The sequence below is a fragment of the Methylomonas methanica genome (assembly GCF_001644035.1).
In the GTDB taxonomy this organism is placed as follows: domain Bacteria; phylum Pseudomonadota; class Gammaproteobacteria; order Methylococcales; family Methylomonadaceae; genus Methylomonas; species Methylomonas methanica_A.
The window spans coordinates 1-57,671 of sequence record NZ_LUUG01000044.1 but is presented as its reverse complement, the minus strand read 5'-3'; the positions used below and the strand labels follow the sequence as shown (position 1 = coordinate 57,671).

Sequence of the window (57,671 nt, the reverse complement as noted above, 5' to 3'; positions counted from 1 at the left end):
GGTAGCGACACGTCGGTAGAAAAATCCGGCTCGATTACCGACGCTCAAGGGCAGACTGTTACGCTGGCGGCGCACGAATTCACGGTAAACGTGCTGGGCGAATGGACCAGTCCCAACACCGGCTGTACGTATCCCTCCGGCTGGGCAGTCGAGGTACGAGGGGAGAAATTTACCGTGCAGCCTTTGGTGCAGGATCAGGAATTGCGCGCTCAGCATACTCTTTGGGTTGGGCCTACATACTGGGAAGGCGCGTGCAGCGTGGCTGGCGCCGCTGCCGGTAATGCCTATGTGGAACTGAACGGTTTTTGCCGTTGCCCCGGTAGAGGCGGTTGAGTATTGAGGGTTCTAAAAATCAAAGAAATTCCATTCTCTCTGTGGTACGGAGGGAGAATGGACTGTTTCGCTATGACGTCACCCTAGAGGGATAGAAAGTTTTTAGATATTCCGTTATTAACCATGCCCTTAAATTCCGTGAGTTCGTCATGCCTGCGAAGGCGGGAGCCGTTAGACTGCGCAGCGAATCCAGGATAGCCGCTGAACTCCCGCCTTCGCGGGAGCGGCGATATTTAAAGCCAGGGTCAATAAATGATTTACGCTTCGCCTAGAGACGCAAGCCTGTCCCGGGCAAAGTTGCTGGGTTTGTGTCTCTGTACATTAACAAGCATGATTGCGGGCACGCTCCAATCAAAAATATCGCAAATCTACCCGGACGTTTGTTGACCAACACCTGATGCAAAAAGGACCACGCATACATTACGAAACGACCAACGTGAAAAGTCTGCGCTGCGCACCTGGCGTAATGGTGGGCATGGTCAAAAGCTATCTGCGCAAGCGTTTTTTTGCGCCGCAATCCAGACGCTATTCTGCGTGCAAATGGGTTCTCGCCTGTTTTTGCCTGCTGGTGCCTGACTGGCAGGTATTGCCGGCCGCCAGTCTGTCGGAAGCGCAGATCAAAGCCGCCTATCTATACAATTTTGCCAAATTCGTGGAATGGCCCGCCGACGTATTGCCGCCCGGCGCGGACATTTTGCTATGTGTGGTCGGCAATAGCGTGCTTGACGGTGAGTTGCAGGCTCTGGACGGACGCAAGGCCGGCGAACGCACCTTGCGGTTTGTCCAGCATAACTATACCGATCCCGATCTGAATAATTGCCATCTGTTGTTCCTCGGCAGCTCCGAGAAAGCACACGTCGTGGTGACCTTAAAAGCGCTGCGCGATGCGCCGGTGTTGACCTTATCCGACATCGACGATTTTGCCGAAAAAGGCGGCGGTATCAGCTTGCTGTTTCGCGACAACAAGGTGGTATTTGAAGTTAATCTGGAACCGATTCGTAACGCACGGCTGCATTTACCCGGCCAACTGTTGAATATTGCCGCCATCGTTTACGGGAGATAGTTTGATGCGCGTTTTGCCCAATTTTGCCCACTGGTCCCTGCGGCGCAAACTGGTGTCCATCATCATGTTTAGTTGCGCGGTATGCCTGTTCGTCAGTCTATCGGTAATGGTGGTTAGTTCGGTGGTGAGTCGCTATCGAGGCGTGTTGCACGAATTGTCCAGTTTGGCGGACGTGTTAGCCGAAAACGGCCAAGCCGCGCTGGTGTTTGCCGATAAAGCCGAAGCCAGCAGGTTGCTGGAGTCGTTGAAAGACCGGCCGGAGCTGTATGCGGCCTGGATGGTGTCCGCCGATGGCGGGGTACTCGCGTCATGGAGCCGTGGAACGGCGGATATCGGCATACCCAGCGACTACCGCCGACCCTTCCGCGAACTGCGCACCAACTTCTGGAGCCGGCGCGCCGAGCTATTCACGCCGGTGATCAAAAATACCGAGCTTGTCGGCTACGTGTTGCTGCAAGCCGATTTCACCGCACAATGGAACGATCAACTGGCCGACTTGGGCAAGAGTTTGGGGGCTGCGGGGCTGGCGCTGATATTGGTCTACCTGTTGGCAATACGCTTGCAGCGCATCATTTCCAAGCCGATAGAGGAGTTGGCTACGGCCGCGCGGCTTATCGCCGAGGATAAAAATTACGCGTTACGCGTGGCGCAGCGCGACCGGGACGAGATTGGCGATTTGGTGCAGGCCTTTAATACCATGTTGGGCGAGATCCAATTGCGCGACGAAACCCTTACCGGCCATCGCGACCGTCTGGAAGCCGAAGTGGCGCAGCGCACCGACGAACTATTGCAAGCCAAAGAGGAAGCAGAAGCCGCCTCGCGCTCCAAGGGCATGTTCCTGGCGAACATGAGTCATGAAATACGCACGCCGATGAACGCGATCATCGGCTTGTCGGATTTGGCGTTGAACAGCGAGCTGTCGCCCAAGCTGCGGGATTATCTAAGGAAAATCCACACCTCATCGTTGGCTTTGTTGGGGATTACCAACGATATTCTCGATTACTCTAAAGTCGAAGCCGGCCGCATGGAATTGCAGACCGAAGCGTTTAGTTTGGAGGATGTGCTGGAGAATGTGCTGAATCTGTTCATCGTCCGCGCCGAGGAAAAAGGCCTGGAACTGGTGTTGGAACTGGACTCCGCCTTGCCGCCGCGCTTGATCGGCGACGCGCTGCGCCTGGGGCAAATATTGAACAATCTGGTTGGCAATGCGGTGAAATTTACCGAGGCCGGGGAAATTCATATCAAGGTTTCGCAGTTGGCAAAAACCCACGGCTACTCCACCTTGAGTTTTTCGGTGCGCGATACCGGTATTGGGATGTCGGCGGAACAGCTTGAGCATTTGTTTCATGCCTTTACCCAGGCCGACGGTTCGATTACCCGCCGCTTTGGCGGTACCGGGCTGGGATTGACCATCAGCAAGCGGCTGGTGGAAATGATGGGCGGTAATTTAGCGGTGCAGAGTCAGCTTGGCGAAGGCAGCTTATTCGAGTTTACGCTGTTGCTGCCGTTTCCGTCCGAGCAGAAAGCGCGATCGATTCCCGGCCATCTGCAAAGCATGCGGGTGTTGATCGTCGACGATTTGGACATTTCCCGGCAGATGTTGCGCGATATTTTGCTGGCCTGGGGCTTTCAGGTCGAGGAAGCCGCATCCGGGGCCGAAGCCTTGGAAGCGCTACGCGCCGCCAACGATGCCAATCGGGATTTCGAGTTGGTGTTGCTGGATTGGAAAATGCCCGGTCTGGATGGTGTGCAGGTTACCCGGGAAATTCGCGAGATGGTGCGCCGCACCGAGATTCGTAGCGCCCCGGTCGTGATTATGGTGACGGCCTTCAGCCGCGAGAAATTGTTAAGTGCGGCGGGCGATGCGATACCCGACGATATTTTGGTCAAGCCGGTGATGCCTTCGACCTTACTCGAGGCCTTGACGCGTTTGCAGGGCGGCAATACCGAGCAGGGCATTGAAAAAAGCCGGCCGCTGCTGGCTGGCATGGCGGCCTCAATACGCGGTGCCCGCATCCTGTTGGTGGAGGACAACGAGGTCAACCAAATGGTCGCCAGGGAATATCTGGAAAGCTCCGGCTTGCACGTCACCGTGGTTAATAACGGCCGGGAAGGGGTCGAGGCGGTCAGGAAAACCCGCTACGACGCGGTGTTGATGGACTTACAAATGCCGGAGATGAGCGGTATCGAAGCCACCCGGCTGATCCGCCAGGATGCGCGCTTTGCCGATTTGCCCATCATTGCCATGACGGCAGCGGTGCAAGAGCGCGAGCGCAACGATTGTTACGCTGCCGGCATGAACGATCATATCGGCAAGCCGGTGTTGCCGCAGACTTTGATGGCCGCCTTGTTGCGCTGGATAAAACCGTTGGGACGCAGCGCATCTGTCGAGCCGGCGCCGCCGAAGTCAGAGTCTATGGTCTCCGGCTTATCCAGGGAATTGCCTGGATTCGATATGGAGTATATTCGGCTTATGATCGGCGAGGACAGTCGTAAATTACAGCTTTTGTTCGAGTGTTTTAGAGATAAGTTTGCCGATACAATGCAACGCCTAAGAGCGTTGCACAGCGCCGAAAAAACCGAGCAGGCGGTGGATTTGCTACACAATTTGAAGGGAGCCGCCGGCGTGCTGGGCGCTGTCGAACTAAGCCGGGCTGCGGCGAATTTGGAGGATGCCTTGCAGGCCGGTATGCCGTTCGACGCTTGCCTCAGCGCTTGCGAGACCAGTCTGGCGGCAACCCTGCGCACGATTGCTGATTTCACCGCGACGGGCGCCGTTGCCGACCCGCGGAACGAAGCTGCGGATTGGGCGGCGGCAAACGAGTTGGCCGGCCAGTTGCGCGGCTTGTTGGAGGGTAGCGATTTTGTGCCCAATGACTTAATCGAGCAATTGAAGATTGCGCTGCCTTGCCCGGAAACCCGGTTACTGATAAAAAAAATAGAAAAACAGGTCGGCAATATCGACTATGGTCAGGCTAGAGTGACGTTGGCCGAGTTGCAAACCTGGATAGCGTCACAGCGACAAAACAGAGGATAGTCATGACTGCCGAGATCTCCAAGCCCTTGATTTTGATCGTAGACGATACGCCGACCAACATTCAGGTATTGGCGGAAAATTTGATCGACGAGTATCGAATCAAGGTGGCGGTCAGCGGCGAGGCGGCGCTGGAGGCAATCGAGCGGCAAGGCCCGCCCGATCTGATCCTGCTCGACGTGATGATACCCGGCATGGACGGATATGAAGTGTGCCGGCGTCTGAAAAGCGACCCGCAAACAGCGGCTATTCCGGTGATATTTGTGACGGCGATGAATGCGGCGACCAACGAAGAATACGGCCTGAATCTCGGCGCGATGGACTACATTACCAAGCCGTTTTATTTGCCGGTGGTCAAGGCGCGGATCCGTAATCATATTCGCCTGAAACGGATGACGGATATGTTGGAAGCGATGGCCTGGATGGACGGCCTGACCGGCATACCCAATCGGCGGCGTTTCGATCAGGTCTTGGAAAATGAATGGAAGCGAGCGCAGCGCAACCAGTTGCCGCTGGCTTTAGTGATGGTGGATGTCGATTACTTTAAAACTTATAACGACTGTCATGGCCATGGCGCGGGCGATATTTGCTTGCGGCAGGTGGCAACGATATTGGCGGCCTCGGTGAGTCGCTCCGGCGATTTGGTGGCACGTTACGGCGGGGAAGAGTTTGTGATGCTGATGCCGGAAACCGATGCAGAAGGTGCGCATCGCGTATCCGAATTACTATGCCGGCGCGTTGAAGCGCAGCAAATTCCGCATACCGGCTCCAGCGCTTCGCCTTGGGTGACGATTAGCGCCGGTTTTGCGGTAGTAGTGCCGGCTGTGCAACAGTTGCCGTCCGAATTGTTGGACGAGGCTGATCGGCAGTTGTATTTGGCTAAAGAAAGCGGTCGAAACGGTGCGTGCGGTGCCTATTCGACCGTGTAGCTCGGCCGCGTGTTCGCTGGCCGAGCTATGCGGGATTTTTTAAGCAGCGACAGCCGAAGCTTGCACCGATTGCAGGAAGTCCTGGCAATCGGCGTTAATCAGCTCAAAGCCCATTTTCGCGCTAAAGCGTTTTTCCTTGTCGGTAGGGTTTTTTCTTAAAAACCAGCCTCTGTGTTCGTCGGCACCGTAGGTGATGTCGCTCATGACCATCCGTTCGGAATCGCGATTGAGCGGCAGACCCAGCAACAGGTATTTTTTGCCTTTGCGGTAGTCCTTTAAAAAATCTGGAATTGCGAAGCCGCCCATCAGCTCGGTGATGTAATCGACATAGTCGGCATCGGAGGCGATGTAATTGGATTCGGGTTTTGGTGTGCCCATCGGTTTAAACAAAATCGGCAGGTTTCTATCGACTTGTTCCTGCGGAATTTCGAAATAGTTGCTGCCGTCGTAATGAAAAATTTTGAAACGAAAGGCGGTAGCGACGATCCGCGCGACGCCGATAATCAGAGTGTGTTCTTCGTCGGCATAGCTGTCTTGGAGTTGGGTGTCGCGGTTAACGTCGACCACATATTTGGGCCGCCATTCTTTTAACCAATCGTGCATGGATGCGCGGGTGTATTGAATTTGTCCGTAAGTCTTGTCGAGAAACTGCGATACATAGTTGCGGCCGCGCTTCAGTTCCTGGTTCATCGCCGCGCGCGGAAACTCGTACATCAGTTTCGGCGCCATGGGTTTGCCGCCATTCATCGCCAAAATCAGGCTGTTGCTGTCGGCAGGCATCGGCTCTTGCGTCAGTTTGCTTTTGGCATCGAACACCGCGCCCGGCCCCAGATAGGGAATGACTTGATTATCGTACAAACCGCTTAGAATTTCGGAAAATACCGTATTTGACATAGTTGGCCCCAGCTAAATGAAAAGTAATGCTTAACTAATGCAAAATTCAATCCAGTTTGTTTAACTGCTTACAGGCCTTGTGCCGTATGGGTTGAGGGTTTTTGCGGTGCGGGTGGAAAGGCAACAACCGTATAAACTTAGGTGAAATTGTCGTAACTGCGACAAATTTGCAGAGCGATGGACGACACACGGCTGCGCTTGAAGTATTCGCTAGAATTAAAAACATTTATTGCAAAGAGACCGGCCGTTGTTAGCGGTTTGGATTTGCCGGCCCAGAATAGCGGCTCAAGTCGTTTGCTCGAAAATAAATCACTTTGGCCTGACAATGCATAATAATCGGGCTAAAGTTTTGCGAAAGCGCATCAGGCTTTGACCGTGCCGTGTTCGATCAGGCCCGGACGGGCCGTATTGAGACGCCGATTTTTTCCGATCAGCGCGCCTGCTTTTCTATAGTTGCTAGGAGAGGTATAGCCATGTCCGACATGCTTATTCTGGGTACCCGCAAGGGCACGGTCATATTTGAGCGGACGAACGTTGCTTGGCGTCCGCGTCCCATCGCTCATGCCGGCATTCCGGTCTGCTACGCCGCACGCGATCCGCGCGACGGTACCTTATGGGCTTCGCTGGATCACGGTCATTGGGGGCCGAAGCTGTCGCGGTCGCGCGATGGCGGCAAGACCTGGCAAGATACGTCGTCATTGAAGTATCCGGAAGGGGCGCGCTACATCGTCAAATATCTACCAACGCCGGATTTCGATCCTGAAGCCCCGGTTGGACAACCCGAATACCAGGATGCTACGGTGTTCAAGATCTGGCATCTGGCCTTCGGCAGTGCCGAACAAGCCGGCAGGATTTACGCCGGCACCATCCCCGGCGGACTGTTTGTCAGTGACGACGGTGGTGACAGTTGGACGCTAAACCGGCCGTTGTGGAATCACGAGAGCCGGGGTGGCGACTTGTTTGCCGGCGAGGCGACCAGCGAGAATCGCTGGGGCGGCACCCCGGCCAGTATCGACTACGGCGTATTCGAGCCTGGCATTCATTCCATCGTTGTCGATCCCCGCGACCCGAATCGGATCCATGTCGCCGTATCGTCGGCTGGCGTACTGGAAACCGCCGACGGCGGCCAGACTTGGCAAGGTCGAAATAACGGCTTGTTGATGGACTATCTGCCGAATCCGGCGGCGGATTGGGGTCATGATCCGCATTTTATGACCAACTGTATCGGGCAGCCGGATCATCTCTGGCAACAAAATCATTGCGGTGTGTTTTATAGCGACGACGGTGCGCGACATTGGCGCAAAGTCAGTCTGGCGGATGCGGGCGTGCATTTTGGTTTTCCGATTGCTGTCGATGCGCGTGACGGTCGGACTGCGTGGGTCGTGCCTGCTCGAGCGGATTCGGAACGGATGGCGATTGGTGGCGGTTTGTGCGTGGCCCGGACGACGGACGGCGGGCAGACTTGGCAAGCGTTTCGCGCTGGCCTGCCGCAGGAACATGCTTACGATATTATCCTGAGGCATGGGCTTGATATTGCCGGCGATTGCCTGTGTTTTGGCAGTACCACCGGCAACGTCTATTTGTCGGAAGATCGGGGCGAGACCTGGCAGTGTCTGGGTAACCATTTTCCGCCGGTCTACTCGGTGCGCTTCGGTTAAGCGACATGCCCACAGTAAAAATGACGTCGCATCTTTACCGGTTCTTTCCGGCGCTGGAGGACCGAGCCATTACGGTGCCGGCCGGCTCTGTGGCGGAAGTTTTGCAAGCCGTCAACCAGCTTGCCCCCGGTTTTACCGATTACATATTGGATGAACGCGGGGCGCTGCGCCGACATGTTTATCTTAGCGTTGACGATGCCATAGTGGTCGATAGGAAGACGCTTTCGGATCGCGTCCCGGAGCATGGGGTTGTCTACATTTTTCAGGCACTGAGCGGCGGATAAATGCTTTTGCCGGAAACCATCCGATTATCCAAGCACAGGCTAATGCCAGCCACCGTATTGAGTTGTCGGGTCGCCGCGAAAACCGGATGTGGTCTTGTTAGCATCGGGCACATGCGCAGTACTTTCCGCTGCTTGCACCATATTGTTATGGGTATAGCCGCCCATGGTCTTGGCTTGTTTGGCGATGGCGGTGGTCGTGGGGTTAATGTCGTATTTGCTGGCGTCGGGATGGATCACCACACTGATTAATTGTGCGTCTTTCGGCGCGTTGGGGCCGGGCGTGTAACTTAGAATGACCGGTAAATCGGTGCTGGTGGGTACTTGAATTTCATAGCGCTGGCTGTTGTTGAGTTCGGTACTGGCAAGCGTTTTCCCGTTTTCGGAGAGTAAGCTAACGGTGCCGGTTTTGAGCGGTCCGGCGTTGTCGCTGACAGCGCCGAGCAGCGATGTGGTGCGCAGGGTTTGTTTAACGGCGGCTTTGCTGGGGGCGCTTGATTTTGCTTGGTCCTGGCCGCAACCGGTCATTATTCCGCCGCTCAGCAGGGTAATGCCGGCGATCAGGGCAAGTGTGAATGTAGTCGGGTTTTTCATCTGTATCTCCGTTGAACTCAGTTTAAGATACCCGCTAAATCGGCTTGCGACAAGCAGGGTTTGCGCGCCAGGAATCGGCGTTGCGTGCTCAGATAGCAGTTGAATAAAGCCGCCAAGGCCGTTATAGTTGCCCAAATTTTATACTTGTAAATCAATGCTATGCCATCATTCGACATCGTTTCAGAACTCGACAGCCACGAAGTGACCAACGCAGTGGACCAGGCCAATAAAGAAGTCGCTACCCGATTTGATTTCAAAGGCTCCAATGCCTGTTTCGAACAGCAGGACGACAGCATCGTGATGAAAGCCGAATCGACCTTTCAATTGCAACAAATGTTGCCGATTTTGTATGCCAAAATGGGTAAACGCGGCATCGATATTTCCAGTTTGGAAAGTGGCAAGATTCAGGACACCGGCAAAACCGCTCAGCAACCTATAACCTTGAAGCAGGGTGTGGGTACCGATCTGGCGAAAAAAATCGTCAAGCTGATCAAGGATAAGAAACTAAAAGTCCAGGCCGCGATCAACGGCGATAAGGTGCGCGTGACCGGCAAAAAACGCGACGACTTGCAGGAAGTGATTCAAATGTTGCGCACGGAAGACTTGGAGCAACCGTTGCAGTTCAACAACTTTCGCGACTAGCTTGGGTTCCGAAGTCTAAGCTAACTAAGAGGTTTGTCATGGCGGGCCCGCGGACGTGGATTCTTCAGGACATCAACTAGCTGACCATGTACGCCAGCTAAAAGTTTGATCCGTTCGCGCCGGGCTTGCGCAGTGAACATCAGCAACTTGTTCGAAGATTTCGTTAAAACTATCGGGGGAGAGCGATATGCGAACGGTAATGATCGGTCAAAAAGTGCCGCCCTTATCGGTTTCCGAATGGGTGCAGGGACAGTCTGTCAATTTCGAACAATTGCTTGGACAAGTCGTGTTGGTGGCGGTGTTTCAAGTCAACTGTCCCGGCTGTTTCTTGTCTTGTTTGCCGCAGGTCTTGGCGTTAAAACAACGTTATGCCGAGAGCGGTTTGACCGTGTTGGGACTGGCCACCGCGTTTGAGGACTTCGATAAAAATAATCTGCAAAATTTAAAACGTTTGCTCGAAACCGGCGAAGTAATCGGCGAAACCTTTAGAGTGTTAAATGGGCGAGGTCTGTTGCAGGACGGCAAGTTACCGTATCGCATCGATTTTCCGGTAGCAATGGATAGATTGACCAAGCGCGAATTCGGCAGTATTGAAAGCGAAATTGACGCTTTTATCAGCCAACGCTTGAGTGATTTGGAGCAAGACATCGGTTTGCGACAACCGCATGTGCGAGCGCAGGTAAAACAATATCTACAAACCCTGGATTATCACGCCGAAACTTTCGAGTTTTTCCAGTTACAAGGTACCCCATCCTATATCCTGGTTGATAGAGCGGGCTTGCTGGTCCAATCTAAGTTTGGCGCATATCCCGATCTGGAAACCGATATTCTCAAGCTGTTGTAACTCCCGTTTGGGTGCCCCAGGTTAATGCTGTTTCACTGCAAAGTTATTGAATGCGGCCGGTGAATGTCAAACTTGCCCTCGCAGGGATAATTTAAGCGAAGCAGTTACAAAGCCAGCGACTGCTCGTGCTGAAATCTTAAGGCGACATCCGTGTCTAGTGTTAACGTTTTTTAGCAAGCCAAACCCGCCGTTTCCGGATAAGTCAGGCTGGGGTATAGCAGCACAACTTCGTCTTACGCGCGCACTTTACGGCGCAGACCAATCAGGCCAGCCAAAGCTGAGCCAAACAACCAGACAGCACCAGGAACAGGCACTGCGGTGGATCCGCCTTCAACAAACGGCGTAAATACCAGACTTTGTGATGATTGTTTTTTCTCGATCAATGCGGAATCACCTACATTGAAAGATTCAGCGGTTAAGTCGTTTTGGATTCTGACGCGAACATCGGCATTACCCCAAGCAACAGGCGTATTCAGCGTAGCCGAGGCCGACCAAGTGCTTAGCGGGCAGCCGGACGATGTGGCGCAGGAGTCTGTCAATGGCCCGGCGGAAAAGTTGGTCGCGATATGGTCCACCCCATTCCACAGATTGGTTAAACGCAATTGGCCTGATGCATCGACCGAAGGCGCCAAGGTGATGCTGCCGGAACGATTGACTAGGCGGTAGTCGCCGTTTTCCACCAGGCTTACGCTACTCAAACTCAGATTTGCATCGGGTCGAATGTCAAACTGCACATTGCTGTTGGTGAACACTGTGCCTTGCGTACCGGTTGCTTGGGCTTTAAAGTTTAACGGCGAGAACAAAACGCTATTGCCGTCACCCGATAAAGTCGGAGCGCCAAACAAGCCTAAATTGGTATCGTCATAGATAGCAGTGAAGCCGTTGCCGTCCAGCGAAATTAATGCCGCCGAGGCACTCCCGCTAAATATTGAAATTACCCCGGCAAATGCCAGGAGCCACGAGTTAATTTTCATAAAAATCCCTAAAACTTTAAATAGGCAAGTTGACTTCGAGTTGCGACCAGTCGTCTCAACTAAAGGTCTATCGAAGTCGGTTAAAGTGTGCTGGCCGCATTGTGTTTGGAACTTTTCAACGCGTTGCCGCTTCCATTGCCAGCTACCTACGTCCAGCCTTTTGTCGAGAAAACCTCGAGTAAAAACAAAGTCGTCGGTATTCTTCCTAGAAATTCTGTCTTAGCGACCTAACAGAGTTTCGGTCGGTGCGCAATCGTACGAATTGTCCAAGTCAAAACGGTTACCGATCCGTGAAGGTTTGAAGAAATGTATTACAAAGGTATTCTGCCGATTGCATGGATGGCTGTAGTGAAAGCCCAAGGCGAGTCTTTGATTGTTTGAGACAAAACAGCACGAGCGGCGGACGATAATGCCAACCTATACCTAACAATTCAGGTCATGGTATCGTTGCGCGACTTTTTTTATCCTTGTCGCTTTTTCAGGAAACGCCCATGACCGAACCCTTGCTGATCGCCAAATCCCAAACTGCCGAACTGTGTCTGCTGCCGACTATGGCTAACCGCCACGGCTTGATCGCCGGCGCGACCGGTACCGGCAAAACGATCACACTGCAAACCCTGGCCGAAGCGTTTTCGCAAATCGGCGTGCCGGTATTCATGGCCGATGTGAAAGGCGATTTGTCCGGCATCAGCCGGGCGGGCGGCGGCAATGCCAAAGTTGAAGCGAGGTTGGCGGAGTTGGGGATAGCCGCCGACTATACGGCGATGCCGACCCTGTTTTGGGATGTGCTGGGTAAAAAAGGTCATCCCTTGCGTTCGACCGTGTCGGAAATGGGGCCGTTACTGCTGGCAAGGATGCTGGATTTGAACGAGGTACAAAGCGGCGTTCTTACAGCAGCATTTAAAATTGCCGACGACAATGGCTGGCTTTTATTGGATTTGAAAGACCTGCGGGCCTTGCTGCAATATGCTTCCGAAAATGCAGCGGAGTTGTCTAGCGAATACGGCAGCATTTCGGCGGCCAGTGTCGGCGCGATCCAGCGCGGCTTGTTGCAACTGGAGCACGAAGGTGGCGAGAACCTGTTCGGTGAGCCGGCTTTGGATTTTAACGATTTTCTGCAAACCGACGGCGGCCGGGGCGTGATCAATATTCTGGCTGCGGATACCCTTTATAACTCGCCGCGCGTTTACGCCACCTTGTTGCTCTGGTTGTTGTCCGAACTATTCGAAAATCTGCCGGAAGCCGGCGATTTGGATAAACCTAAGCTGGTGTTTTTTTTCGACGAAGCGCATTTATTGTTCAACGACGCACCGGCTGCGCTGCTGCAAAAAATCGAACAAGTGGTGCGCTTGATCCGTTCCAAGGGGGTGGGTGTGTATTTTGTCAGTCAAAACCCCTTGGATATTCCCGACGTGATTTTGGGACAGCTTGGCAACCGGGTGCAGCACGCTTTGCGCGCTTTTACCCCGCGCGACCAAAAAGCCGTGAAAGCCGCGGCGGAAACCTTTAGAGCCAATCCGGAGGTGGATGTCGAAACGGCTATCACCGAACTGGGTGTGGGCGAAGCCTTGGTATCCTTTCTCGACGCAAAAGGTACGCCCTTGCCGGTACAGCGGGCGATGATCAAGCCGCCAAGCTCGCACGTTGGCGCGGTCAGTGATGCCGAGCGCCAGGAGTCTATCAGTACGTCCGTGATTGCGGGTCACTATGAAAAACAGGTTGATCGCGAATCGGCCTACGAAATTCTGAAAGGCCGCGCGGAAAAAGTTGCGCCGCCGGAGCCGGCCGGCGAGAGCGGCGATTCCGGATCAGGTTTCAATTGGGGCGAAGTGTTGTTGGGCGGCGTGGGTGCCGCTACCAAATCCCGACGAGGCCGCAGCAGCGGCGGACAAAGCGTGCTGGAAGCCGCCGCGAAAAGTGCCGCGCGCAGCATCGGCCAGGAAGTGGGTAAGCAAATCATCCGCGGCGTGTTGGGTTCGCTGTTGGGTGGTCGGCGCTAACGCCTAAAACATTGCTGACATAACGCTGTCAGGAGGGCTGTTTTAGGATGACGGCTCTTTTAATCACAACGAGGACAACATCATGATCAACAACTTAGCAACCTGGTTTGAATTACCCGTCATCGATATGCCGCGCGCGCAGGGTTTTTATCGCGGCGTTTTGAATGCATCGTTTAAGGATGAGGAAATGAGCGGTTATCAACTGGGAATTTTCGATGCCGAGGAAGGCGCGGTCAGCGGTATGCTGGTATTGGGCGAGCACTATCAACCTAGCGCGACCGGCGCAGTGGTGTATTTCAACGGCGGCGCCGATTTGAACGAGCCGCTGGCCAAGGTCGAGGTAAATGGCGGCAGCGTGTTGATGCCAAAAACACCCATTCACGACGGCGAATGTGGCTATTTCGCGATGTTGCTCGATAGCGAAGGTAACCGCGTTGGCCTGTATTCCCAAGCTTAAAGGTCAATAAAACCGGCGGGCAGTTTAACTCTTGACTGCCCGAATTGCTGATGCGCCGCGCTGATCGTCTATTCCAAATCGTGCAAATCCTGCGTAACCGCCGGCTGGTTACCGCCAAGGCGCTCGCCGAGCGTCTGGAGGTTTCCGAACGTACCATCTATCGCGACATCCAGGTATTAAGCCTGTCCGGCATTCCTATCGAAGGCGAGGCCGGCGTCGGCTATATGCTGCGCCACAGTCTGGATATTCCGCCCATCATGTTTAGTGCTGCCGAACTGGAGGCCTTGGTAATTGGTGCGCGGATGGTGAAAACCTGGGCCGGCAAAGAGCTAGGCCATTCAGCGCAGTCGGTACTGGATAAAGTGACGGCGGTAGTGCCGGCCGAATTGCGTGAGCAACTGGAGCGCAGCAAATTATTCGCGCTACGTTTTTCGCCGCGCGAAGATTTGGATGTGACCATGGATATTTGCCGCAAGGCACTAGACGGCAAGCGCTTGCTATCCATGGATTACCGCCGCGCAGACGGCACCTTCAGCCAGCGGCGGATCAGGCCGCTGGGCTTATATTTTTGGGGCAACGTCTGGACCTTGGTGGGCTGGTGCGAACTGCGCGGCGACTTTCGCAATTTCCGGCTGGATCGTATCCTGCGCGCGCTGGTGCTGGACGAAGTGTTTACCGACGATGCCGGCCAAACCTTGCAGGATTTTATTCGGCGGATGCAGTGTTTGTCGCAATGAGATTTTTCCGTATGGTAATGATTCGGGTTGCCGAAAATCAGGTTTTCTCTATCATGTCTGTTTAAACCGGCGTTCTTGCCGGTGTTTTTCATTTCATCGACTCTCTACAGCTCCTGACTCATGACAACAATCAATATCCAACAAATGATGGCCGACAGCGGCGTGGCGTTCGGCACCAGCGGCGCGCGCGGTCTGGTTAGGCAAATGACCGGCGAAGTCTGCGCTGCTTATACGCTGGCGTTTATCCAAGGTTTAAATCTGGCGCGGCGCGGCCAAAAGATCGCATTGGGTATGGACTTACGCCCGTCCAGCCCGGAAATTGCCCAAGCCTGCATTGCAGGCATACGCCAGGCCGGTTGCGAAGTGGATTTTTGCGGGGTGTTGCCCACGCCGGCTTTAGCCCTGTATGCGCTGACGCAAGGTTTGCCGGCGATCATGGTGACCGGCAGTCATATTCCATTCGACCGCAACGGCATCAAGTTTTATCGAGCCGATGGCGAAATCAGCAAGGCCGATGAAGCGGCAATGACCGGCGCAACAGTGGACGTGCAAGAGGTGGCGGCTGAGCTGCCCGCTATTAATCCGGCGGCGCTGACGCAATTTCAGGAGCGCTACACCAACTTGTTTCCGCACGATTTGCTAAACGGCTGGCGGGTGGGCGTTTACGAACATTCCAGCGCCGCGCGCGATGTGTTGAAAGACGTGCTGGCGGAATTAGGTGCCGAAGTGATTGGTTTGGAGCGCACCGATACCTTCGTGCCTATCGACACCGAAGCCGTCGGTGAAGCTGATCGGCAGCGCGGCCGCAACTGGGCCGCCGAATATAAACTGGATGCACTGATCTCCACCGACGGCGACGGCGACCGGCCACTGATCGGCGACGAAACCGGCGAATGGCTGCGCGGCGATATCGTCGGCTTGCTGTGCGCGAAGTTTTTGGGCGCTGACACGGTGGTGACGCCGGTGAGCTGCAATACCGCCATCGAAGCCTCCGGCTGGTTCAAGCAGGTGATTCGCACCCGGATAGGGTCGCCGTATGTCATCGCCGGCATGGAGCAAGTGGAAAGCGGCGGTGTGGCAGGCTTCGAGGCCAACGGCGGCTTCCTGGCTGGAAACGGTTTGTCCGTGAACGGCAAAGCCTTGGCGCCATTGCCGACTCGCGATTCGCTGCTGCCGGCCTTAGCTTTGTTGGCGATGGCGAGTACCCAAGGCGTGACGTTATCGGGACTATTGCAAGGCTTGCCGCAACGTTACACTGCCAGCGACCGTATTCAGGAATTTCCGGTCGTCAATAGCCGTGCCTTGTTGGAACGCTTGCAAGCCGATGCCAGTGCGTATCGCGGACTGTGGGGCGACAAGTTAGGCGCGCCGGTCAATAGCGATACCACCGACGGCTTACGCTTGACCTTCGCCAACGGCGAGATCGTGCATCTGCGCCCCTCCGGTAATGCGCCGGAATTGCGTTGTTATGCCGAGGCCGACGCTATGGCGCGTGCGGAAGAATTGGTGGTTGCAACGTTAAAGCGGATTGCCGGCTAAGCGGTTAATCCGCCGTTAAGCTTCGGTGTTGTATTGTCTAATCTCGATAATAACTAAATACGAGGGTAACACCATGCAACATAAAGCAATTTTATTCAGTTCTTTAGTATTGGTTTCCGGCGCTGCGTTGGCACAATCGGCGGTATTGGAAGGTGTGGCTAAACAAGCGGCGAAAGAGACTGCGACATCGGTAGCCCCTGGCGCGGTTAAAAGTGCCGAACAGGCTGGTCAGGTTATAAATCAGGCGCAACAAGTTCAGCAGGGCGTGCAAAACGCGCCAGCCGTTCTAAAAGATCAAGCTCAGGACGCCGTTAAAGACGCTGCTCAACAAAAACTGGAGCAAGCAGTACCGGCGGAAGTCAAACAAGGCGCGGAAACCTTGAATGCCAACAAGGAGAAGGTCACGGAATTGAAAGGCAAGGTTGACGCGGCGCCTAAATCAACCGGCGAAGCGGCCAAAGCGGTGGAAGGCAAAGCCAAGCAAAAAGCGGCGGCAAAAGCGCTGGATTTGTTGAACTAAACGATAAGTAAAAGGGCGGCGCAGTTCGCCGCCCTTCCTAAGTTTCGCCAAGACCGTTGCTTGGCGAATACCTCACTAACGAATCACGTCCCGATTCTTCAACGCCACGTAAATGTCATCGACGTTGTATTGATCGCAATCGAAGCTCAGATCGGCGGATGCCGGTTTTTCATCTAGACACAAGCACAACAAGCCGGCGTTTTTGATCGCGGTGGCCAGCGCATTGTTTGCTTGTTCCAATACCGTGGTGGCGTGGCCGGTGTCGAACAGTTTGCGTTCCAGTTGGTAGGCTACTTGCTGGGCATTGGCGCCGCTCAAGGCGATGATGCTGGCGGTTTGACTGAAGCGAATTGCCCGCTCAGCAGCGGACACCGGCGACCAGTCTTCGGCACTGGCGTCGCCGGTAATCATGCCGGCACCAACCGTAACGTTGGTCAGGCGGTCGATGACGATGAACGAGCCGGTGGTTTTATTGCGTTTGTACGGGTCGAACACTACCGGTGCATTGACTGCCACCGTGCAGGAGCCGATTTCGTTGAGTTTCAACTCCATGGCATCGTGGTGTTCCAGCGTGTTGACGTCGATGCGGTGATGAATCATCGACACCGAACCGGACACGCTACGCGTCGCGAGTTTAATCACGTATTGGCGTCCTGGCACCATGGCTTGCTCGGTCATCCAGACGATAGTGGCTTTGAATTTGTCGGCGATGCTGGGTGCGGCTTGCTGCTTGCCTAGAATAATGTCGCCGCGGCTGACGTCAATTTCGTCTTCCAGGGTTAAAGTGACGGCCATGGCTGCAAAAGCCTCATCCAGCTCACCATCGAAGGTGACGATGGATTTAATTTTGCTGGTTTTGCCTGATGGCAATGCCGTGATTTGATCACCTTTTTTGAATACCCCGGAGGCGACGGTACCGCAGAAGCCACGAAAATCCAGGTTGGGACGGTTGACGTACTGCACCGGGAAACGGGCGTCGTCGAAATTGTGGTCGCTGGCAATTTCGATGCTGTTCAACAATTCCATCATCGGCATGCCGGTAAACCAGGGCATGTTTTCGCTGGGGTTGACCACGTTATCCCCGTCCAAGGCCGACATCGGGATGAAATGTACGTCGTGCAGATCCAGGGTTTTGATAAACGCCAGGTAGTCGTCTTGGATTTTCCGGTAAGTCTCTTCGCTATAGCCCACCAAATCCATTTTGTTGATGGCGACGATGATGTGTTTCAGGCCCAATAAGGAGGCGATGAAACTGTGGCGCTTGGTTTGGGTTTGCACGCCGTAACGGGCGTCAATCAAAATCACCGCCAAATCGCAAGTCGAAGCGCCGGTGGCCATGTTGCGGGTGTATTGCTCGTGGCCCGGTGTGTCGGCGATGATGAATTTGCGGGTGGAGGTGGAGAAATAACGGTACGCCACGTCGATGGTAATGCCTTGCTCGCGTTCAGCCTGCAAACCGTCAACCAGCAAGGCCAAATCGATCTTGCCGGCGCCGGTAGTGCCCGATTTGACGCTGTCGGCTTGTACCGCCGCCAGTTGATCTTCGTAAATCATTTTTGAATCGTGTAGCAAGCGGCCGATCAAGGTACTTTTGCCGTCATCGACGTTGCCGCAGGTTAAAAAGCGCAGTAATTCTTTGCGTTCGTGTTGCGCCAGGTAGGCGTTGATGTCGGTGCTGATTAAGTCGGATTGGTGTGACATGGGATTCCTAAGTGCCTTATTTGTTATAAAAGGTGCCGCGCTTTTTTGTAAAGCGCTTACTTGCAATACTGTTTTAATAAGTCGGCTAGTTCATCACGACTCAATTGCCGAGTTGCTATATTGATCACGCACTCGTAAAGCTGGGTGTTGTCCATCGCCGGCTGTTTATGGTTGGTTGCTAGAAAAACCAGCATACAGGCCGCAGCGGCTCGCTTGTTACCATCCAGAAAAGGGTGGTTATTGGCCAGCGAATAGCAATATTGAGCGGCGGTTTGAAAAATGTTGCCGCTGTAATGCCAGGTTTGTTGGGCTGCGCCGAGCGCCGATTCCAGCAATGTGTCATCTCTAATGCCTTGCGTACCGCCGAAGCGTTCTATTTGTTGCCGATGTATCGTTAATGCCAATGTTTTTGAGATAAAAAACAAGTCGGGCATTGTTACTGCGCTAATTTCGCAAAGGTGTCGGCATACTGATCCATCAATTGTTGATGAATTTGCAGGGCTTCTTCTTCGCTTACTGTCTGATCTGGCTGTCGCTTCTTTTGTTTTTCTTCCAGGAACAGGACGAAATCGAGTACCTCAGCTTGTAGGCCGGGTTCAAGATTTACGAGATGTTGTTGTATTTGTTCATGTAATTGCATGAGCCACCTGTAAAAAACTTATCGACACCACTGCTTTTCGCAGGGAATGCCGTCATTGTTGCCATCCATTTTGGTGTCCGGACAGTTGTTGATGAAAAAAGTAGCTTCTTCGCAAGAGGTCATTTGTGAGCAATAGGCGCGACCGTCGCATACGTATTTTTGCGAGCGGTGCTCTACGGCACCGGCAGTTGGTGCGCCATCCGCTTGCTCCGAGTTTGAGTCGCTATGGAAAAGGCTCTTAATCTTGTCGGTTATTTTGGATAAAGGCGGTTGCTCGGCTTTAACTTCTGCAAGCGGTTTCAAATTGGCGGCCTTACGATCAATTTTGGTATCGCATGCGGTGTCTGAATAGACAGCGCGGCCGTTCGCATCGGTACATTTATAAACCGCGCTTAAGCTATCTGCTGCATAAAGCAAGATAGACACCAGCAATAAATTTCTGATTGCCATAATTACCGCCGCCTTCCGCGTACTGCCGGATCGTTAGAAGTAACCTTCGCGCTTCTTCTGCTCCATGGAACCGGCTTGATCGTGGTCGATCAAACGGCCTTGGCGCTCGGAGGTGGTGGTCAGCAGCATTTCCTGGATGATTTCCGGCAGGGTAGTAGCTGTGGACTCCACTGCACCGGTCAAGGGGTAACAGCCTAAGGTACGGAAACGCACCATTTTCATTTCGACTTTGTCATTCGGTCCGATTGGCATGCGCTCGTCGTCGACCATGATCAGCATGCCGTCTTTTTCGACGACCGGCCGCTCTTTGGCAAAGTACAAAGGCACGATGGGGATATTCTCCAGGTGAATGTATTGCCAAATGTCCAGCTCGGTCCAGTTAGATAGCGGGAACACGCGGATGGATTCGCCTTTATCGACTTTGCCGTTATAAATGTTCCAGAGTTCCGGGCGTTGGTTTTTCGGGTCCCAGCGGTGATTTTTATCGCGGAACGAATACACTCGTTCCTTGGCGCGGGACTTTTCCTCGTCGCGGCGGGCGCCGCCAAAAGCTGCATCGAACTGGTATTTGTTCAGGGCTTGTTTCAAACCGTCGGTTTTCATCACGTCGGTATGTTTTTTACTGCCGTGCGTGAACGGGCCTATGCCTTGGGCAACGCCTTCTTCGTTGATATGTACGATTAAATCCCAGCCCAGATCTTTCGCCATGTTGTTACGAAACTCGATCATTTCCCGGAATTTCCAGGTGGTATCGACATGCAATAACGGGAAGGGCGGTTTGCCGGGGAAGAAGGCTTTGCGGGTCAAATGCAGCATGACCGCGGAATCCTTGCCTATCGAATACAGCATCACCGGCTTTTCAAATTCCGCCGCCACTTCGCGAATGATATGGATGCTTTCTGCTTCGAGCTGTTTCAGATGGGTTAATTTATAATCGGTCATCAAATATCCGGGGCGCACGGCCATGTTTTCTGTGAAGTGTAAGCCCGCTATTTTAAAGGCAAACCCCCATCGACGCTATCGGCAAAGCTTATGAGACAGATACACGGACTGGAAAAACTGGTTGAACAACAGTCTGGTCGGTTAAATACGCAAAAACTGGCCGAGCTGTTGCTGACCGATTTGCAGCATTGCCGTTGCAGTATTTACGGCACGATTGGCGATGACGACAAGGTGTTGCTGGCGGAGCTGGGTTTGTTACCGGATAGCCTGGAATACGAGATGTTCGATCAACGCATCGACTTGATCGTTGCCGGGCCGATATTGCGTAACGATTGCGTGCCGTTGATTTATCGCCTGCAAGGCGAGCAGTTTGCGCTTAGCGGCCGCTGCTCGATGATCGCCAGGGTATGCGGTGTGGATTTATATTTGCAGCGCAGTTATACCGGCGTAGTTGGCGACGTCGCCCGGCAGAAATTCGCCATTCCCCTCAAACCGCTGTTGCAAATGCTGTAGCGCTGAGTCCTTACCCCGATAAATCAGGCACTGCGGCGGATTTGGGGTACCATGAGGCTTAGGTCCCGCGCATCGGCGCGGGCCATTGGGCTGGATGGCGACGGAGTTAGGCAGATGAAATTCTATGATCGCAGTCGCAGCCTTTGCGAGTGGGAGCGGGTTGAGGAATGGCGCGAAAAAATGCGCGTTAGCTTGGCCGCTCAGGAAAGCAATAAAGTGTCGCCGTTTCATTTGTTGTCGATACAGGGTGTCTCGGCTGCCGAACAGCGGTTGTGCGCCGATCTGTGGTTGAAAGATCGCATTGATGCCAGCGCGCTGGAACGAGCCGATTTGGCATTTAGCTTCTCCACCAGCACGCGGCCAAAAATTCGATTGGGTTATTTATCTTGCGATTTTCATGAACACGCCACGGCTTTTTTGTTGGCGGAACTGTTCGAAGCCCATGATCGCGAACAGTTTGAGGTTTATGCCTATTCCTACGGGCCGGACGACGGCCTGGGCATGCGCCAGCGGCTGTGCGAGTTTTTCGATAGTTTTGTCGATCTGCAAGCGCTGTCCTTATCGGAAGCGGCGCAAGCCATTCATCAAGACAATATCGACATTCTGATTGATTTAAAAGGCTACACGCGCGGCACTCGCACCGAGATTCTCAGCTACCGGCCGGCGCCGATTCAGGTCAACTATCTAGGTTATCCCGGCACTTTGGGCGGCGACTTTTGCGACTACATCATCACCGATCCTTACTTGACCCCAGCGGCCAGCGCCGCTGATTACAGCGAAGCCTTTGCCTATTTGCCCGATAGCTATCAACCGCACGGTCGGCATGCGCCGATCGGTAAGCCTACCAAGCGTGCGCAACACGGTTTGGACGAGCACAGCTTTGTATTTTGCTGCTTCAATCAGGCCTACAAAATCACGCCGGACGTGTTCGATATTTGGTGCCGGCTGTTGTACAGCGTGCCGGGCAGCGTGCTGTGGCTGTTGAAAAACTCCAAAGCCAAGGGCCGGCTCAGAAACGAGGCCTATCAACGCGGTATTGCGCCGGATAGATTGATATTTGCCGACGATTTGCCGCAGATTGAACACTTGGGGCGTTTAGCCTTAGCTGATTTGGTGCTGGATACCCAACCCTACAATGCGCACACCACTGCCAGCGATGCGTTGTGGGTAGGCGTGCCGATAGTCACCTGCGTCGGCGATACCTTTGCGTCGCGGGTGGCCGGGAGTTTGTTGCATGCGATTGGCTTGCCGGAATTGATTGCTGCCGATTTGGAAGGTTATTACGATCTGGCTTTGGAGTTGGCGACCAACCCGGCGCGCTTAAGCGAGGTTAGGCAAAGACTGGCCGATAATCGCCTGAGCACGCCGTTGTTTGATATCCAGGCCTACACCCGGCATTTGGAAGCCTTGTATAAAAGCATGTGGCAGCGGCATGTCGCCGGCGATCTGCCGATAGCCATCGGCCAAACCGAGCCGCGACTATAGCTGACTATTGACCCAGCGCACGATGTCTGGCGCGCTCAGCGCGCCGGCTTGTCTGGTCAGTTCTTTTCCTCCCTTGAACAGAATCAGCGTCGGAATGCTACGAATATTGTAACGGGCGCTGAGCTGTTGCTCGGCTTCCGTGTCGACTTTGCCCAAACGCACGCGCGGTTCCAACACTTGCGCGGCTTGGGCAAAAGCCGGCGCCATCATTTTGCAAGGTCCGCACCAATCCGCCCAAAAATCCACCAGTAACGGAATGTCGTTGCGCGCCAGATGGGTTTCAAAGCTTTTCGTAGTCAGCGCCAATGGATGGCCGCTGAACAAGGCTTGATGGCATTGTCCGCACTTGGGGCCTTGCGACAGACGAGTGGCGGGTACGCGGTTGACGGCTTGGCAATGCGGGCATACTAGATGCAGGGATTCGCTCATAAATTATCTCGGCGTTGATGCTGGATTGTAGTGGCGAATTCATTCGCCCAAGGAATACCGATTATCGCCACAAACCGCCGATACGCCAACGCGCCGGCCGGATAATCACCCGGTTAGCGTAGCCCGGCGCGGCGAACGGTTCTTGCCAAAGCGTTTGCGGCCGGCTGGGGCTCAAGGCTTGTAGAAGGCGGATGCGTTCCGCTGTGGGCGGATGCGTGCGCAGCCAGGACGGTTCCGGGTTGCCCCAGCCCGGCAGTAAAATCGACAACCAACCACCGCTGACTTTTTCAATATGCGCCAATGCCGATGCCAAGCCTAAAGGATCGCCGGTCAGCGCCGCCGCATTCAGGTCGGCATCGTATTCGCGGATGCGGGATAAGCCCAATTGCATCAGCAAGGCCAAATGCGGCGAGAACAATAGCAGCAACAAGCCCGGCCAATTGATTTGAAAGCTGATCTCGCCAAACAGCAACAAGGGTAGGGATAGCAGCAAAAACAACTGACCGGTTGCCGCGAACAATGCGGTAATCCGGCTAATCGCGTCGACCAAGCCCATCACCCGCAAATCGTTATTGGCAATATGCGCCATTTCGTGCGCCAACACTCCGGCCAGTTCCCGCGAATTAAGTTGTTTGAATAAACCGTCGGTCAAGGCGATGGCCGATTGTTTGCGGTTACCGACTGCAAACGCATTGATTAGCGGACTGGGAATGTAATACGGCGTCGGAACGCTGGGCAGTTCGGCGCGCTCGGCCAGTGCTTGCAGGATTTGCCACAGCGCCGGCGCTTCTTGCGGGTAAATAGGCCGCGCCCGGTAAAGGCTTAGTGTCAAGCGCCAGGCCGCCGCCGGTTCGAAGATCAACGCGAACACACCGGTCGCCAACGCGATCCAGATGCCTTCTTCCCCGAACAACAGACTGCCGGCCAAGGTACAGATTGCCAAAAGCGCCAGCATCAGCAGAACTGTTTGCAGGCGGTTAAGCCAGCTATGACGATGCCAGACTATGCTCTGCATGGGCTATTCCAGGCCGGCCCGACGCAAACGGCGGCGCAATTCGTCGATCTCTTCCTGCATGTCGGCAACCAGCGCAGCTAGCTCCGGCACCGCTTCAAAATTGCGCTCCAAACTGACGATGCGCCGCACCCGCACCAAATGCGCGCTGGAAAAACGCCATTCGCTTTGCTGTTGCGGCAGCGGGTTAAGCAAGCCGTCTTCAATATGTTTGGTAACCCATTCCGGCTCTACCGCGCAGATGGCCGCCAGCTGCTGCAAAGTCAGGCCGCTGTCTTCCAGAACGGCGTCTATCAAGTTCTCGGCTGATGGCATGCTTTAACTCCTGTGCTGAGCGCGCGGGTCGAAAGCCAATTCGCGCGCCATGGTTTCGTAAAGTTCTTTGGCTTTGCTGGTGTTGGCTGGCGGCAGTACCACCTGAATATCCAGCAATAAATCGCCCGGTGTTACACTGGGGATACCCTTGCCGCGCAGCCTAAGTTGCTGGCCGCTTTGCGTACCTTCCGGGATGCGTACTTTTAGGCCGGTATCGAATAAATTCACCGGCACCATCGCCCCCAGTGCCGCTTCCCAAGGCGTGATCGGCAGACTCATATGCAGATTGCTGCCGTCTACCCGTAAACGCGGATGCGGATTGAAATGCACTTCCAGCAACAAGTCGCCGGGCTTGCCATTGCCCATGCCCGGTGCGCCCTGGCCGGCCAGACGAATAATCTGACCCTCGTAAACGCCTTTGGGGATTTTGACGTTCAAGGTGCGAGTGTCTAAAACTACATGGCCGCCAGCATCCATACGCGGCACCCGCAAGCTGATTTGCCGGGCGGCGCCGTTAAAGGCATCGGCAATATCCAGTAACACTTTGGCGTGATGGTCCTCGCCTTGGGCATGAAAGCCGGCTTGGCCTTCGAATGGTCCGCCGCGTGCCCGGCCGCCTCCCATCTTCCCGAATAATTCGCTGAAAAAATCGCCAAAATCGGCCGTATCGGTGCTGGAAAACTCGAAGCCGGCATCCCAATTCGGCGGCGGATGAAATTCCTGGCCCGGTTGATAGCCGCGTCCCAATTGATCGTAAGCCGCACGCTTTTCCGTGTCGGACAGCACGGCATAGGCTTCGTTGAGTTCCTTCATGCGCGCCTCGGCATTCGGTTCTTTCGAGACATCCGGATGATATTTGCGGGCCAGCTTGCGGTAAGCCTTTTTGATGTCCGCTATTGCCGCATCGCGGTTGACGCCGAGAATCTGGTAGTAATCTTTATATTGCACGCAGTGGCTCCTGTTGATGCTATGGCGAGGGCTTTGGGCGTTATGGTTGCCGCTGTTTATAGCGGATAGCGTGGGCTTACACAATCTATAAAAACTTGTAGTGAAGGCGCTTCAGCGCTTAGGCCGCAGGTACTGCCGATTATTGGCTTGCTTAGCTGAGGCGATGCGGTGCCACGCTTCTTGAATTAATTGCCCGTAGCCCGATATAGCTGACAATTATTTTAGCGATTTGCTAAAATGAAATCTCTTGGGGGTGACATGGCTTCGACGTGGGTAGCAAAACCTCAGGTGCATGCCGAGCACAGTACAGCTCGTAAAACCTACTGAAAACAAGTATTCGCAAACGACGAAAACTACTCAGTGGCCTTAGCAGCTTAAAACCTGCACCACTTCTCTGACCAGATGTACTTATGCGTCTGGAGTCTCTTTCGGGGGGCGCTCAGGGATCATATTACATAAGCTCGCGCCAAGGCTTAGTTCGGAGCCCGAAGCGCTAAATCCAATCGAAATCGCTGTTGATCCTCTTGGCCCGACGGGTAGTCAACAGTTAAATCAAAAGCGCGGGATAAGCATGTAGAGCTTGTGGCGGAGTGCTTGCGGACGGGGGTTCAATTCCCCCCACCTCCACCAAGAATGTGTATTAAACGTCCTAAGATGTACCGAACCCTGCGAGTTTCAAGACTTCGCGGGGTTTTTTATGTCTGGTAAAGTCTACTAAAATCACAGTACCCGTTCGTTTACCTGAATAGATGGCTGAAAGTCTTGCAAATGCTGTTGAAGGAGCAATAAACCATGCGGTTATCACAATCTCAAGCCCAAACAATACGCGAAAGCGTCTTAAGCAACTTCGGTGAAGATGCTCATGTGTGGTTGTTCGGCTCAAGAGTCCGGGATGACGAGAAAGGTGGCGACATCGACCTTTATATCGAGGCTCAAGCGCAATCGGCGGCGGACTTAGTCACCAGTAAATTGAAGTTTCTGCGTGATTTACACAAAAGACTCGGTGATCAAAAAATCGACGTCGTGTTGCGTAAGGCCAATGGCTCGATTGAGTTACCGATTTATCAAATTGCCAAGCAAACCGGGATTCAATTGCAATGATTACAGCCATGCAAGAGATACTAAAAATCTGTGACCGTCACGCCGACAGGTTGCGGTGGGCTGTCAGTCAACTGCAATGCCATGCCCCATTTGACGAACATGGTTTAAGTCGTTTGACCGATACTGAGATTGCCGTTTTGGATCAATTTTCTGTCCGATTTGGGAAATTGCAGGATGTAATGGGCGCCAAGCTGTTTCCAGCGGTGTTAGAACTGACAAAAGAACCCGGCGAGTTAAAAGCATTTATAGACAAGTTGAATCGCCTTGAAAAAATTGGTGCGATTCCATCGGCAGATGATTGGTTGTTGCTGCGTGAAGTCAGAAACACCTTTGCACACGATTACCCTGATGATCCTGAACTCAAAGCGGAAATCATCAACAGGGCGCTCGATCTAACAGCCTCCCTTCTTGATGTGTTGGATTCAGTGAAACGTTTCGTCCAACCTTATTTGTAGTGATTGGTAAGAACCGATAAATCCCACTAGACGCCAGAATTAACTTAAAAAACCTAATGCCCATGGTCAATGACGACGAACAACAGTTTTTAAACAACCTCGATAAAAAACTCTGGACCAGCGCCGACAAGCTGCGCTCCACCCTGGATGCCTCGCAATACAAACACACCGTACTTGGCTTGATCTTTTTAAAATATGTCAGCGACTCGTTTGATATTCGGCGTCAAGAGCTTACCGGCCAATTTAAAAACCCGGACCACGAATACTACCTAGACCCCGCCGACTTTGGCGGCGAGGACAGCGCCGAATACCAAGCCGAAATCAACGCCGAACTGGAACAACGCGACTACTACGCCGAAACCAACGTGTTTTGGGTGCCGAAAGTGGCGCGCTGGGAATTTTTGCAAAACCAGAACAAAGTGGTTATTAACAGCGTCGTTTGGCTAACTAAAGCCGGTGACGTGCTGACCCAAGCGCCGGAAGAGGATGCCGAAAAACGCCTATGCACCCGCATCAGCTCCGTCGGGCAATTGATCGACCATGCCCTGGAAGCCATCGAACAAGACAACGCCAAACTCAAAGGCATTCTCAACAAACGCTATACCAGCCTGCAAATCGACCCCGCCAAATTGGGCGAGCTGATTGACTTAATCGCCACCATTCCGTTCAAGCACGCCAGCCTCAGCAGCAAAGACATCCTCGGCCATGTCTACGAATACTTCCTCGGCCAATTTGCCTTGGCGGAAGGTAAAAAAGGCGGACAGTTTTACACACCCAAATCCATCGTCAGCCTGATTGTACAAATGCTGGAACCGTTTAAAGGCCGCGTCTACGATCCGGCGATGGGCAGCGGCGGCTTTTTTGTGCAATCGGAAAGCTTTATCCGCGAGCATCAAGGCCGCATTGGCGATGTTTCGATTTACGGCCAGGAATACAACCCCACCACCTGGCAGCTGGCCGCGATGAATATGGTGATTCGCGGCATCGATTTTAACTTTGGCAAAGAACCCGCCAACACCTACACCAACGATCAACACCCCGATTTACGCGCCGACTTCGTGATGGCCAATCCGCCGTTCAACATGCGCGAATGGGATACCGGCGTCAGTGACGACGACCCGCGCTGGGTGTACGGCAAACCGCCCAGCGGCAACGCCAACTTTGCCTGGCTGCAACACATGCTCTATCACCTCGCGCCCAATGGCAGCATGGGTTTGTTGCTGGCTAACGGCTCCATGAGTTCCAACACCAACAACGAAGGCGAAATCCGCAAAGCGCTGATCGAAAATGACTTGGTGGAATGCATGGTCGCCTTGCCCGGCCAATTGTTCACCAACACCCAAATCCCCGCCTGCATCTGGTTTTTGACCAAAAACAAAGGCCCGCGCACCTCCGCCACCGGCAAAGCCTTACGCGACCGCAAAGGCGAAATCCTGTTTATCGATGCCCGCAACCTCGGTTACATGAAAGACCGCGTATTGCGCGACTTTACGCAGGACGATTTAAACAAAGTCACCCAAACCTACCACGCCTGGCAAATGGCTCCCCCTCTCCCTCAGGGAGAGGGCCGGGGTGAGGGCGAAACCTATCAAGACCAAGCCGCCTTTTGTAAATCCGTCACCCTGGCCGAAATCCAAAAACACGATTACGTGCTGACCCCAGGCCGTTACGTTGGCGCAGCCGATGCGGTGGATGATGGTGAAGCGTTTGCCGATAAAATGGCACGCTTGACGGCACAGCTGAAAAGCCAGTTTGAACAGAGCGATAAGCTGGAAGCTGAGATTAAAAAGAACTTGGCGGGGTTGGGGTATGAGCTGTGATAACGCTTTGATTGGGACACGGTGATGATCGATTACAGCAAACTACAAAAATCGCTAAAACACCTGGAATTGCAGTATGCGAATTATTGCAACGCCCAACATCGCCCCGAACTTACTGAGTTGGATAAGGAAGGCATCGCCGAATCCACCATTCAGCGTTTTGAAACCTGTTATGACACCTTGTGGAAAACGTTAAAGCGCTATTTAGTGGAAGAATTGGGTATCCCTGAAGTGCCAAACAGCCCCAAGCCCATCCTGAGATTGGCGTTCGAGAATCAGCTTTTTGTTTCGCCGATAGAGCAATGGCTTTGCTATGCGGACGCCCGAGTCAATACCGCCCATGATTACGATGAAAAAAAAGCCGCAGAATGCCTGGCGCTGCTGAACGACTTTATCGACGATGCCATTGGTCTTTATCAAACCCTGACAGGTAACACATGGGAATAACCGCCAGCATCGATATAAGCGCCGAACAACGCCGGCTTGTTCTCGATTTAATCCAGCAACACCTCCCCAATACCCCGATTTGGGCGTTTGGCTCGCGCGTTAAATGGACAACCCGCTCCAATTCAGACCTGGACTTGGTCGCCTTCGCCACCCCACAGCAAGACCCGCAGGTTTCCGCCCTGAAAGAAGCCTTTGAAGAAAGCAACTTGCCGTTTCGGGTGGATTTATTGGTGTGGGATAAGCTGCCGGAAAATATTCAGCGGAATATTCAGGAAGGGTATGTGGTTTTGGTGGAGGGCAAGGATGTGGAGCGGGGTTTGGTCAAGGATTCTGCTTGGGTAACTAAGCCACTTGGTGACATTATAAGCATTCAACGGGGACATGATTTACCTTCTCAAGATCGTAGTGAAGGTGTTGTTCCTATTATGGGCTCCTCTGGAATAACGGGTTACCATGATGCTATAAAGGCAAAAGGGCCAGGTGTTATTATTGGGCGAAGTGGAAACTCTATGGGAGAAGTCTGTTTTATAAAGGAAGATTACTGGCCGCTGAACACATGTCTTTATGTAACAGATTTTAAAGGTAATGATGAACGCTTTATTTTCTACTTACTGCAAACTATAAATTTTGATCAATTTAATTCAGGAAGTGCTCAGAAATCTCTAAATAGAAATGCTGTTTATCCTTTTGAAGTAAGTATTACTGAATGTAAAGACGAACAGATAAAAATTAGTTCAATACTTGCTAATTTAGAAGATAAAATCGAACTCAACCGCCAAACCAACCAAACCCTGGAGCAAATCGCCCAAGCCATTTTTAAAAGCTGGTTTGTCGATTTTGAGCCGGTGAAAGCCAAAATCGCTGCTTTAAGCTCCCTCTCCCTCCGGGAGAGGGCTGGGGTGAGGGGCCAAGAACTCGCCGAACAAGCGGCCCTCTGCGCCATCAGCGGCAAAACTCCGGAACAACTCGCCCAACTCGACCCGCAAACCCTGCAACAACTCAAAACCACCGCCGCCTTATTCCCCGATGCCTTGGTGGATTCTGAGTTGGGGGAAATACCGGAGGGGTGGGGGATTCAAACAGTTGAAGATATTATTGAGCTTGTTTATGGAAAGGCATTAAATAAAACAGTTCGAATAGATGGAGAATTTCCTGTTTATGGTTCTGGAGGCCTGACAGGAAAGCATAATCAGAGTTTAGTTGAAGGTCCGGGGATAATAGTCGGTAGAAAAGGTACTGTGGGAAGTTTGTTCTGGGAGGATAGACCGTTTTACCCGATAGATACCGTTTTCTATGTTAAAAGTAAAAATCAAATGACATTGGAGTTTTCATATTATCTTCTTAAAACTTTAGGTCTTGAAGATATGAACACTGATGCGGCTGTCCCCGGTTTAAATAGAAATAATGTTTATAGGCTTGAATTACCTGACTATCCAAAAGTTCTAATCGGAGAATATTCAAAAATCATCGGCAATATTAGAAATAAAATCAGATTTGTTAATGATGAAGTTGTCACTTTAGAAAATATTAGAGACTCCCTACTCCCCAAACTCCTCTCCGGCGAAATTAATCTGAGCAATTTGTAATTATTCAAATTTAGTTTGTTTTTATTTCCCCCTCACCCCAACCCTCTCCCGCAGGGAGAGGGAGCTTTTACAACAGCCTCCGCAGGGAGAGGGGCTTTTACAACATCCTTCGCAGGGAGGGGAGCTTTTACAACAGCCTTCGCAGGGAGGCTTTTACACACTCTCCGAAAGAAGGGGAAGGGTTTTTTCCCTCTCCCTCTGGGAGAGGGTTAGGGTGAGGGTGAGTGAATTTATTTATGGATACTATGATATCTATTTTCTGTTTATATCGCCTATAATGGATACCATTATATCCACAACACTCAAAAATCATGCGTCGATTGTTATTGTTGGATGAGGCGGAGGTACAGCTGGCGTATGCCGCGCATTTGCGCGGCCTGCGTGAACAGGCGAAATGGTCGCGAGAGGCGCTGGCCGAGCGGAGCGGCGTACCTGCGGCGACCATCAAGAAGTTTGAACGCACCGGGCAGATTGCTTTTCGGCAATTGCTGCTGCTTTGGCAATGCCTGGATGATTTGCAGCGTTTGTATGCCTTGACTCAGCCCGCAAGCAAGGGCGCGGCAATGCCCAGTTCGATTGCTGAGGTGCTGAAAAATGAGTTTTAAGCCCATCCAAAAGCTGGATATTCGCCGCACCTTGTCTACTGGCGATTCGGTGGCGGTGGGGGTTCTGGCGCAAAATCGCCAGGGGGTGTTTTTTCAATACGATGCCAAGTACCTTGAACGCTACGGAAACCTGTCGCCGTTTACTTTAACGCCGGATACGCAATTACAGCGGGCACCGGCTGAGCCGCATCAAGGCCTGCATGGGGTGTTTGCCGATTGCCTGCCGGATGGCTGGGGGCTGCTGTTACAAGATCGGGTATTTAGGCAGCACGGTATTTTGGCGGCGCAAGTGACCGCGATGGATCGGCTGGCGTTTGTGGGGCAACACGGCATGGGGGCGCTGAGTTTTGAGCCGGTAGCGGATTGGTTGCCTGACACCGGCGAGGCGATTGATTTGGCGAGCTTGGGTCTGGAGGCGCAGGCGCTGTTTGAGGGGGAAACCGAGCAGGTGCTGGCCGAGTTGGTGGCGGTAGGCAGTTCGGGTGGTGCCAGACCCAAGGCGCAACTGTTTCGATCAGCGGATCAGCCGCAACAGTGGCGGACGCGGCCCCAGCCGGGCGATGAGGCGTGGCTGGTAAAGTTCACTTCACAAAGTCTGCCGTTGGGGCATGCGGAGGGTTTATGCGAAGCGGCCTATTTGCAGTTGGCGCAGCGGGCACAGCTTGATCCGCCCGAATGGCAGTTGTTACAGGTGCCTACCCGTAGTGGGCAGCGTTACTGGTTGGCGGTAAAACGCTTTGATTGGCTGGAGCGAGCAGGGCATCGGGCCGGGCGTTATCATTTACACAGCGCTTGCGGTTTGTTGGATGCCGATTTTCGCAGCCCCAGCCTGGATTATGCCGATTTGATTAAGGCCAGCCGCCAGTTGTGCAAATCGCCTGTGCTGGGACAACGGCAATTTCGGCGGGCCTTGTTTAATTTGTTTGCCTGTAATCAGGACGATCACAGTAAAAACTGGGCCTTTTTGCAGGATGACAGCGGCGCTTGGCGTTTGGCACCGTTTTATGATGTGACCTTTAGTCCGCATCCGTACGGCGAACATGCCACGGCATTTGCGGGCTACGGAAAAAATCCACCGCTTAACGCCGTGCAGGCGCTGGCCCGCCATGCCGGGTTTGCCAACTGGAAGCTGGCGCAGCAAGCGATTGCGGAAGTCGTCGAGACGGTTGCCGGTTTTGCTGAGCTTGCTAGAGCGCTGGACGTTGACACGCAAACGATAACGCTGATTACCCAGCAATTAAACGCGGTTTGGCAGGCCAATAAGGCTTTGCTGGCCTCTTGAAACGGATGCGCTCCAAGGACAGCTCATGATCTCGGAAGACCAACTGGAACAACTTTGTCTAACCTGGTTTCAAGCCATCGGCTATGACTCTGTGAATGGTTATGACATCGCCCCTGATGGCGACCGCCCGGAGCGCGTCGATTACCGCCAAGTGGTGCTCTTTGACCGCTTACTCAGCCAGCTACAAAAAATCAACCCGCATATTCCGCTAGATGTTTTGGAGCGTGTATCCCAGCAAATCGCCAAGCCGGATTCGCCGGTGTTAATCAAAAGCAACCACGTGTTTCATCGCCTGTTATTGGAAGGCGTGAAGGTTGATTTTAAAATCGATGGCGAAGAGAAAACCGATTATGTGGTCTTGCTGGATTTTGCCACGGTGGCCAATAACCAGTTCTTGGTGGTCAATCAATACACGCTTGCCGGCAGCAAAGGCCATCGCCGCCCGGATGTGGTGGTGTTTGTGAATGGCTTGCCGTTGGCGGTGCTGGAGCTGAAGAATCCGGTAGACCTAAACGCCGATATTTGGGCGGCTTATCAGCAGTTGCAAACGTATAAAGACGAAATCAGCGATTTATTCATCTTTAATGAGGCGCTGGTGGTGAGTGATGGTTTACATGCGCGGGTGGGTTCGCTGACCGCCAACAAAGAGCGGTTTTTGCCGTGGCGCACACTGGCGAATGAAGACGACAAGCCGCTGTTTGAATACCGTCTGGAAACCTTGGTGAAGGGCTTTTTTCAGCCGGAATTGTTTTTAGATTATCTGCATTACTTTATTTTGTTTGAGCAGGACGACGGCCAGCTGATTAAAAAGATTGCCGGGTATCATCAGTTTCATGCGGTACGCGAGGCGGTGAAAGCCACAGTCATTGCCGCGCAACAGGTAGGCAACCGTTCAGCCGAGCCCCGCGCCGATTATGCGCAGCGGGTGGTGCCTGGTTCAGGGAAAGCGGGGGTGGTATGGCATACCCAGGGTTCGGGCAAGTCGATTTCGATGGTGTGTTATGCCAGTAAGTTATTGGCGCAACCGGAGATGAATAATCCGACCATCGTGGTGGTGACCGATAGAAATGATCTGGACGGTCAGCTGTTTAATACCTTCAGCATGGCGGTGGAAACGCTGAAACAAACCCCGGTGCAGGCCGGTGATCGCGACGATTTGCGCGAGATGTTGGCCGCACGCCAAGCGGGCGGGATTATTTTTACCACCATCCAAAAATTTGCCTTGCTGGCCGATGAGGCCAGCCATCCGGTATTGAGCCATCGCCATAATATCGTGGTGATTAGCGATGAGGCGCACCGCAGCCAGTATGGCGATAAAGCCAAGTTAAATGCCAAAGGCCAATATACCTTTGGTTATTCCAAGCATTTGCGCGATGCCTTGCCCAGCGCCAGTTTTATCGGCTTTACCGGTACGCCGATTGCCGCGCAAGATAAAGACACGCGCGCGGTCTTTGGCGATTATGTGTCGATTTACGATATTCAGGACGCGGTGGATGATGGCGCGACGGTGCCGATTTATTATGAATCGCGCCTGGCCAAGCTGGACATCAACACGGCGGATATCGAAGCTTTGAATGCGGAAGTGGACGAGGTTATCGAAGACGAAGAGGATATTGCCAGCCGCGAAAATACCAAATCACAATGGGCGGCCTTGGAAAAACTGGTGGGTAGTGCGCCGCGCGTGGAGCAAGTGGCTAAGGATTTGGTGAGCCATTTTGAAACCCGCATTGCCAGCATGCCGGGCAAAGCCATGATTGTGTGTATGAGCCGGGATATTTGTGTGGAGCTGTATAACGCCATTGTGGCGCTGAAGCCGGAATGGCACGATGCCGACCCCAACAAGGGGGCGATCAAAATTGTCATGACCGGTTCGGCTTCCGATCACGCCAAGCTACAGCCGCATATTTACAGCAAAACCACAAAAAAGCTGTTTGAAAAACGTTTTAAAGACTCGAGCGACCCGCTGCAATTGGTGATTGTGCGCGATATGTGGCTGACGGGTTTTGATGCGCCGTGTTGTCATACCATGTACATCGACAAGCCGATGAAAGGCCATAACTTGATGCAGGCAATTGCGCGGGTGAATCGGGTATTTAAAGACAAGCCCGGTGGCTTGGTGGTGGACTATATCGGCATTGCCAGCGAGTTAAAGCAGGCGCTGAAAACCTACACCGATTCCAAAGGCAAAGGCGCCCCGACCCTGGATACCCATGAGGCCTATACGCTGCTACTCGAAAAGCTGGATATTGTGCATGGCATGATGCAGGGCTTTGATTACAGTGCTTTTGCCACCCAAGCTTTGCAGTTATTGCCGGGCGCGATGAATCATATTTTGGGTTTGCAAGGTAGCAATGGCGAGCTGGACGGTAAAAAGCGCTTTTTGGATGTGATGACCGCGCTAAGCAGCGCGTATACCTTGTGCTCTACGCTGGATGAAGTCGAGCCACTGAAAAAGGAAATTGCCTTTCTCAGTGCAGTCAAAGCGGCAATTAGCAAATTTACCACGGTGGACAAGCGCCGCACGGATGAAGAGAAAAATTCGGCGCTGAAACAGATCATCGATAACGCGATTGTGGCCGATGGCGTGGATGATATTTTCAGCTTGGTGGGTTTGGATAAACCCAATATTGGCTTGCTGTCGCCGGAGTTTATGGATGATGTTGCAAAGCTGAAGGAAAAGAATCTGGCGGTGGATTTATTGGAACGTTTGCTGCGCGATGAGGTGAAAGCGCGCATGAAAACCGATCTGGTCTCCGAGAAAAAATACTCTGAGCGCATTCTGGAGTCTTTGCGCAAATACCATAACCGCGCGATAGAAACGGCGCAGGTGATTGAAGAGTTGATTGCGATTGCCAAAGATATGCAAGCCGATTTGGCGCAAGCTGAAAAGCTGGGTTTGAATCCGGACGAAATCGCCTTTTATCGGGCCTTGATTCAAAATGAATCGGCAGTACGTGAATTGGGTGATAACAACTTAAGAGAGCTAGCCAAATATATTACTGGGCAATTACGTAATAGTACGACGGTCGATTGGGCTAAGCGCGATAGCGTGCGCGCTAGATTGCGGAATCTGGTCAGGCGTGCCCTGAGGAAATGGAAGTATCCACCCGATAAAGCCGATGAAGCGGTTGAGCTGTGTTTAAAACAAGCCGAGGTACTCAGCGAAGCTTGGAGTGCGGGCTAATGATACACCGAACGTACAGTGATTTTATTGATAATAGCATTGTAATAAATCGATGACTTAGATTGATATTTATTTCAAATAGTTAGCGCATAATTTAAGCCTCCCACTTCCCAAAATGAAGAAGCCCAACTGATCTTAGTGGGGCTTTTTTATTGCCTGTTACTATGTGTTCGTGCGCGGTGTTTTGGTCTTGTGGATTTCGGTATCTGGCACTAGTCAACTCGCTCTCGATTTTCGAGTCAACTTGGTGCGAATTTTTGTGAACTCCAACACGCGGTTCGTCCTTTTGGTGCATTTTGCCGCTATTTTGCTTAGGAGGCATTGAGCAATACTGCTGGCGAGAAAATTGCTGACAATTGGCATGTCTCAACTGAAGGCCCATCACAATGTCCGTATCGCTGATTAACTCGTTTCTCGGTCGCTTCAAGCTAAAAAGTAAGTTTACGCTGATTTTTACGCTGATTGTTTTGGCCGGCGTGCTGACTTTGGTCATGCTCGTCGATGCGGGTTTGTCGCTATCCGGGGCGCAATGGTTGGCGATCGGCTCGGCTAATCTGGTTTGGACAGTGGCGTTGTTAGCGCTTTATTCCTCCTTAGCAGCGGGGATTGAGACATTGATTGGCGCACATAGACAGTTACAGCATGGCAACTTGGATATGCGGCTAAGGATTGCCGGCCAGGATGAGCTATCGCAGTTGTATGGTGGATTTAACGAAGCGGCGAGAGCGTTGGGTCGGCGCATGAGCGACGTGCACGCCTCCATTCAAGAAGTGACTTATGCGGCCGACCAACTCAACCAAGGCGCCGGATTCGTCGCTGAAAAGCTCGATAACCAGCGTGAAAGGACCACGATGATGGCGGCGGCCATCGAACAAATGTCGGCCAGTATCATGGGTGTGGCGGGGCAATGCCGGGATGCCGAAAAAATATCGTCGACCACGCAGCAGCTTTCCCGGCAAGGCCATCGCGCCATCGAAAGCTTTATCGCCGATATGAACGCGCTGTTTGGCGAAATTCAGGATCTGGCTCAGCTGATGCGGAATCTGGAATTGCATTCCCAGCAGGTCGCCAGTATTTCGGAAGTGATTAAAGCCATTTCCGATCAGACTAATCTTCTGGCCCTGAATGCGGCGATAGAAGCCGCGCGAGCCGGGGAATACGGTCGCGGTTTTGCCGTGGTGGCCGACGAAGTACGTTCGTTGGCGCAACGGGTGCGACAATCGGCCGAGGAAATAACCGGCACCACCGAAGCCGTCAGGGAGAAAATTTATCTGGCCGTGCAGTCCATCGCCGCCACTCGAGATCAAACGGAACAAGGCATTAACAAAGCCTTCGAGGTTGAGCAATCGCTGGCCGAGATACGACAGTATGCCGATCGAGCCTTAAATAACGTAACGATGATAGCAACCAGCGCCGAACAGCAAACCCAGGTAAGCCGGGAAATCGGCCGCAACATCGAGACGATCGCTCACAGCGTCGAACAAAACAGCAATGCGGCCCAGGAGTCGGCGGAAATAGCCAGGCATTTGGCTAAATTGGCGCAAATCGTCGCCCATTAAGCAAATATAAGAGGAACTTCCATGCCCGATTTCGTTTCGCTATTGTTATTCTTGGTTGCGTTGTTTGCCTGCGCGACAGCGTATATGCTCTATAAAAAACGCCAGACGCGCCTTAATCATTTGCTTGGGCAATTGCATAGTTTGGAAATTACCGGCGGCTTGAAAAAATTATTGACGCAGATACAGCAACATCGAGGCATGGTGAGCGCTTATTTGAACGGCGATCTTAGCTTCAAATACAAGATCGCGGCACTGCAATCCGACATTGATCGGCAGTTCGATCAGCTTTCGGGTCAGTTCAAGCGCTCGCCTGAATCGTTGCAGTCGTGCGCCGACATTCGCGATGCCTGGAAGCAACTGCACCCTTGCGTGCTGCATCTGAGCAAGGAAGACAGTTTTGAACGGCACTGCTTATTGATAGGCGCCGTTCTCAACTTGATCAGGGATACCGCAGAGCACAGTCAATTACACCGGGAAAGTATTTGTCCGTATAGCTTTATAGAAATTCTATGGCATCTGTTGCCGGATACCGCGGAGGCGATAGGTCAGGCGCGTGCCATTGGCACCGGTGTGGCGGCTGCCGGCCACTGTCGGATCACCGACAGGATCAAGCTGGGTTTTCTGATCACGCGCATCCGTCAGGCCGTCGAACGGGTTGAAGCCGGCATGGGCAACGCTAAAATCGCCATGGTCGCCGACAACAGCTTTCAGCTCGCTTCGGCGGCAGTTCATGTTCACATCGCCCATCTGATTAGTCATATCGAGCAAAAACTGCTGACCGCGGATAAGCCGGCGATCGATCCCGCCGCTTTCTTTGAAACGGCCACCGGAACATTAAACAGTGTTTTTACCCTTTATGATCAGGGAGAAGTGATTACAAACCATACCTTGCAAAACCAGCTTACAAGCGCCAGACGCAACGGCAAGCAATCGTTCGCCATGGTGTTGGCAAGCTTGGTTTTTTTAGCGGCTTCGTTGGTTTTGAAGCATGGGGTTTCTTGACTGACTGAGCCAAGACCCATGCTATCGGTGGCGGCAATTTAGGCTTGTGGGAGGCTGTAGAATAAATTGAGGTGCATTAATTCGAACTTGTTTAGTGAGTATTAAAGAGTTTTGCGCATTTTCTCAGGCAAACAATCTTGGCAAAGATAGGTGTCGGCGCGATTGGCTAAGCCGCGTAGGCTAGGCAAACCCCGCTTGTTGCGCTATGGTTAGCCCCGGTTCCGCTGGCCCGAATAACTTTGTACGGCGGGTAGCCCTACATAGCGCTAAGCAATTTCAGTCGTCGCTAACCTAAACATTCAAGTGCATTCCTTTCCAACCTAATGGCTCAACCGCCCGAAAGAACCCGAGCCAAGTGCCTGTGCATAGACATTGAAACCGCCCGGCAGGATAGTTTAAAGCTGCGGGAGATCGGCGCATATCGGCCGGATACCGATGCGCGCTTGCGATTAGCCGGCAAAGCTGCCGATTTGCGGCAAAAGCTGGATCAAATCAGTGAAGGCGCGGCGTTTGTGCTGGGGCATAACGTGATTGCCTTCGATCAACCGGCCTTATCGGTATTACATCCCGATCTGGCTCTGCATCGCTTGCCGCTGGTCGATACGCTGGAATTGTCGCCGGTGGCTTTTCCGCAAAATCCTTATCATCGTCTGGTGAAAGACTACAAACTCTGCACCACCACCCGTAACGATCCGGTCCGCGATGCGGAACTGGCCTACGAATTGTTTCTGGACCAGGCCGAGGCTTTGCGACAGCGGGTGGCGGAGCAGCCCGACGAAGCGCTGTGTCTGCATTTTTTGTTGACGCCGGAAAACGGTAAAGGCGTGGCGAATTTTTTTGCCAGCTTGCGCGCGGCGTTGCGGCCTTCCTTGCCTGATGTGCAAGCTGCCTGGCAACGGGCAACCAACGGCAAGGTGTGCCGCGCCGGACAGCAGCAAATCGTTACTCACTATTTGCCTGATCCAGCTTGGCGTAAATCGTTGGCTTATGTGCTGGCCTGGCTTCGAGTAGCGGGCGGCAATTCGGTGTTGCCGCCCTGGGTGAGTTTGTCCTTCCCGAAAACCCGCGAACTGATTGCTATTTTGCGTGATGTGCCATGCGGCGACGCCGCGTGCGACTGGTGCCGGGAGCAACACGACCTGTCGCAACTGCTGCCACGCTATTTTCCGGGCATCACGCAGTTCAGGCCGACACCGACTACCGAGGATGGCCGGTCCTTGCAACAAGTCATCGTCGAACACGGTTTTGCCGGCACGCCGACCCTGGCGATTTTGCCGACCGGCGGCGGCAAATCCTTGTGTTATCAACTGCCTGCCTTGGCGCGCTTTTATCGCAACGGCAGTCTGACAGTGATTATCTCGCCACTGCAGTCCTTGATGAAGGATCAGGTCGATAACCTCGAAGCACGGGGCATCACCTGCGCCGGTTACATCAATAGCTTGCTGAATCCTTTGGAGCGGCAAGTGATGCTGGATAAGTTGCGGCTGGGTGATTTGGGTTTGATCTTTGTCGCGCCCGAGCAATTTAGAAGTACGGCGTTCGCCAAGGCTTTGCAGCATCGAGAAGTGGGCGCCTGGGTGTTCGACGAGGCGCATTGTTTATCCAAATGGGGGCACGATTTTCGCCCGGATTATTTGTATGTGTCGCGCTTTATCAAGGCTCGGCAAAAGGACAAACCGTCGCCGGTGTTTTGCTTTACGGCTACCGCCAAGCCGGACGTGGTGCAAGATATTGTTGAACATTTTCGCAAGCGCCTGGGTATTACGCTGACGTGTTTGACTGGCGGCGTTAGCAGGGAAAACCTGCTGTATGAAGTGCATGCGGTGCCGGCGCAAGCCAAATACCCGGAAGTGCTGCGCTTGCTGGAGCAAAGTTTGCGGGACGAGGGCGGTGCCATCGTGTTTTGCGCCCGGCAGAAAACCGTGGAAGAAACAGCCGAATTTTTGAAACAGGCCGGGCTGGATTGCGGTTATTTCCACGGCGGCATGCAGCCCGAGCAAAAACGCCAAGTGCAGGATGCCTTTATTGCCGGCGAGCTGCGGGTGATCGCCGCTACCAATGCCTTTGGTATGGGTGTGGATAAAGCCGACGTGCGCTTGGTGATCCATTTGGACACACCGGGTTCGTTGGAAAACTATTTGCAGGAAGCGGGCCGGGCCGGGCGCGATCAAGATCCGGCGCGGTGCGTGTTGCTGTATGACGATGCCGATCTGGATGTGCAGTTTCGCTTGCTGCGTAACTCGCGGCTGACCCAGCACGATATTCTCGCGATTTTAAAAGCGTTGCGTAGCATCGAGCGTAAAGACCGTAGCGAAGGTTCGGTGGTAGTCACCAGCGGCGAAATCCTGCTGGAAATTCCGGACAAGCACGGCATTGATCCCGACGCCGCCGATGCCGACACCAAGGTCCGCATCGCGGTGGCTTGGCTGGAAGAAGCGCGTTTGCTGGAAAGGCAGGAAAATCATACCCGGGTGTTTCCGGGTAGCTTGCAGGTTGCCAGTCTCGAAGAAGCTCAGGTCTTGCTGCAGAAAAAGCTGGGGCCTAATGCGAACATTGAGCCTTATATGGCGCTGTTGTCGCAGTTGTTTTACAGCGAAGATGACGAAGGCATCAGCACCGACGACTTGATGCTGGCGACTGGCAGAAACTCTCACGAAGTGCAGAGCATGTTACGGGAGCTTGACCGCTTTAAACTGGTCTCCAACGATACCGAAATCGGCGTGACGCTGTACCGCGATCCCGACACGGCGGATCGGCTGGCAGACTTGCGCAAGCTGGAAGATGCCTTGATCGCCAGTCTGCGCGAGGCGGCGCCGGACGCGGATAGGGAGCAATGGCAGATTCTGAATGTGCGGCGGCTGTGCGATACCTTGCGCCGCGATGCCGGCGTGGAATTAACGCCGGACAAATTGACCCGCTTGATGAAATCGTTTGCCGAAGCCTTTGGCGATAGTACCAGCCAGCGCGGCTTTTTCGCGTTACGCCCGGCGGGCCAGGATAATCGCTATCTCAAATTGCTGCGCAGCTGGCAGAAGATTGATGACATCCGCAGCAAGCGCATGCGGCTGGCTCAGGCGCTGCTGAATTACTTTCTGACGCAGCGGCAGGGTAATAATCTGCTGGTCACCTGCAAGCAAGGCGATTTAGAAGCCGCCTTGCAAACCGATCTGACCTTGCAGGATCTGGAGGTGCGCGACTGGAATGTGGCGCTGGCGGCGGCGCTGCTTTATTTGGACAGCAACGAAGTATTGCATTTGGCGCGCGGCAAGGCGGTGTTTCGCGCGGCGATGAGTATTCAGCTAAATGCCGAAGCCCGGCGCCGGCAGTTTAAAAAATCCGATTACGCCGAGCTGGCTTTGCATTACAAAGACAAGATTATCCAGGTGCATGTGATGGCGGAATATGCCCGGCTGGCGTTGGGCAAAATTCAGGCGGCGATGGCGTTTATCGTCGATTACTTTGGCATGGACAGACACGAATTCGTGCGCCGCTATTTTGCCGGCCGCCAGGATATTCTGGAAATGGCCACCACCGAAGCCGCGCACCGGCGCATCCTCACCGATTTGCAAAACCCAGAGCAGCAAGCCATCGTCGCCGCACCGCCCGAGGGCAGTCAGTTGGTGCTGGCCGGCCCCGGTTCCGGCAAAACCAAGGTCATCGTGCATCGGGTGGCCTGGTTGCTGCGCGAATGCATGGTGTTGCCGGAAGACATCATGGTGTTGAGCTACAACCGCTTTGCCGCAGTTGAAATTCGCAAACGCTTGTGGGCCTTGATTGGTGCCGATGCCGCCGGCGTGACCGTGCAAACCTTGCATGGGCTGGCGATGCGCTTGACCGGCACCAGTTATGCAGTGGCTGCCGAGCATGGTGAGTCGGTCGATTTTTCAGCAGTAATCAAACATGCCACTGCGCTGCTAAAACAAGCCGAGCAGGGCGACGAGCTGGGGCCGGGCATTCAACGCGACCGCTTGCTGTCTGGCTTGCGTTATTTGCTGGTGGACGAATATCAGGATATCAACGCCGAGCATTACGAGCTAATCAGTGCGTTGGCCGGTAGAGCCATCAATAGCGAGGACGATAAATTGTCCTTGTTGGCGGTGGGTGACGATGATCAAAACATCTATGCTTTTGGCGGCGCGAATGTGCGTTTCATCAAACAGTTTGCCGTGGACTATCAGGCCAAAACTTTCTATCTGATAGAAAATTATCGCTCCACGGCGCATATCATTCATTGCGCGAATCGGGTAATTGCGCCGGTGCGGGAGCGGATGAAAACCCAGCATGCAATCCAAATTAATCACGCCCGCCGCGAGGCAGCGGAGGGCGGCGAATTTGCCGAGCTGGATAGTTTGACTCAAGGTAGAGTGCATATCCTGGAAACACCAGCGGCGTTGGATGGCGAAGTCGAGGTGGCGTTGGCCGAGTTAGTGCGGCTGAACCGGCTGGCGAATTTGGGGGGAACCAGCCACTGGGGCCGCTTTGCGGTGATTGCTAGACATTGGGAAACGCTGGAGCCGATGGCGGAATTGTGCCGCTTGCAAGGCATTCCGGTGCGTTTGCTGCGTGACGATTATCTGCTGAATTTGCATGCCACTAGGGAAGGCCATGGCTTGCTGGCCTTATTGAACAAGCAGCGGCGAAAGGCCCGCAACCCGAGGGTACTATTGCGCTGGGGAGCGTTGTCGCGCTGGTTTAAACGCCGTTATCGGCAGGCTGTCGATGACCTGATCGAACATCCTTATCGAGCCATGCTGGCGCAATTCATCATTGCCTCCGAGGCGGTCGCGCCTGGATGCCAGCAGGTGGTCAGCAATCTTGTCGACGCGCTTTACGAATTCGGTTCTGGCAGCCAATCCGGCGAAAACGATAGCCGGCATGCACCGCTGTTGTTATTGTCGGCGCATCGTGCCAAGGGTTTGGAATTCGATAATGTCCTGATTCTGGATGGCGGCGGCTGGCAGCAAGCCAGCGACGAAGAGCGGCGGCTGTTTTATGTGGCTATGACCCGTGCCCGTAAAACTCTGACTATATCTGCCAGATCCGGTGGGAGGCACGCTTTTGTTCGGGACTGCGAAGCGCTTTGCGTTAAAACGCAACCGCAATACTCATCAGCTTTCCAGCAATTGGGGCAACGTACATGGTTAGCCGATTTGGGGCAAGTCGTGTTGTCCTGGCCCGGCTATTTCTCTGCCGATAAGCCGATTCATCGGGCGATTGCCGCGCTGGACGTGGGTAGCGAGTTGATATTACGGGCCAAAAGCGAGGGACAAGCCGGATGGGAATTAGCGGATTTAAATGGAGTGGCTATCACACGGATGGCGCTGGCCTTTACGCCGCCAAAAGGCGAGATCGTTAAGGTGCTAGTGGCGGCGATTTCGGTTAGGCATAAAACCGCCGGTAATTCCGAAAATCTGCGTTGCGAGCATTGGGAAGTGGTATTGCCGGAAATTCTGTACATGCCGGCTACAAACGTCGGAAAGCCCTAAGTTATTGGTACCGATTTCGTCGTTCCCGCGCAGGCGGGAACCCAGGAAAATCAAAATTCTGGATCCCCGCTTGCGCGGGGATGACGATTAATTCAGCGATTCGGGACGCGCCTCTGACTTAGTTTTTCAGCTTGGCGATCAGCATCTTGTTCACTTCGCCCGGATTGGCCTTGCCTTGGGTTTCTTTCATGATTTGCCCCACCAGCGCCATCAGCGCTTTGTCCTTGCCGGCCCGGTATTGTTCGACCGGCACGGGGTTGGCTGTGATGACTTTATCGACGATGGCTTCTATGGCGCCGGTGTCGGTGATTTGCACCAGGCCTTCTTTTTCGATGATCTCGTCGGCGCTGTCGCTGCCGTTCCAGAGTTTGTCGAAGACCTGTTTGGCGGTTTTGCCGGAAATGGTGTTGTCGGCGATACGTTTGATCAGGCCGGCCAGACGTCCGGCGTTGACTGGGCAATCGCTGATTTCCAAGCCAGCTTTATTCAATGCGCCGAGCACGTCACCGGTCAGCCAGTTGCTGGCCAGCTTGGCTTCGCCGCCGGAGGCTTTGACAACAGTTTCGTAAAAGTCGGCCAGTTCGCGGGATGAGGTCAAGGTGGTGGCGCTTTCGTTATCCAGGGCGTATTGATCAATGAAGCGTTGCTTTTTGGCATCCGGCAATTCCGGCAGTGTGGCGCGGACTTCGTCCTTCAAACTGTCTTCGATCAACACCGGTAACAGGTCGGGGTCGGGGAAGTAACGGTAGTCGTTGGCTTCTTCCTTGCTGCGCATCGAGCGGGTTTCGTCTTTGTTCGCATCGTAAAGCCGAGTTTCCTGGACGACTTTGCCGCCGCCTTCGATCACATCGATTTGCCGCTCGATTTCGTGATTGATGGCTTTTTCGACGAATTTGAAAGAGTTGATATTCTTGATTTCGGCGCGGGTGCCGAATTCTTTTTGCCCTTTCGGGCGGACCGAGACGTTGGCGTCGCAACGGAACGAACCTTCCTGCATATTGCCGTCGCAAATTTCGAGGTATCGCACCAGTTCGTGCAGCTTGCGCATGTAAGCCACTGCCTCCTTGGCCGAGCGCATGTCCGGTTCGGAGACGATTTCCAGCAGCGGTGTACCGGCCCGGTTCAAGTCGATACCGGTCAGGCCATGAAAGTCTTCGTGCAAGGATTTGCCAGCGTCTTCTTCCAGATGGGCGCGGGTGATGCCGATGCGTTTAGTCTCGCCATCAACTTCGATGTCCAGATGGCCGTTGCCGACGATGGGCAGCTCGAACTGGCTGATCTGATAGCCTTTCGGCAAGTCCGGGTAGAAGTAATTCTTGCGGGCGAACACCGAGTGCGGGGCAATTTCCGCATCAATGGCCAAGCCGAAGGTCACAGCCCTGCGCACTGCGTCTTTATTCAGCACCGGCAATACGCCGGGCAAGCCTAAATCCACTGCGCAAGCCTGAGTGTTAGGCTCGGCGCCATAAGCGGTGGCGGCGCCGGAGAATATTTTGGACTTAGTAGACAGTTGGGTGTGGATTTCCAGGCCGATGACGGCTTCCCATTGTGAGTTCATTCTTGGTTCCTTTAAAGCTTATTCGGCAAAAACGTCGTTCAGGTCGATTTGCAAGTCGGGGAATAAATAGGGTGTGGCGATCTCGTCGCCGGGGTGCATGGCGTGTAACTGGTATTTTTCGGTGCTTTGATCGAGTACGAATTGATAAACGGCTTGTTCATAGGGATGCACGGCCCAATATTCGGTGACGCCGTTTTCCTGGTATAAGTCAAATTTCAATCGTAATTCGCGTTTGCTGTTGCCCGGCGAGAGTACTTCTATGATCCAGTCTGGCGAACCGTCGCAGCCTTGTTCGGTGAGCTTGTTTTTGTCGCAAATCACGCATAAGTCGGGCTGTATCACGCTGAAGACGTCCCGATCACTGAGTTTGGATTTGCGGCTATCGTAGAGTTTGACATCAAACGGGGCAAAAAATAATTTGCACGGTTTTTTATGAAAATGCTGGTACAGCCGACCTCCCAGGTTGGTAATCACCGTCTGGTGTTTTACGCTGGGTGAAGGCGACATTGCCATGATCTTGCCCTTGATCAGCTCAACGCTTTCCTGCAGTTGCCAGGTTAGATAATCGGCGTAGCTGTATGTGCCGTTAATATCCAGCTGCGACAATTCGGTGATCTTAGCCATCACTAATCTCCGTTATTCAAAACCTTTAGGAGCTTGTTGATGCCAGTCGGTGACTTGCTGGTAGCGATGGCCGACGTTCAGCAATTTGGCTTCGCTGAAGTAATTGCCGATGACATGCAGGCCGACCGGTTTGCCGTCAATGAAGCCGGCCGGAATCGACATCGCCGGCAGACCGGCCAGGTTGATGGCTATTGTGTAGATGTCTTCCAGATACATTTGAATGGGATCACTGGTTTTTTCGCCTATTTTAAATGCTGTGCTGGGTGTGACGGGGCCCATCAACACGTCGACTTCACTCAACGCGCGTTTGAAGTCGTCGCTGATCAGGCGGCGCACTTGTTGGGCTTTTAAATAATAAGCGTCGTAATAACCGGCCGATAATGCGTAAGTCCCCATCAGAATGCGGCGTTTCACTTCGGCGCCGAAGGCTTCGCCGCGCGAGCGGGTGTAAAGGTCGGTTAGGTCGGCAGGGTTTTTGCAACGGTAACCAAAACGCACTCCATCGTAACGGGACAGATTAGATGAGCATTCGGCGGAGGCGATGACGTAATAGGCGGGAATGGCCAAGTTCAGGTTGGGCATATCCACTTCTTTGACTTCCGCGCCCAGCTTTTGATACTCGGCTATGGCGGCCTGAATGGTGGCAGCCATTTGGCTGTCCAGCTCGGCGCTGAAAAACTGTTTCGGCAGGCCGATTTTCAAGCCTTGCAGGCTGTCGTTCAAACCGGTGCTGTAGTCGGGCACGGCTTGATCGACGCTGGTGGAATCTTTGAGGTCGAAGCCGGCCATGGTTTGCAGCAACAAAGCAGCATCTTCGGCGCTCCGCGCCATCGGTCCGCCTTGGTCCAAACTCGAGGCGTAGGCGATCATGCCGTAACGGGACACACGGCCGTAAGTCGGCTTCAGACCGGTGATGCCGCAAAGCGCGGCCGGTTGGCGAATCGAGCCGCCGGTGTCGGTGCCTGTCACCGCAGGCGCCAGGCGCGCAGCAACTGCCGCCGCCGAGCCGCCGGACGAGCCGCCGGGTACGCAATCGGTTGCCCAGGGGTTGCGTACCGGGCCGTAAAAACTGTTTTCGTTGGACGAACCCATGGCAAATTCGTCCATGTTCAATTTGCCCAGCATCACTGCGCCAGCGCTGTTGAAGTGTTCAACCACGGTTGCGTTGTAGGGGGCGATAAAATTGTCCAACATTTTCGAGCCGCAGCTGGTTTTCGCGCCTAGCGTGCAGAAAATATCTTTTTGGGCGATGGGGATGCCGGCCAACGGTCCGGCGTTGCCGGCAGCAAGCAGTTGATCGGCGGCCTGGGCTTGTTGCAATGCGCTTTCTGCGCTAACGGTGATAAACGCGTTCAGGTCCTGGTGCTGGCTAATGCGGCCCAAGAAGAATTGGGTGAGTTCGACGCTGGAAAATTCTTTACTGCGCAGCCCTGCTGCCAGTTCGCTAAGGTTTTTTTTGTGCATAATCGTCCTTAATCGATGACTTTGGGAACCAGGTACAATCCGGCTTCGGTTTGCGGGGCGATGGTTTGGAAATGGTCGCGCTGATCGGTTTCAGTCACGGCGTCTTCGCGCAGGCGTTGCATTTGGTCCAGCGGATGCGCCATCGGCGTTACGCCGGCGGTGTTTAACCGGCCCATCTGCGTCATTAATTCCAGTACGCTGGATAGGTCTTTTGCATAGTGTTCGACATCTTGTTCAGCAATGCCCAGCCTTGCCAGGTGAGCGATTTTTTTAACGTCATTCGCCGTTAACGACATTCTTCTAACTCCAGGTTTTCTTAGTAAAACTATGATACTTTATATCTTGCTCAAATACCTGCTTGATTGTTAAAGTAGTGGGATTTTCCGTGTGCGCTTAGGGTACTGCATAAAATGTTTAAAAGAATTCGTGGCCTATTTTCCAATGATTTGTCGATCGATTTAGGGACGGCAAATACGTTAATTTATGTTCCAGGCCAGGGAATCGTACTCAACGAGCCTTCCGTGGTGGCGATTAAAGAAGATAAAATTCGCGGCCAAAAAACCATCGCCGCCATCGGTGCCGATGCCAAAAGCATGCTGGGCCGTACGCCCGGCAATATCACCGCAATCCGGCCGCTAAAAGACGGCGTTATCGCCGATTTCGCGGTCACCGAGCGCATGCTGCGATTTTTTATCAAAAAAGTGCATGAAAACAAATTGCTGCGGCCCAGTCCGCGCATTTTGATCTGCGTGCCTTGCGGCTCTACTCAAGTAGAGCGACGCGCGATTCGCGAATCGGCAGCCATGGCCGGCGCCAGAGAAGTGTATTTGATCGAAGAGCCGATGTCGGCTGCTGTAGGTGCCGGTTTGCCGGTGGATACCGCGCATGGTTCCATGGTATTGGATATTGGCGGCGGCACTTCGGAAGTGGCGGTGATTTCCCTGAACGGCATAGTCTATTCGGCGTCGGTTAGAATCGGCGGCGACCGCTTCGACGACGCGATCATCAGCTACGTACGCCGTAATTACGGTACCTTGATCGGCGAAGCGACCGCCGAAAAAATCAAACATCAAATCGGCGCGGCCTATCCCGGCAGCGAAGTCCGGGAAATGCAGGTTACCGGCCGCAATCTGGCCGAGGGCGTGCCGCGCAGTTTCTCGCTGAACAGCAACGAAATTCTGGAAGCCTTGCAAGAGCCGTTATCCGGCATCGTCAGCGCGGTGAAAGTTGCGTTGGAACAAACCCCACCGGAGCTGGGCGCGGATGTGGCCAGTCGCGGTATTGTGTTGACTGGCGGCGGTGCCTTGTTAAAAGATATTGATCGCTTGATTTCCGAGGAAACCGGCCTGCCGGTGTATATTGCCGACGATCCTTTGACTTGCGTGGCCCGAGGCGGTGGCATGGTGTTGGAAATGTTGGATTCTAAAGGTGCTTCGGCGTTTTCTTTGGAATAAGCGCCGCTGCCAAACATCTCTGAAAGGCCGCTGTAACCGCGCAAAGTGGCTACAGCGGCCTTTTCTATGAAATTTATGCCGCTCGGCACATAATATGCCAGTCAGCGGAGGTTGATTGTTCTTGCTTTCGCGTCGATGGGTGCCGGTCTTGCTTGTCGCGTTTTGATTGTTAGAGGTTTGCCATAAAACTCTTATTTGCCAAAGGCCCTTCGCTTAATACCCGTTTACTGGTGGCATTACTGGTATCCATTTCGATGTTAGTGATCGATTACCGTAGTGAACGCCTGGAGCGGTTACGCTCCTTGTTGTCGGTGTTTACCTATCCATTACAGTCGCTTGCCAGCCTGCCGGTCGATTTTTACCAGACGGTTTCCGGAACGGTCATTTCTTTTGTGGAATTGCAAAAAGAAAATCGGCGTTTGAAAGAGGCCCAGTTTGTAAATGACGCGAAATTGCTGAAATTCGCGGCCTTGGAAAAAGAAAACACCCGTCTGCGGATGCTGTTGGAAAATTCCTTTCAGCTTGGCGAGCAGGTGCTGGTCGCTGAGCTGGTTTCGGTAAAACTTGCGCCTTATGAACATACCGTGGTGGTCAACAAAGGCTCGCGTTTTGGTGTACATCCTGAACAACCGGTGTTGGATGCCAATGGCATTGTCGGCCAGGTGGTGAGGGCTTTACCGTCCAGCTCGGAAGTGATGCTGATTACCGATCCGGATCATGCCATACCGGTACAGGTCAACCGCAACGGTTTGCGTACCATTGCTTTCGGTACCGGCCAGCCTAATCGCCTGCATTTGCCGTTTCTAGCCAATAACGCCGACATCGTGCCGGGTGATTTACTGGTTACCTCTGGGCTTGGCGGTGTGTTTCCGGCCGGTTATCCGGTGGCCGTGGTCGATAAGTTTGAAGCCAGACCGGACAAATCCTTTGCCAATATCTACGCCACGCCCAAAGCGGAATTGGATAAAAGCCGCGAGTTTTTGATCGTCTGGAGTCACTCCACGCCGGTCGTGTTAGGGGAACCGGGCAAAGCCCCGGCAGAACCCGAACCCAAGGATGCAGAGAATGTCGCGCCTTGATTTTGCGGCCACCGTTTACTTCTTCGCCACCATAGGAGCGGCGATGGTGCTGCGGGTCATGTCGCTGTTTCCCAGCATGGATGTATTCAATCCGGACTGGATTGTACTGGTGTTGATTTATTGGTCCATTGCCTTGCCCGAACGGTTTGGCGTGTTCAGCGCTTGGTCGATAGGTTTGTTGACCGATGTCTTAACCGGCCGCTTGCTCGGCCAGTACGCCTTAATCTATGCGCTGATTTGCTATTTCAGTATCAACGAGCACCGGCGTTTGCGGCAATTTCCGATGGTGCAGCAATGCGTGTTTGTGTTTTTGTGCTTGTTTGCATCGCAGAGCATTATTTTCGGCACGGAAAGCATGCAAGCTGGCAATCGCCTGCCCCTGGCGTTTTGGTATCCGGTGTTATCCGGTACCTTGGTGTGGCCGCTGGTGTTTGTGGTGCTGCGCTATATTCGGGTAATGGCGCGCATCGTCTAACGGAGCATGGATAGAAAATTCGCCATCAAAGACCCGCTTGCCGAAAGTCGCTTATTTTTAAGCCGCATCGTCGCGGCTTTTATCCTGATCCTGTTTTTGATCGCCGGCCTGGTGGTGCGCTTGGTGTATTTGCAGGTGGTCGGTCACGAGCACTATGCGACATTATCCAAGGATAACCGCATCAAGATTTCGCCGCTGCCGCCAACTCGTGGGGTGATTTATGATCGCAAGGGCCGGATGCTCGCGGAAAATGTGCCGACCTACAGCTTGGAACTGATTCCCGAACAGATCGAAAATATCGACGACACCCTGTTGCGGCTGCAAAAGTTGCTGGACATTTCCGAAGAAAAAATCGATCTTTTTCAAAAGCAGCGCAAGCGCAACAAATCCTTTACCAGCACGCCGTTATTGCAAAACCTCAGTGACGAGGATGTGGCGAAATTCGCAGTAGTCAGGCCGTATTTTCCCGGTGTCGATGTTTATGCGCGCTTAGTGCGGCATTATCCTTATGGTGACTTGGCGTCCCATGTCGTGGGCTATGTGGGGCGGATCAATGAGAAGGAAATGCAAACCTTGCCGCTGGCGAAATATCGGGGTACCAACCACATAGGTAAAACAGGCATTGAGAAAACCTACGAAGAGCATCTGTTAGGTACCGCCGGTTACGAAGAGATAGAAACCAACGCTCAGGCCAGGGCAGTCAATACCGTGGCGACAGTGGAGCCGGTGTCCGGTTCCAACATCTATCTAACCTTGGATATCGATTTACAGAAAATCGCCTACGATGCCTTATCGGAATACAACGGTGCAGCGGTGGCGATTGAAATTAAGACCGGCGGCGTACTGGTGTTCGCCAGCCGGCCCGGTTTCGACCCCAATCCGTTTGTTTCGGGTATTACCGGAAAAGAATACAAGGCCTTGCAGGATTCGCCGGATCAGCCGCTCTATAATCGGGCCTTGCGCGGCCAGTATCCGCCCGGCTCGACCGTCAAACCGTTTCTGGCCTTGGCTGGTCTGGAATACGGCGTCACCGAATTCAACCACCGTTTATTCTGCCCAGGCTATTACAAATTGCCGAATGTCGATCACAAGTATCGCGACTGGAAAAAGGGCGGGCATGGCATGGTCGACATGAACGATGCGATCACCCAGTCCTGCGACGTCTATTTCTACGATCTGGCGCTGGCTCTAGGCATCGATAAGATGCATGCATTTATGGATAAATTCAGTTTCGGTCGGAAAACCGGGATTGATTTGGTCGGTGAAGTTGACGGTTTGATGCCGTCCAAGGATTGGAAAAAACATTACCGCAGTCAGGCCTGGTTTCCCGGCGAAACGCTGATTACCGGAATTGGTCAGGGTTACACCCAGGCCACCCCTTTGCAATTGGCCCATGCCACGGCAACGCTCGCCAGCTATGGCAAAGTGATCACGCCGCATCTGGTGCATAGCATAATCAGCGCCGATTATGCCGACATGATCGGCGGTAAAGCCGATGCCTTGATCCCATTGAAAACGCAAAATGTCGAAAATATCATCAAAGGCATGACCAATGTGGTGCACGGTTCCAGGGGTACCGCCGGCCGCTTGGCCAAGGCCATTACGTATCAAATTGCCGGCAAGACTGGGACAGCGCAAGTGTTTACCATCAAGCAGGAAGAGAAATACAACGAGGACGCCATCGACTTTAAAATGCGCGATCATGCTTTATTCATAGCTTTTGCCCCGGTGCACGATCCGCAAATCGCGGTGGCTATCATCGCCGAGCACGGCGGTCACGGCGGCTCGGTGGCGGCGCCGATTGCCGGCGAAATTATCGATGCCTATCTGAATCAGAAAAAGGATGCTCAGCCATGAGAACCGAAATGCGCAACGAACAATTCCAGCCACCGTCGCTGCTAGGAAATTTGCTCAGAAAGCTGCATATCGACATTCCGCTGTTCATCGGCTTGTTACTGATCTGCGCCACCAGTTTTGTGATTTTATACAGTGCCGGCGGCCAGGAACTGCCCCTGCTGATTCGGCACGCCACCCGTATGGGTTTCGCCATTTTACTGATGATCGTGTTGGCGCATATCAACCCGCGCCGCTTCCAAACTTTTTCAGTGGCCCTGTTCAGCGTGTGTGTGTTGCTGCTATTGGCGGTAGCGGTGATGGGGCAGATCAGTATGGGCGCTCAGCGTTGGCTGGATCTTGGGTTTTTTCGTTTTCAGCCTTCCGAATTTACCAAAATCAGCGCGCCGATGATGGTGGCCTGGTATTTGTCGGAGCGCGCCTTGCCGCCCAAACCCAAGCATGTGTTGGGCGCGGCGACTCTGTTGATTGTGCCGGTTTTGCTGATCGCAAAACAGCCGGATTTGGGGACCTCGCTATTGGTTGCCAGCTCCGGGGCGGCGGTATTGTTCTTTGCCGGCTTATCCTGGTGGTTCATGCTGGGCATTGTGGCTTTACTGGCGTCTTTGACGCCGGTTTTGTGGCATTTCATGCGCGATTATCAGCGCAATAGAGTATTGACGTTTATGAATCCGGAAGCCGATCCGATGGGTGCCGGTTACCATATCATCCAGTCGAAAATCGCTATCGGTTCCGGCGGCATCAACGGCAAGGGCTGGCTGGGCAGTAGTCAGGCGGAACTGGATTTTTTACCGGAAAGCTCTACGGACTTTATCTTTGCGGTGTTTGCCGAGGAGTTTGGCCTGTTCGGCTGCGTCGGTCTGCTGGTTTTGTATCTGCTGGTCATCAGCCGGTGTTTTTATATCGCCGTGCAAGCGCAGGATACCTATTCGCGCCTGTTAGCCGGTAGTTTGGCGTTTACTTTTTTTGTCTATGTATTTGTGAATATCGGCATGGTGATCGGCGTATTGCCGGTGGTCGGCGTGCCGTTGCCGCTAGTGAGTTACGGCGGCACCTCAATGGTGACCTTGATGGCCGGCTTTGGCATTCTGATGTCCATTCATACGCACCGTAAATTACTACCCGTTTAATTGGTCTATGCACATGAAAATGAAACTATCCGCCTGGCTGTTAGCTGCCACCCTAGTTGGCGCGGGCTCGGCGTCCGCTGAGGTCGCCGAAACCGACAGCTTCAAACAATTTATTCATAACCTGGTCAAGCAACAGCATTTCAACGAAGCGGAATTGCGCAACCTGTTCAAGGCTGTGCAAATCCAACAGCCCATTCTGGATGCGATGTCCAAACCGGCGGAAGGCAAGCCCTGGTTTCAGTACCGCGAGATATTCATGACCGAAGCGCGCATCGCCGGCGGCGTGCAGTTTTGGAAAGATAACGAAGCAGCCTTGAAAGCCGTGGAAAGTCAATACGGCGTGCCGGCGGAAATCATCATCGCCATTATCGGTGTGGAAACCAAATACGGCGCGCATACCGGCAAATACCGGGTGATCGACGCGCTGGCGACCTTGGGTTTTGCCTATCCGCCGCGTAGCGAGTTCTTCTTGAAAGAGTTGGAACAATTCCTGGTGTTAGCCCGCGAAGAACATATGGATCCCCTGCAACCCATGGGCTCGTACGCCGGCGCGATGGGTTTGCCGCAATTCATGCCCAGCAGTTTTCGCGGCTATGCCAAGGATTTTGATCTGGACGGCAAAAGGAATATCTGGACCAATAGCGCCGACGCCATAGCCAGTGTGGCAAACTATTTCGTCCGCAACCAATGGCAACCCGGCGGGGCTGTGGCTTACCCGGTCACTGCGCGCGGCGACGCTTATCGGCAAGCGCTAGGCAAGGGCGTTAAACCCGATACTAATGTCGGCGAATTGCGCCGCTTAGGGGTGGATGTCCCGACACAATTAGCCGCCAGCGAAACGGTCAAACTGCTGGCTTACCAGCAACAAGTGGGAGAAGACTTATGGGTGGGGCTGCATAACTTCTATGTGATTACCCGCTACAACCACAGCCCGCTTTACGCGATGGCTGTCTATCAACTAAGCCAAGCCATTGCCGCCCGTAAGGCTTCTTAAGCATGACTGCCATTGATGGACTATTCTTGTCCGGCACTAGCAAAAGCAAACTTGCTAGCGCTTATATCTGACTTTACAGGGCCGATACTGTCGCTCCTGTTTCACCTGGCAGCCGGCCTATGCAATTTGATTCGTTTTTATTTCTGATTTTTTGGCTAGTCGTTTTAGCTCTGCATTACTCGATAAGCAATTGGCGAGCGCAAAAAATTGTTTTGCTAATAGCCAGCTACCTGTTCTATGCGGCCTGGAATCCACCGTTCGTGGTGTTGCTGTGGATTTCCACCACAGTGGATTTTTTTCTGGCCAAAACCATGGCGGCCGCGAAAAACCAGGAACGCCGCAAAGGCTTGCTGACGATTAGTTTGTTGGTGAATCTGGGGTTTCTGGGGTTTTTCAAGTACGCGGATTTCTTGAATCAAAGTTTTGCCGCCGTGCTCGGATTGACGGGGATCAATTATCAACCGCTGCCTTTGGGCATCGTGTTGCCAATAGGTATTTCCTTTTATACCTTCCAGACCTTGTCCTACACGCTGGACGTTTATCAACGCAAAACGCCCGCCGAAACCAGTTTTCTGGATTTTTCCTTGTTCGTGACGTTTTTTCCACAGCTGGTGGCCGGGCCGATTGTCCGCGCACCGCAGTTTTTGCCCCAGTGTAAAACCCCGCAAAAAGCCAGCAGCGAACAATTTATTTGGGGACTGACGCTGTTTTTATTTGGAATATTCGCCAAGGCCATTTTGGCAGACACTGCCCTGGCACCGGTAGTCGATCAGATTTACGCGACGCCCGGCGCGTTTCCAGGTTTGGATGTCTGGTTGGGGGTGCTGGCGTTTTCCGGGCAAATCTTTTTCGATTTTGCCGGTTATTCCTTATGCGCAATCGGTGCCGCGCTGACCTTGGGCTTTAGCTTGCCGGATAATTTTCATTGCCCTTACGGCGCGCTGGGCTTCTCGGATTTCTGGAAGCGCTGGCATATTTCGCTGTCCAGTTGGCTGCGGGATTATCTGTATTTTAGTTTGGGCGGTAGCCGGGGCAAGCCGATCAGGACCGCGTTTAATTTAGTGTTGGTGATGATTTTGGGTGGATTGTGGCACGGCGCGGCCTGGACCTTTGCGGTCTGGGGCTGTTTGCACGGCTTGTTTCTGATCATTGAACACGGCATCAAACAAATCACGGCTTATCGTCCAACAGGGCTGGCGCCAAAATTGGTTTTGATCTTGCTGACATTTGTAATCGTGTCGTTGACCTGGATTCCGTTTCGCGCGCAAGGTTTCGACAATTTAGCGGCAATAGTAGAGGCGCTGACCAATACGACCGGCAGTAGCGAATTAGCCATGCTCAGCAGGATTGTAGTCGTGGCGGTAATGACTACAACACTGATTTGGCACATGGCTAGTCGGGAAATCAGGCTTGAACAACGATTCGATAATTTCTCATCCATGGTCAAAACCAGCGTCATCGCCTTGTTGATGGTTTGTGTGGGTATTTTTTCTACGGGTGACAGTCGTGCATTCATCTACTTCCAATTCTAGTGATCGCTTGCCACGGCAAGACCTTAAACAGAGCTTTTTGATTGGCACGTTAATAGGGGTGCTTTTATTAACGGTCGTCGAGCTGAGGTTACGGCAAATCGGCTTTCAACCCACGGTGCAGGACAGCAAGGAATTATGGGCCACCGAGCGTAGCAAAGCCGTTTTGTTGGGCAAGCAGGCGTTGATTTTAGTCGGCGACTCGCGGATGCAACTGGATGTGGACCTGGATGTGTTGGCTGCCACAACCGGTTTGACACCGGTACAGCTGGCGATAGACGGTTCGGAGTTTTTACCGGTGTTGGCTGATTTAGCCGCTGATGAGAGTATCACCGGCACCGTGCTGGTGTCCGGCGATGTCTGGAAGTTGGTAGAAAAGCAGCATACCGACCGGGCTAACGAATGGATAGATTTTTATCACCGGGAATACCAAGCCTTGGTGGCGCCCAAACTCGAAACGCTATTGAAAAGCCAAGTGCAACAATGGTCCGCGTTATACGCTAGCGGCATGCCGGCCAGCGACCTGCTGATACGCTTGATCACGCCTGGCAAGGTTAGGCCGCTTTATCTCAGCACTAAACCCAATCGGCAACGCGATGCCGATTATCAATTGGTCGAACAACCGATGTTTTATATTCAGCGGGTGTTACGCAACCTTGGGCAAACGGTCGATCTCGCTAAAGTGGCTTCGCAAGCCGATTTCGAACGCTTGGTGATCGACGCCTTGCAACAATCGGCTCCGACCCATTATGCACCGGAGCAGTTTTTCTACGTCAATCGCCTAAGCAACCGGATTCTGGAGCGGGGCGGCAAAATCGCCTTTATCAATTTCCCGATGACGGGATTGATTTTCGCTATCGATGAGCACCGTAGCCCGCGCCAATTCGGTTGGGATGTATTCGCCGCCCATAGCCGAGCAATTACTTTTAATTCTCAGGATTATCCGGCTTTAAACTTTGCATTGCCGGATGGCTCGCATTTGGATGTGCGAGATAAGCAGGCTTTTACCGAACAGCTGGTTTCGGGATTGAAAGCCAAAGCGGTTTTTTGAATTCGGTACTGGGAAAAAACGATGAATCAGACACTATTTATTGTAGGTATTTGGTTCGGGCGGAGTTTGTGGAAGCCTATTTCTGTTGGGTTCTCCGGTAGGTTAAGTGCTCCCATGGTACAAGAGAAGCAGGGGGTATTTACTAGATCGCTACATGGCTTGGATTCGGTCTTCCAGGCTCAGGTCGCAAACCAACCTTTCGAGTATCGTCGTTGTTGGGCAGGGAAAAGGCCATCATTTTTAGATTGTTTATTCTATTTTTTTGAGGCCTCAAAATCGTTGGGCGGTAACTGCTTCTGAGTTTTCGCTGGCCTGCTAAAACTCAGAAGGGATAAGCTGTGGTAAGCCCATAACCATTCCCAATATGCCGCACCTCTGTGTCGCCGAACTCCTGCTGCTCCGCCGTCGCCTAATCCGACTCATCCTTAGCGACATTGTCGAAGCCGCGTCGTTACTGCACGGTGAGGAACAATTTGTACACGGCGATCGGGTATCAAGGCTTGGACAAACGTTCTGAGATGCCCAGCGAAAGCGCCCCGGTCTGCGTGATTGCGATGCGTCCGGGCAAATTGGCCCAGTTAACCCAAGACGATTGCGAGCAGGCCCAGTTACTGCGCCAGGCTGCCCGCGAACTAGCCAGCCGCCGCGCTAAGGTCGAGCACGTGTTTCGGGATATCAAAATTCGTTTTGGTTATGCCAAGAATCGCTATCGCGGCTTGGCCAAAAACGCGGCGCGTTTGACATTCCTGACGGCGATTGCCAACGTGCTGCGCGGTGACGCTTATGAACGTCGGAGTCTGATTACGTCCGAAATTTGAAAATAGACCCGGAAACGGGCGAGTTCTTCGCGAACAACCAATGGTTTGATCAAAAACCGAGCGAATATTGAAATTTTTTACTCACTTTGACAGTGAATGCCGTTAAAAATGGTTGTTTTTCGGAGGTTCCTTAGGGCTTTAGTTGACAGGATTGAGTATTTCCTGAATCCGTGACTCCAC

51 protein-coding genes and 1 other RNA gene (1 of these 52 running past the window's edge) are annotated in these 57,671 nt (G+C 53.2%); 36 read left to right on the top strand and 16 right to left on the bottom strand.

What is annotated here, in order from left to right; translation table 11 throughout:
- From A1332_RS02345 to A1332_RS02330, 4 genes are all read left to right on the top strand, one after another.
- A protein-coding gene (locus A1332_RS02345; RefSeq protein ID WP_064006969.1) for a lipocalin family protein crosses the window boundary here: on the top strand, nt 1–333 show its 3' end. It extends 756 nt beyond the left edge of the window; 333 of the gene's 1,089 nt are visible here — the last part of the coding sequence; its start codon lies off the left edge, out of view; it ends in the stop codon at nt 331–333.
- 397 nt (nt 334–730) lie between these two features.
- Nucleotides 731–1,396, top strand: coding sequence for a YfiR family protein (locus A1332_RS02340; RefSeq protein WP_064006968.1), 666 nt, complete (start codon nt 731–733; stop codon nt 1,394–1,396).
- A 4-nt stretch (nt 1,397–1,400) separates the two neighbouring features.
- Nucleotides 1,401–4,433: a hybrid sensor histidine kinase/response regulator gene (locus A1332_RS02335; RefSeq protein WP_064006967.1), complete on the top strand. Its 3,033-nt coding sequence runs from the start codon at nt 1,401–1,403 to the stop codon at nt 4,431–4,433.
- 2 nt (nt 4,434–4,435) lie between these two features.
- Nucleotides 4,436–5,359, top strand: coding sequence for a diguanylate cyclase domain-containing protein (locus tag A1332_RS02330; protein WP_064006966.1), 924 nt, complete (start codon nt 4,436–4,438; stop codon nt 5,357–5,359).
- A gap of 39 nt (nt 5,360–5,398) precedes the next feature.
- Here A1332_RS02330 and A1332_RS02325 read toward each other — a convergent pair whose 3' ends face one another.
- Nucleotides 5,399–6,253: an SIR2 family protein gene (locus tag A1332_RS02325; protein ID WP_064006965.1), complete on the bottom strand. Its 855-nt coding sequence runs from the start codon at nt 6,251–6,253 to the stop codon at nt 5,399–5,401.
- Nucleotides 6,254–6,726: 473 nt separating this feature from the next.
- On the opposite strand from A1332_RS02325, the gene A1332_RS02320 reads away from it, so the two are divergent.
- Nucleotides 6,727–7,911 (top strand): WD40/YVTN/BNR-like repeat-containing protein, encoded by a 1,185-nt coding sequence (locus A1332_RS02320; protein ID WP_064006964.1) that lies wholly within the window; start codon nt 6,727–6,729, stop codon nt 7,909–7,911.
- Between the two features lie 5 nt (nt 7,912–7,916).
- Nucleotides 7,917–8,195 carry a MoaD/ThiS family protein gene (locus A1332_RS02315; RefSeq protein ID WP_064006963.1) on the top strand — a complete coding sequence of 93 codons (279 nt, stop codon included), beginning with the start codon at nt 7,917–7,919 and terminating at the stop codon, nt 8,193–8,195.
- A gap of 39 nt (nt 8,196–8,234) precedes the next feature.
- On the opposite strand, the gene A1332_RS02310 is transcribed toward A1332_RS02315, so the two are convergent.
- On the bottom strand, nt 8,235–8,786 hold the full coding sequence (locus A1332_RS02310) for a hypothetical protein (RefSeq protein ID WP_064006962.1): 552 nt from the start codon (nt 8,784–8,786) through the stop codon (nt 8,235–8,237).
- 159 nt (nt 8,787–8,945) lie between these two features.
- Here A1332_RS02310 and A1332_RS02305 point away from each other — a divergent pair, with 159 nt between their 5' ends.
- Complete coding sequence (locus A1332_RS02305; protein WP_026602211.1) at nt 8,946–9,428, top strand: YajQ family cyclic di-GMP-binding protein; 483 nt, start codon at nt 8,946–8,948, stop codon at nt 9,426–9,428.
- A gap of 187 nt (nt 9,429–9,615) precedes the next feature.
- Entirely contained in the window at nt 9,616–10,272 is a 657-nt protein-coding gene (locus A1332_RS02300; protein ID WP_064006961.1) for a hypothetical protein, read from the top strand.
- 233 nt (nt 10,273–10,505) lie between these two features.
- On the opposite strand, the gene A1332_RS25570 is transcribed toward A1332_RS02300, so the two are convergent.
- Complete coding sequence (locus A1332_RS25570; protein WP_064006960.1) at nt 10,506–11,246, bottom strand: hypothetical protein; 741 nt, start codon at nt 11,244–11,246, stop codon at nt 10,506–10,508.
- Between the two features lie 491 nt (nt 11,247–11,737).
- Between A1332_RS25570 and A1332_RS02290 the strand changes: the two genes are divergently transcribed.
- The 5 genes from A1332_RS02290 to A1332_RS02270 all read left to right on the top strand — a co-directional run bounded on the left by A1332_RS02290 (nt 11,738) and on the right by A1332_RS02270 (nt 16,499).
- Complete coding sequence (locus A1332_RS02290; RefSeq protein WP_064006959.1) at nt 11,738–13,246, top strand: helicase HerA-like domain-containing protein; 1,509 nt, start codon at nt 11,738–11,740, stop codon at nt 13,244–13,246.
- An 82-nt stretch (nt 13,247–13,328) separates the two neighbouring features.
- Nucleotides 13,329–13,703, top strand: coding sequence for a VOC family protein (locus tag A1332_RS02285; RefSeq protein ID WP_064006958.1), 375 nt, complete (start codon nt 13,329–13,331; stop codon nt 13,701–13,703).
- A gap of 50 nt (nt 13,704–13,753) precedes the next feature.
- Nucleotides 13,754–14,440, top strand: a complete 687-nt coding sequence (locus A1332_RS02280; RefSeq protein ID WP_064006957.1) for a helix-turn-helix transcriptional regulator — start codon at nt 13,754–13,756, stop codon at nt 14,438–14,440.
- A 120-nt stretch (nt 14,441–14,560) separates the two neighbouring features.
- On the top strand, nt 14,561–15,979 hold the full coding sequence (locus A1332_RS02275) for a phosphomannomutase (RefSeq protein ID WP_064006956.1): 1,419 nt from the start codon (nt 14,561–14,563) through the stop codon (nt 15,977–15,979).
- A gap of 73 nt (nt 15,980–16,052) precedes the next feature.
- A complete protein-coding gene (locus A1332_RS02270; protein ID WP_064006955.1) occupies nt 16,053–16,499 on the top strand; it encodes a hypothetical protein in 447 nt (148 codons plus the stop codon).
- A 75-nt stretch (nt 16,500–16,574) separates the two neighbouring features.
- Here the strand turns inward: A1332_RS02270 and cysN are convergent, their stop codons facing one another.
- From cysN to cysD, 5 genes are read right to left on the bottom strand one after another with little or no spacing between them, the layout of a single operon-like run.
- Nucleotides 16,575–18,200 (bottom strand): sulfate adenylyltransferase subunit CysN, encoded by a 1,626-nt coding sequence (gene cysN / locus A1332_RS02265; RefSeq protein WP_064006954.1) that lies wholly within the window; start codon nt 18,198–18,200, stop codon nt 16,575–16,577.
- Between the two features lie 56 nt (nt 18,201–18,256).
- Nucleotides 18,257–18,634 carry a type II toxin-antitoxin system death-on-curing family toxin gene (locus A1332_RS02260; protein ID WP_064006953.1) on the bottom strand — a complete coding sequence of 126 codons (378 nt, stop codon included), beginning with the start codon at nt 18,632–18,634 and terminating at the stop codon, nt 18,257–18,259.
- Between the two features lie 2 nt (nt 18,635–18,636).
- A complete protein-coding gene (locus A1332_RS02255) occupies nt 18,637–18,840 on the bottom strand; it encodes a hypothetical protein (RefSeq protein WP_064006952.1) in 204 nt (67 codons plus the stop codon).
- Between the two features lie 18 nt (nt 18,841–18,858).
- Nucleotides 18,859–19,290, bottom strand: a complete 432-nt coding sequence (locus A1332_RS02250) for a DUF4124 domain-containing protein (protein WP_064006951.1) — start codon at nt 19,288–19,290, stop codon at nt 18,859–18,861.
- A gap of 33 nt (nt 19,291–19,323) precedes the next feature.
- Nucleotides 19,324–20,232: a sulfate adenylyltransferase subunit CysD gene (cysD, locus tag A1332_RS02245; RefSeq protein WP_036277398.1), complete on the bottom strand. Its 909-nt coding sequence runs from the start codon at nt 20,230–20,232 to the stop codon at nt 19,324–19,326.
- A 90-nt stretch (nt 20,233–20,322) separates the two neighbouring features.
- Here cysD and A1332_RS02240 point away from each other — a divergent pair, with 90 nt between their 5' ends.
- Entirely contained in the window at nt 20,323–20,745 is a 423-nt protein-coding gene (locus tag A1332_RS02240; RefSeq protein ID WP_064006950.1) for a hypothetical protein, read from the top strand.
- A 114-nt stretch (nt 20,746–20,859) separates the two neighbouring features.
- Nucleotides 20,860–22,230, top strand: a complete 1,371-nt coding sequence (locus A1332_RS02235; RefSeq protein WP_064006949.1) for a UDP-N-acetylglucosamine-peptide N-acetylglucosaminyltransferase — start codon at nt 20,860–20,862, stop codon at nt 22,228–22,230.
- Here the strand turns inward: A1332_RS02235 and trxC are convergent.
- From trxC to A1332_RS02215, 4 genes are all read right to left on the bottom strand, one after another.
- Complete coding sequence (gene trxC, locus A1332_RS02230; protein ID WP_064006948.1) at nt 22,225–22,659, bottom strand: thioredoxin TrxC; 435 nt, start codon at nt 22,657–22,659, stop codon at nt 22,225–22,227. The genes A1332_RS02235 and trxC overlap by 6 nt on opposite strands.
- A gap of 61 nt (nt 22,660–22,720) precedes the next feature.
- Nucleotides 22,721–23,674: a zinc metalloprotease HtpX gene (locus tag A1332_RS02225; RefSeq protein ID WP_064006947.1), complete on the bottom strand. Its 954-nt coding sequence runs from the start codon at nt 23,672–23,674 to the stop codon at nt 22,721–22,723.
- Nucleotides 23,675–23,677: 3 nt separating this feature from the next.
- Nucleotides 23,678–23,986, bottom strand: coding sequence for a chaperone modulator CbpM (locus A1332_RS02220; RefSeq protein WP_064006946.1), 309 nt, complete (start codon nt 23,984–23,986; stop codon nt 23,678–23,680).
- A gap of 3 nt (nt 23,987–23,989) precedes the next feature.
- Nucleotides 23,990–24,934, bottom strand: a complete 945-nt coding sequence (locus A1332_RS02215) for a DnaJ C-terminal domain-containing protein (RefSeq protein ID WP_064006945.1) — start codon at nt 24,932–24,934, stop codon at nt 23,990–23,992.
- A gap of 249 nt (nt 24,935–25,183) precedes the next feature.
- Between A1332_RS02215 and ssrA the strand changes: the two genes are divergently transcribed.
- From ssrA to A1332_RS02150, 12 genes are all read left to right on the top strand, one after another.
- Nucleotides 25,184–25,564: a transfer-messenger RNA gene (ssrA, locus tag A1332_RS02210) on the top strand.
- Between the two features lie 162 nt (nt 25,565–25,726).
- A complete protein-coding gene (locus A1332_RS02205) occupies nt 25,727–26,035 on the top strand; it encodes a nucleotidyltransferase domain-containing protein (RefSeq protein ID WP_064006944.1) in 309 nt (102 codons plus the stop codon).
- 8 nt (nt 26,036–26,043) lie between these two features.
- A complete protein-coding gene (locus A1332_RS02200) occupies nt 26,044–26,490 on the top strand; it encodes a hypothetical protein (RefSeq protein WP_231890189.1) in 447 nt (148 codons plus the stop codon).
- Nucleotides 26,491–26,552: 62 nt separating this feature from the next.
- A complete protein-coding gene (locus A1332_RS02195; protein ID WP_064006942.1) occupies nt 26,553–28,310 on the top strand; it encodes a type I restriction-modification system subunit M in 1,758 nt (585 codons plus the stop codon).
- A 24-nt stretch (nt 28,311–28,334) separates the two neighbouring features.
- Entirely contained in the window at nt 28,335–28,757 is a 423-nt protein-coding gene (locus A1332_RS02190; protein ID WP_064006941.1) for an HI0074 family nucleotidyltransferase substrate-binding subunit, read from the top strand.
- A complete protein-coding gene (locus A1332_RS02185; protein ID WP_082879489.1) occupies nt 28,748–30,343 on the top strand; it encodes a restriction endonuclease subunit S in 1,596 nt (531 codons plus the stop codon). Before A1332_RS02190 ends, A1332_RS02185 begins: the two co-directional genes overlap by 10 nt.
- Nucleotides 30,344–30,654: 311 nt before the next feature.
- Nucleotides 30,655–30,948 (top strand): helix-turn-helix domain-containing protein, encoded by a 294-nt coding sequence (locus A1332_RS02180; RefSeq protein ID WP_064006940.1) that lies wholly within the window; start codon nt 30,655–30,657, stop codon nt 30,946–30,948.
- Nucleotides 30,938–32,230, top strand: a complete 1,293-nt coding sequence (locus tag A1332_RS02175) for a type II toxin-antitoxin system HipA family toxin (RefSeq protein ID WP_064006939.1) — start codon at nt 30,938–30,940, stop codon at nt 32,228–32,230. The genes A1332_RS02180 and A1332_RS02175 overlap by 11 nt, the downstream gene beginning before the upstream one ends.
- Nucleotides 32,231–32,255: 25 nt before the next feature.
- On the top strand, nt 32,256–35,414 hold the full coding sequence (locus A1332_RS02170) for a type I restriction endonuclease subunit R (RefSeq protein WP_064006938.1): 3,159 nt from the start codon (nt 32,256–32,258) through the stop codon (nt 35,412–35,414).
- A gap of 386 nt (nt 35,415–35,800) precedes the next feature.
- A complete protein-coding gene (locus A1332_RS02160; protein ID WP_064006936.1) occupies nt 35,801–36,973 on the top strand; it encodes a methyl-accepting chemotaxis protein in 1,173 nt (390 codons plus the stop codon).
- 21 nt (nt 36,974–36,994) lie between these two features.
- Nucleotides 36,995–37,975 carry a nitrate- and nitrite sensing domain-containing protein gene (locus A1332_RS02155; RefSeq protein ID WP_064006935.1) on the top strand — a complete coding sequence of 327 codons (981 nt, stop codon included), beginning with the start codon at nt 36,995–36,997 and terminating at the stop codon, nt 37,973–37,975.
- A 323-nt stretch (nt 37,976–38,298) separates the two neighbouring features.
- Nucleotides 38,299–43,461, top strand: a complete 5,163-nt coding sequence (locus tag A1332_RS02150; protein ID WP_064006934.1) for a RecQ family ATP-dependent DNA helicase — start codon at nt 38,299–38,301, stop codon at nt 43,459–43,461.
- Between the two features lie 118 nt (nt 43,462–43,579).
- On the opposite strand, the gene gatB is transcribed toward A1332_RS02150, so the two are convergent.
- The 4 genes from gatB to gatC are packed head-to-tail and all read right to left on the bottom strand — an operon-like array spanning nt 43,580 to nt 47,403.
- Entirely contained in the window at nt 43,580–45,019 is a 1,440-nt protein-coding gene (gene gatB / locus A1332_RS02145; protein WP_064006933.1) for an Asp-tRNA(Asn)/Glu-tRNA(Gln) amidotransferase subunit GatB, read from the bottom strand.
- Nucleotides 45,020–45,037: 18 nt separating this feature from the next.
- Nucleotides 45,038–45,643, bottom strand: coding sequence for a Uma2 family endonuclease (locus A1332_RS02140; RefSeq protein ID WP_064006932.1), 606 nt, complete (start codon nt 45,641–45,643; stop codon nt 45,038–45,040).
- A 12-nt stretch (nt 45,644–45,655) separates the two neighbouring features.
- Nucleotides 45,656–47,107 (bottom strand): Asp-tRNA(Asn)/Glu-tRNA(Gln) amidotransferase subunit GatA, encoded by a 1,452-nt coding sequence (gene gatA / locus A1332_RS02135; protein WP_064006931.1) that lies wholly within the window; start codon nt 47,105–47,107, stop codon nt 45,656–45,658.
- A gap of 8 nt (nt 47,108–47,115) precedes the next feature.
- Nucleotides 47,116–47,403, bottom strand: a complete 288-nt coding sequence (gene gatC / locus A1332_RS02130; RefSeq protein ID WP_064006930.1) for an Asp-tRNA(Asn)/Glu-tRNA(Gln) amidotransferase subunit GatC — start codon at nt 47,401–47,403, stop codon at nt 47,116–47,118.
- Between the two features lie 114 nt (nt 47,404–47,517).
- Between gatC and A1332_RS02125 the strand changes: the two genes are divergently transcribed.
- The 9 genes from A1332_RS02125 (at nt 47,518) to A1332_RS02085 (ending at nt 57,491) form a co-directional block, all read left to right on the top strand.
- Complete coding sequence (locus A1332_RS02125) at nt 47,518–48,561, top strand: rod shape-determining protein (RefSeq protein WP_020484718.1); 1,044 nt, start codon at nt 47,518–47,520, stop codon at nt 48,559–48,561.
- Between the two features lie 182 nt (nt 48,562–48,743).
- On the top strand, nt 48,744–49,640 hold the full coding sequence (gene mreC / locus A1332_RS02120) for a rod shape-determining protein MreC (RefSeq protein ID WP_064006929.1): 897 nt from the start codon (nt 48,744–48,746) through the stop codon (nt 49,638–49,640).
- A complete protein-coding gene (gene mreD / locus A1332_RS02115) occupies nt 49,627–50,115 on the top strand; it encodes a rod shape-determining protein MreD (RefSeq protein ID WP_082879488.1) in 489 nt (162 codons plus the stop codon). Before mreC ends, mreD begins: the two co-directional genes overlap by 14 nt.
- Before the next feature lie 6 nt (nt 50,116–50,121).
- The gene (gene mrdA, locus A1332_RS02110) at nt 50,122–51,972 is read left to right on the top strand and encodes a penicillin-binding protein 2 (RefSeq protein WP_064006927.1); all 1,851 of its coding nucleotides are present in this window, start codon (nt 50,122–50,124) and stop codon (nt 51,970–51,972) included.
- Entirely contained in the window at nt 51,969–53,099 is a 1,131-nt protein-coding gene (gene rodA, locus A1332_RS02105; protein WP_064006926.1) for a rod shape-determining protein RodA, read from the top strand. The genes mrdA and rodA overlap by 4 nt, the downstream gene beginning before the upstream one ends.
- Before the next feature lie 13 nt (nt 53,100–53,112).
- Complete coding sequence (gene mltB / locus A1332_RS02100) at nt 53,113–54,093, top strand: lytic murein transglycosylase B (protein WP_331709863.1); 981 nt, start codon at nt 53,113–53,115, stop codon at nt 54,091–54,093.
- Between the two features lie 119 nt (nt 54,094–54,212).
- On the top strand, nt 54,213–55,625 hold the full coding sequence (locus A1332_RS02095) for an MBOAT family O-acyltransferase (RefSeq protein WP_064006924.1): 1,413 nt from the start codon (nt 54,213–54,215) through the stop codon (nt 55,623–55,625).
- A 58-nt stretch (nt 55,626–55,683) separates the two neighbouring features.
- Nucleotides 55,684–56,673: a hypothetical protein gene (locus A1332_RS02090; RefSeq protein WP_064006923.1), complete on the top strand. Its 990-nt coding sequence runs from the start codon at nt 55,684–55,686 to the stop codon at nt 56,671–56,673.
- 500 nt (nt 56,674–57,173) lie between these two features.
- Nucleotides 57,174–57,491: a transposase gene (locus A1332_RS02085; protein WP_231890186.1), complete on the top strand. Its 318-nt coding sequence runs from the start codon at nt 57,174–57,176 to the stop codon at nt 57,489–57,491.
- The last annotated feature ends 180 nt before the right edge of the window (nt 57,492–57,671 follow it).

Bases quoted from the DNA above. Each gene is read 5' to 3' on its own strand.
- A1332_RS02340 (WP_064006968.1), top strand. From the start codon at position 731: ATGCAAAAAGGACCACGCATACATTACGAAACGACCAACGTGAAAAGT.
- A1332_RS02335 (WP_064006967.1), top strand. From the start codon at position 1,401: ATGCGCGTTTTGCCCAATTTTGCCCACTGGTCCCTGCGGCGCAAACTG.
- A1332_RS02330 (WP_064006966.1), top strand. From the start codon at position 4,436: ATGACTGCCGAGATCTCCAAGCCCTTGATTTTGATCGTAGACGATACG.
- A1332_RS02325 (WP_064006965.1), bottom strand. From the start codon at position 6,253: ATGTCAAATACGGTATTTTCCGAAATTCTAAGCGGTTTGTACGATAAT.
- A1332_RS02320 (WP_064006964.1), top strand. From the start codon at position 6,727: ATGTCCGACATGCTTATTCTGGGTACCCGCAAGGGCACGGTCATATTT.
- A1332_RS02315 (WP_064006963.1), top strand. From the start codon at position 7,917: ATGCCCACAGTAAAAATGACGTCGCATCTTTACCGGTTCTTTCCGGCG.
- A1332_RS02310 (WP_064006962.1), bottom strand. From the start codon at position 8,786: ATGAAAAACCCGACTACATTCACACTTGCCCTGATCGCCGGCATTACC.
- A1332_RS02305 (WP_026602211.1), top strand. From the start codon at position 8,946: ATGCCATCATTCGACATCGTTTCAGAACTCGACAGCCACGAAGTGACC.
- A1332_RS02300 (WP_064006961.1), top strand. From the start codon at position 9,616: ATGCGAACGGTAATGATCGGTCAAAAAGTGCCGCCCTTATCGGTTTCC.
- A1332_RS25570 (WP_064006960.1), bottom strand. From the start codon at position 11,246: ATGAAAATTAACTCGTGGCTCCTGGCATTTGCCGGGGTAATTTCAATA.
- A1332_RS02290 (WP_064006959.1), top strand. From the start codon at position 11,738: ATGACCGAACCCTTGCTGATCGCCAAATCCCAAACTGCCGAACTGTGT.
- A1332_RS02285 (WP_064006958.1), top strand. From the start codon at position 13,329: ATGATCAACAACTTAGCAACCTGGTTTGAATTACCCGTCATCGATATG.
- A1332_RS02280 (WP_064006957.1), top strand. From the start codon at position 13,754: ATGCGCCGCGCTGATCGTCTATTCCAAATCGTGCAAATCCTGCGTAAC.
- A1332_RS02275 (WP_064006956.1), top strand. From the start codon at position 14,561: ATGACAACAATCAATATCCAACAAATGATGGCCGACAGCGGCGTGGCG.
- A1332_RS02270 (WP_064006955.1), top strand. From the start codon at position 16,053: ATGCAACATAAAGCAATTTTATTCAGTTCTTTAGTATTGGTTTCCGGC.
- cysN (WP_064006954.1), bottom strand. From the start codon at position 18,200: ATGTCACACCAATCCGACTTAATCAGCACCGACATCAACGCCTACCTG.
- A1332_RS02260 (WP_064006953.1), bottom strand. From the start codon at position 18,634: ATGCCCGACTTGTTTTTTATCTCAAAAACATTGGCATTAACGATACAT.
- A1332_RS02255 (WP_064006952.1), bottom strand. From the start codon at position 18,840: ATGCAATTACATGAACAAATACAACAACATCTCGTAAATCTTGAACCC.
- A1332_RS02250 (WP_064006951.1), bottom strand. From the start codon at position 19,290: ATGGCAATCAGAAATTTATTGCTGGTGTCTATCTTGCTTTATGCAGCA.
- cysD (WP_036277398.1), bottom strand. From the start codon at position 20,232: ATGACCGATTATAAATTAACCCATCTGAAACAGCTCGAAGCAGAAAGC.
- A1332_RS02240 (WP_064006950.1), top strand. From the start codon at position 20,323: ATGAGACAGATACACGGACTGGAAAAACTGGTTGAACAACAGTCTGGT.
- A1332_RS02235 (WP_064006949.1), top strand. From the start codon at position 20,860: ATGAAATTCTATGATCGCAGTCGCAGCCTTTGCGAGTGGGAGCGGGTT.
- trxC (WP_064006948.1), bottom strand. From the start codon at position 22,659: ATGAGCGAATCCCTGCATCTAGTATGCCCGCATTGCCAAGCCGTCAAC.
- A1332_RS02225 (WP_064006947.1), bottom strand. From the start codon at position 23,674: ATGCAGAGCATAGTCTGGCATCGTCATAGCTGGCTTAACCGCCTGCAA.
- A1332_RS02220 (WP_064006946.1), bottom strand. From the start codon at position 23,986: ATGCCATCAGCCGAGAACTTGATAGACGCCGTTCTGGAAGACAGCGGC.
- A1332_RS02205 (WP_064006944.1), top strand. From the start codon at position 25,727: ATGCGGTTATCACAATCTCAAGCCCAAACAATACGCGAAAGCGTCTTA.
- A1332_RS02200 (WP_231890189.1), top strand. From the start codon at position 26,044: ATGCAAGAGATACTAAAAATCTGTGACCGTCACGCCGACAGGTTGCGG.
- A1332_RS02195 (WP_064006942.1), top strand. From the start codon at position 26,553: ATGGTCAATGACGACGAACAACAGTTTTTAAACAACCTCGATAAAAAA.
- A1332_RS02190 (WP_064006941.1), top strand. From the start codon at position 28,335: ATGATCGATTACAGCAAACTACAAAAATCGCTAAAACACCTGGAATTG.
- A1332_RS02185 (WP_082879489.1), top strand. From the start codon at position 28,748: ATGGGAATAACCGCCAGCATCGATATAAGCGCCGAACAACGCCGGCTT.
- A1332_RS02180 (WP_064006940.1), top strand. From the start codon at position 30,655: ATGCGTCGATTGTTATTGTTGGATGAGGCGGAGGTACAGCTGGCGTAT.
- A1332_RS02175 (WP_064006939.1), top strand. From the start codon at position 30,938: ATGAGTTTTAAGCCCATCCAAAAGCTGGATATTCGCCGCACCTTGTCT.
- A1332_RS02170 (WP_064006938.1), top strand. From the start codon at position 32,256: ATGATCTCGGAAGACCAACTGGAACAACTTTGTCTAACCTGGTTTCAA.
- A1332_RS02160 (WP_064006936.1), top strand. From the start codon at position 35,801: ATGTCCGTATCGCTGATTAACTCGTTTCTCGGTCGCTTCAAGCTAAAA.
- A1332_RS02155 (WP_064006935.1), top strand. From the start codon at position 36,995: ATGCCCGATTTCGTTTCGCTATTGTTATTCTTGGTTGCGTTGTTTGCC.
- A1332_RS02150 (WP_064006934.1), top strand. From the start codon at position 38,299: ATGGCTCAACCGCCCGAAAGAACCCGAGCCAAGTGCCTGTGCATAGAC.
- gatB (WP_064006933.1), bottom strand. From the start codon at position 45,019: ATGAACTCACAATGGGAAGCCGTCATCGGCCTGGAAATCCACACCCAA.
- A1332_RS02140 (WP_064006932.1), bottom strand. From the start codon at position 45,643: ATGGCTAAGATCACCGAATTGTCGCAGCTGGATATTAACGGCACATAC.
- gatA (WP_064006931.1), bottom strand. From the start codon at position 47,107: ATGCACAAAAAAAACCTTAGCGAACTGGCAGCAGGGCTGCGCAGTAAA.
- gatC (WP_064006930.1), bottom strand. From the start codon at position 47,403: ATGTCGTTAACGGCGAATGACGTTAAAAAAATCGCTCACCTGGCAAGG.
- A1332_RS02125 (WP_020484718.1), top strand. From the start codon at position 47,518: ATGTTTAAAAGAATTCGTGGCCTATTTTCCAATGATTTGTCGATCGAT.
- mreD (WP_082879488.1), top strand. From the start codon at position 49,627: ATGTCGCGCCTTGATTTTGCGGCCACCGTTTACTTCTTCGCCACCATA.
- mrdA (WP_064006927.1), top strand. From the start codon at position 50,122: ATGGATAGAAAATTCGCCATCAAAGACCCGCTTGCCGAAAGTCGCTTA.
- rodA (WP_064006926.1), top strand. From the start codon at position 51,969: ATGAGAACCGAAATGCGCAACGAACAATTCCAGCCACCGTCGCTGCTA.
- mltB (WP_331709863.1), top strand. From the start codon at position 53,113: ATGAAAATGAAACTATCCGCCTGGCTGTTAGCTGCCACCCTAGTTGGC.
- A1332_RS02095 (WP_064006924.1), top strand. From the start codon at position 54,213: ATGCAATTTGATTCGTTTTTATTTCTGATTTTTTGGCTAGTCGTTTTA.